Here is a 57,671-nt window from a genome sequence, read left to right as displayed (position 1 = left end):
CTCCGTTTAACTGTATGATTGAGGTGAAGAGCACGGAGAAAATGAAATTTAAGTGCAGTCGAAAAGACATAGACAAGAGAAGAAAGTTTGCGCAAAGGTTTAACCTTCCTCTTATATATGCAATAAGATTCACCTTAATTAAAGAAAATCCACTCTGGCTTATAATACCAGCTGATGATCTTTATAATAAAAATCGTGTAGATATAAATGAAGACTACGTAGACAGCTTAACTCATCTTATCTTCGATAACTATAGCATAATAGCTAACAAAACTTATACGTTTGTTAGAAAGTATTCTTTAAATAAAACTGGTATTGGCGAAATTAGCGATAAATTAGGTCATCTACAAAGCGTTCAAATTATCAGTAAGGAAGGAAAGGTTTACATCCCTCCAGATCATGACTCTTTATTGCTCGCGATGATGTATAATTTCTTTACGGTAACTAGTAGCTATATAGAAACGTATCAAGGTGAAAGTGTAGTATATTCAGGGTTTAATATGGGAACTTTTTTAACATTAGTCGATGTAGTTTACTTTTTAAACAAACTGCTCACAAATCCTGACAATAGTGATTACTACGAACCTCTCAGAGCTATTGCGAACATGGATTCAAAGACAAGTCCCACCTTCCTTATTTACCGTGATGATGTGGAAGATGTTATTCGCAGGACTAATGAATCTTGTGAAAACTTTTTCTTTTTCGGCTTGATAGGGAACCATGAAAAGAGAGTAGATAGATTATCCTCCTTAATGACATCGGTAAGAGCGTAAGTTGACTGTCAGGCGTCAGATTTGACGCTTGACAATAATTCTAGTAAATAATTTGTTCTGCATCACTTAATAAAAAATTAAGCACAGCTGATATCGTCCCTGTTGATATAAGTACTGCGGTATGACAATTCCTTTATAAAATAAAAATACGAACTTCTGCTTCTAGCTCACAACGGTCAGTCAGCCTCAACAATGGTGAGGAGTGTAGTATAACCGCTTTGTAGTTTGTTATTGGCTGATTATACTTAGAATCTGCCTATTATCAAAAAGCTCTACCAGAACCGCCTCTAGCGCTGTTGGTTGCCACATACTGGACAGGTAAAGCTCCTCCGTTCCGGTTTTGCCTGTAAGGTCTTCTCGAACTGCTACCATGACAGTGCTAAGGATCTGGTCTTTACATGACAGTAGTTTTTCTTTGTCTAAAAAGTGAAACTGATGACCGGAGAAAATCATTCTCAAGTAGTTTAGATAATTATTCTGGAACTGGTCATGGCTGATGCCATTAACCGAGTAATAACGAATAAGTGACTTTGTTATGACGTTGGCTATACAGTCTTCGTGGGTATGAATGTTTAGTATTTCGTTTATTTCATTTTTTAGCATTTTTATCTCCATTTTTTATTTTTATTTCTTCGATAAATCTGGCTCTATCTCCATTAAACACCACCGCAGGATTGATATAGTAAATGTACTTGGATTTGCTTGGTGCTATGATCTGCTTATCTATAAGCTCTTTTATTCCTCGATAAAATACAGGGTCGGATAAGTTGAAATCACACTGACTTGCTATATCTTTTGCTGTTTCAAAATTCATATAAACCTGGTCTTTACCAATCGCGTCAGAAATGGAAAAGAGAAATATGTAAAATAGCTTATTACCTGTCAGGGACAGATCAAAGAGAACACGGATTTTGGAAATGAAAAGCTTAACGAACTTCTCTTTATCAACTTCCTGTATAGAGTGAATGACACTTTCGTATCGTTCTCCCTCTGGTGATTCAAATTTTTCTCCACGAGCTACTGTTCTTCTTTTATCTTTCGTCTGGATCTCAATGCCATTTTGCAATATAAATGGGTTCTTATCATAGGTGTTTTTATTCATCATAGTTCCTTTTTTATTATTATAATATACATATATAACTACGTTTTTTGAAATGTCAAATATATTTTGAAGTATTTTCTTCATTTTAATGCTCAGGAATGAAGAGAAATACAACAAACCCGAAGAGAAAGATAACAAACCCGAAGAAAGATCTACAAACCCGAAGAAAAATCAACAAACATGAAGAAAATGACTTTTTAATGCATTGTTTTATATGAATATTTTTATCTTAAGAAGTATAAGAAATATAAGATCTAAGAGGACAAAAGGAATCCTGTGCGATCTTAATATCGCCACAATGAGATTCCGACTGGAATAAGTTTGCTTAAACTGGACGTCCCGCCAGTTTTATTTATCAGGAAAACGTTTTCCTTAATTGTTTTATTAAACCCCTGCACAACATGAGGTCGTGCCTGTGGGGTTCATGGTAGTTGAAGATCTTCTTTTATTCAGTAACAGAAGACAACAACAGAGCATTTGCTTCTTTGCCTTTTAGGGGCAACCAGCAATGCCTGTATGGGCTATATGAGTAAAATAATAGTTTTACTGAGCTACATGCTCGCTTGCTCGCCCTACGCAAAAATTAAAACCTTGGATAAATGGCTGGTCTTGATTGAGCTAACGCGCTCAATCGCTAAAACCTAGCTCTCGCCCTTTTTATTTAAATTGTGAGGACGTTTTTCTTCACCTGATAAAGTGATTTACTTCATTTATATAGTCAGAAATGAAGAAAAGTCTTCACGCGATGAAGAAAATGGTTTCAACAGCAAACTCATGCTATTTAAGTCGTCAGTGCGCGTGAGCGCATAGCGATTTTGCTGACAGCAGGAAGCAAAAACAAGACAGCTTCCTTTATCAAAGGGGTTTGATTTTGAAGCAGTATATGAGCAAACTAATGTGCTGCATTGAAAAACTAATTAAATAACAAACCATTATTCCCTGGTCTGCTGGTTGCCCCTAAAAGGCAAATAAGCAGAGTCCAGGATTTTGTGTTCTGATTATAAAATAAAAGAGAAGTAATGAATATTAACCCCAATGACACGGCACAACAGCCGTGTTGGGTTACTTAAAATGAAAGAAAACAATCTTTTTTCACTTTATAAAATCAATAAAGAACATCTCTCGCTTCGCTCTATAATAATAATGAAGAAGAAAACTGCTTTCAGGCCAGATATAACTTAAAACCAAGTCCGCGATCTCGGGAGTTAAAGTCCGCGGTTTGAGGACTTTAATCAACAATCATTCTCATCATGAAAAGAAAACTTCATTTTTATTCAAAATTTTGATACTTCAAATGTCAGGTGATGAAAATCAATATATTATTTAAAAATAATAACAAGAATAAAAGTAAAGAAAAATGACATGAGAGGGATAAACTCATGGTTGTAAATGAAAATACAGGAGAGCACCTGGGAGGTGCGGGTTTTTTTCAGTATCAGGAAGTAGATGAAACACAATTTTTAAAACTCTATGTAAATGGCGTTAAAGCTATTACGGAATTGTCTTCCGCAGGAACAAAGGTTTTTGAAATACTGTACAGGGCAATGCAGGATAAAAAGGATATAGATACAATTTTAATGTCGTATGACATTGTAGATAAAACGATTGTTAAAATATCCAGAACGACTTATTTTAAAAGTATGAAAGAGTTGGTTGAGAAAAGTTTCATTACTGAAACTATGATCCAGAATTTTTACTTCATTAAACCTGATTTAATATTCAATGGTGATCGCCTGTCATTTGTTAAATCTTATATTAAATGCAAATCGAAAAATTTAAAGCTAAACAAAAGCCCTTGTTAATGTAAAAACTGTAGCTTAATATATTGTCTATATTAAGGTACAGTTCAATTTACTACGTTAGTTTTTTTATTGAATATAGAGGTGTTTTACAAAAATGCCGTTTCACTACTGCCAATTTTTTCTACATTTCCATTTATCATTTTTACACCAATTCCATGTTCACTATCAATTTTTGTTGAGAACATAAAACCATATTCATTTTCTTTGTCTGGGAAAATGTACAGTTTTATAAGTTTAAGATCAGATGGTTCTTGATTGTAAATTTTGATACAATACTCATGAGCTGCTTTTTGAATTTTTTGTAAAAACTCATTTTGATGATTAATTAAATAAAGTATATCATCTTTCATCTTTTTATCTGATAATTCAGATTCAAGATTAACACATTGTACTTCATCCGGACCGAATGCTTTCAACTTCAAATCGACAGCAATACCTTCATCATCTTCATAAAATTTTAAGTCTTCTGATTGCATAATGTGCCTCACTATTTACAATTCAATGATTTTGCAGTTTTCTTGGCTTCAAGTGATTCATATTTAACACCATGATACTGTTCGTATTGGCTCACTGAGCCGGAGTGAGGGAAAGTGGCTTCATGAGCGCTTGTGTCTACAAGTTGCATGGTAGAAGTATTCGTTATGGGATCATAATCATTTAAATGGTGCCAGGTATAGCCATCTGGATGCGATTTACCTGTAATATTCCCAACTGAGTTTTTGTAATTTGCCAATTCGTTTGCTGCCTTAAAGTCGCCATAACGACTGCCTGTCATTGGTATTTTTACAATATTTTCACCATGAGGATAAAGTGCATCACTTCCTGAGAAATCGACCCCAGGATATCTTGACAGTCCCCACGGATCAATCCAACCCAGCGGATTCGATGCATACTGATAAAGATTCCAGCCTCCCAGTAATCCTATGGGGTCTTGTACCGTAAAGCGTCCAATCTGAGGATCGTAATACCTGAAAAGATTATAGTGCAGACCCGTTTCACTGTCCGCGTACTGCCCGGCATAGCGCAGTGGCTGATGAGTGATGGTAGTTTGTTGTGCGAGTCTGTGAAAACCTTCTGTTTGACGGGTAACCTCACCAAAACTGTCGTAATGACCGCTCCACCGGAGCTGTCCCTGTTCATCGGTCATATCCAGCGGTGCACCGTTTAGATCGGTGCTGAACCAGAGAATCTCTCCGCTAATTTCTTCACTCAAATGTTCAACACGCGCCAGCGGGCTGTATGCTTCGTTCGGATCGTAAACATATGTCTGGCACTGCCCGTTTTGCTGCTGCTCCTGCAACAGTCGCAGGCCCTGCCAGAGGAAGCGGGTCTCAGCGTTGCCACGCTGCGTGGTGACCGTTTTACGGATGCGTCGGCCTAGCGCATCATAATGATAGAGCGCGGTAAACCGGCCTTCTGGTCCATTGCCCCCGGCCTGTATGAGGCGGTTTTCCGCGTCGTATACATAATGCTGTTCATACAGACCACTTCGGCGACTGACGAGGTTACCCCACCAGTCGTATTTCATAAACAGGTTCTGCCAGTGCGCCAGGCGGTTATTCCTCAGAGGCAGGGCAGGGAGGTCATTATCCGGCAGCAGGTTATCCGCAGCGTCGTATTGGAACCTCCTGTTACTGTGGTCCGGGCGGGCTTCGTAGTGGCTGAGAAGACGACCTTCCTCATCATAGCCATAAATTGTGTTGCCTCGCAGCGTGTCACTGACGTCAGACAGTTCTCCCCGCCCGGTATAGTTGAAGGCGCGTTCTAAGATTGTCTGTTCCGGCAGGTCGGGTGTGAAGCTGCGCTGCCGGGTACGTCTGCCCAGACTGTCATACTGGCGGGTCTGTTCACGGGTTCCCTGAGTGCGGGCCACCTCCCTGTGAAGGCGGTCGCGGGTAAATTCAGAGATGATTTGCTGACCGAACCGGATGGCACTGACGTGGCCGGAACCGTAATGCAGCCAGCTTATCTGCTGGCCCCCAGGCAGGGTCAGCGCGGTGAGGTTGTCAAGGGCGTCATAGTGGTAATGCAGCTCACCATTACTGCCCCGTTCACCGAGCAGTTTTCCTGCCGCGTCAAAGGTAAACTGAATCTCATCTTCTTCGATTCCAAGTGCTGTACCATCGGTGGTTGGCTTGCGCGTCAGGCCGGTAAGCTGCCCGCTGTTGTTACGCTGGTAATGGTACTGAGCATCGCGTGTAGTGCGTGTTGTCAGCAGGCCGCTGCTGTCATAGCTGAACTGTTGAGCGCGTCGCGGGAGACCGCCATCGTCGTCAGATCTGCCGCTTTCCATAAGCGTGGTGAGCAGCCCTCGTACGTTCCATTCCATCTGACGGATGGTGTCGTCCGGGCGGACTTCGCTCAGTGGGTGGCCTGTCGGGTCATATGTAAAACGGTACTCGCCACCGTTGCCGTTTTCCAGACGCAGCAGATTGCCTCTCGTGTCATGGTGCCAGCGGCGGGTTCGTCCCGTGCGGTCGGTAACGCTTTCTGGCAGTCCAAGCGCGGAATACTGCCAGCGAACCTCACTTTCCAGCGGGTCTCGCCAGGCCGCAAGTTGCCCGTGCTCGTTCCATCGTAACGTTTCATGACTGCCATCGGCCCGAATTACGGCGGTAAGCTGGCCTGCATCGTTCCATTCGCGGCGTGTGAGGTTGCCTTCTGCGTCCTCACTGGTGATAAGCTGACCAAAGCGGTCATACGTAAAGCGGGTCACGCTACCGGAGCAGTCAGTGCGTTGCGTCAGCAATCCCTGACGGTTCCATTCCAGCAACACATCACCGCCCCTCGCATCGGTGATGCGATCCGGTAGCGTTTCTTCGTCGTCAGGATAATGGTATGTGGTTATATGACTCAGTGCGTCGCTTTCCGACAGCAGGCGACCGTTTAAATCATACACAGACTGTGTGGCTGTTGAATCCGGGAAAACCGTGCGGGTAATGCGATCAGTGTTTCTGAACCAGTAGTACTCAGTGGTGCGTCCTGCCGGGTCAGTTTCTGACGTGAGGCGGCCATAACGGTCCCAATGACTGCGCCGCATGGCTCCATCGGGCAGGATAATGTTGCACAACTCGCCATCACGACAGACGAAGCCGGTCTGGCGACCGTCATAATCTGTGAAATGTGCAACATTGTCATCGTCGTCAACCAGCCAGTGTGCCTGTGCGCCATCTTCGCGGATGGCGCGGCGGGTGCCGTTTTCAAAATCGTACTCAAAATCAAGCTGCTCGCCCGCGCTGTTACGGTATGCCACCACGCGCGGCAGACCATCAATGTTCCGCCACAGGTATTCATTCAGAAGCCCGTTGCTGTCCTCATGGCTGCGCAGTAAATCCGTACCGTCCCCGTCGTCATACCAGCTGAAACGGCGGCGTACCTGACCGCCACGTCCGATGACGCTAATCAGCCGGGCCTTATCATCGTAGCCGTAGCTGACCAGGCAGATTTCATCATCCAGCCAGGCTCCGGTCAGGCAAACCTGTTTACTGACAGTTGTGTAGCGGCAGACCACGCGCTGCCCGGCACTGTCGGTGAGCGCATGCAGGGTATGGTCGTCGTTCCAGTCAAAAAGAATATCGTTACCACAGGGTTCGGTGAGTCGCTGCGGCATGGAAGGGGAATTGTCCCGCAGGGATGAGTAATACCAGCGTTCGCCGCTGATGTCATACACTGACCAGCTGTCATCCTGATGGTGTTCAAGCCAGCGCTTCTCCGGTTCACAGAAGGTTCGCTGTCCTTTTGGCACGAGAGGAAAGGACACATAATCGCCGGACGGTGCACGCCACACCAGCCCATCCTGATATTTTTCCAGTCGGGTTTCCCAGAAAAGTGACCAGCCACGGCCCAGTACACTGTCGCCGGGATTGCCACTGCGCCAGTAACGCTGCCAGACAACCGGCAGACGGGACGGTAATATAAAGTCCAGATCTTCATCACCAGAGAGAAACTTCTGGCCGCTGACAATATCCACCGGGCGGGCGATAATCCCCACGGCGGCTGCGCTGGTCATCAGCACGCCAGCGCGGCAGGCGACACGGGCCAGTTTGTTGATACCCGGGATTTTACTGAACAGTCTTCCCAGCGCACCGACTTTTCCTGCCGCTCCGCCCGCTCCACCGAGCAATCCTGCAAATAACAGCGTCAGGTCGGAGGCTTTATAGAGCCATTCCGGGACTTCTGACTGTATCGGCAGTGTCTGTTCCGGCTCACCGCCGATAATCACATCTGCGGAACCGGTCATGACCTTTCCACCACAGGTAGTCTGATCGCCGAGACGGGCAGCAGGCAGGCCATTGATGTACACGCGTGAGGAGCCTTCGGCCATCTGCTGTGAGCCAGCATCCCTGGCACATTCCACCATGCTGTCGGTGGCAAGGGCGGCAGGTCTGCCATTAATGAACACGTTATGAGAGCCGGTGGCAATAACGCCTTCCTTCTCCATACTGGCGGCCCCGGCATCCGCCATGCTGTCCCTGGCCTTCGTTGCAAGTTCGCCCGTAAAATACCCCACCGCCAGGCTGGCACCGACCAGAAGCACACCAATGCCCAGGCATGACGCACCGATACCGGCAATCATCAATGCCCCGGCGGCGATACCCCCTGCTGCGGCAATCAGTCCACCGACAATCGTTCCGGCAATCATCCCTGCCAGCGCATGAGAATGGTCGATATCATCACCCACGCGTGCCGCTTCGAACATAACAACGTTCCTTAATTGTCAGGTGTTAAAAGAAAAGCTGGCAAGCAGCGCATGGAACTGTTGACTGTCTCCGTCCGTCAGTATCGCGGTGCAGGACACAGTGAACACCAGAATATGGTTTGTAGACGTGTTAAATACCGCCTGTTGCTGGAAGACCCGTTTACCGTCACGCAGATAGCTGGCATGCACACATTCACCCTGCAAGAGGTTATTGCCGAGCACAGCTGGCACCCGTTCCGTTTGATTCCAGCCTTTCAGATGCTTCTGCATCAGCGTTAACTGCCGGTCAATATAACCTGACAGCGTCTCGTCATCATTCATCGAATCGCGGGAGATGTTAAAAGCAGGCTTATTCTCACCGGGAAGGGTGAAGACATTAACGGTACGATCCTGATAGTGATCAGGAAGGGTGATGTGGCCTTCGGTAAAAACGCAGAGAGGGAGATTTTCAGACATTGAGCAGCTTCCGTATGCATCAGGGCGGTTTAAGTGTGCCATAGGGGCAGGCAGCATTCTATATGAAGGTTTCATTTACTTACGGAAGTTGCGTGTTTTGAGGTCAGTACCTTTTAGAAGCAGACTGGTTCAGCAAATGCCTGTCCCCGCAGAGTGCAAAGTACTCAACTAATCACAAAATTCATCAACTTATTGATCTGTAAAATCGATCAATGCATTTATTTTGATAGATTATATCGATTAATAAAGCTTTATCGATCGATTATTAATTGTCTAAATCGATCGATATGGTTTTTTTGATAGTTTTTAACTATTATGTGTTATGGATTTGATCGATAAAAACGATATGACACTGCCTTTCTTCAGATCAATTATATCAATTACTTAGAGTTGAACTGGCGAGGAAAAGAGCATGTCTGAATGTCCATTTTGCGGTACAGAAGTGCAGGAGCGTGTGTCAGTGTGCAGGGGATGTGGTGCTGAGAGAGTTAAAGGTTATGTCAGCCAGCAAACGATAATGTTTTTAGCGATAACAGGGACGATATTAGGTATCCCGACAGCCTTCTTCATTGCTTTTGCTACTCATTCGACACCGCTCATGGTCATTGTCTTGCTTGCAATGATGCTCGGCCCTGTTCTGTTTCTGAAATTAAAGAATAAAGACAAGATCTCCTGGATTAGACCCACAGCTCGTTAACTTTGCCAGTATCAGGGAAAACCAATGACTCACTACTTAAGAAAAACAATGTCTGGATGGTGAGTTTTTATAACAAATAAGGCTTACTAAAATGAAAGCAACAATCGCAGCATTTTTCATTCCCTCTATTCTTGCGTTAACAGGATGTCAGCAGTTAAACGAAGCAACCGGGAAAGTAGGGGAGTCAATCAACTCTTCCTTATCTTCTCTGAGCGGGGCTTTAAGCCCATCAAACAGTAAGAGCACAACACTTGCCTCTGATAATCTTCCTGTGAACACCGTCAACGGTTTAGGCGTTATTTGCCGTGATTATGAAGCCAACGCGATGGCTGGTAAAAAGAACTGGATTGGTAAAAAGATAAGCATCAGCAATGCCACTGTGTTAGAACCGCAGGAAGCTTACGACACAATGAAGTATCTTGGTGCTCAACGGAACCATAAAACCTACGCTATTATCTTCCAGACTCCTGATACCAAATATTGTGGTGGGGCTGTGCTGCTGACCTATTTTCCGGGTCAGGATGACGATATCCTGAAAATTAAGAAAGGTCAGAAGGTCAATATAACTGGCGTTGTATACGACATTGGCGACAGGACGTTTAATACGCATAATAATGGCAACATGGCAGCGAAGGTAATTAAAATTAAAGAAGGTATCGTAAGGTAGATAAATGCTCAGGTTAATTCTTAGTTAGCCTGAGCAAAAAATAATTTATACTAAAAACTCTTTGGTAATATTGATATTATTTCTTTATACAAAGGTGATTTTGAAGTATAAGGGACCCGTCCGGATGGTACTATTATTGATGCGGGATCTAAATGTATCTCTTGGTCATCGAAAAATATTTGAGGGTTAAATGATTTTAATATTTTTGTTTTTTCAACACCACCAAGAAAAAATGCTTCATCGATATTTACACCCCATGCTCTTAATGTTTTTATTACACGAAGGTCAGCAGGACTATTTCTGGCAGTAACTAGTGCTATGCGAACTGGTGAATAGTCTACTTTTGCTGGCAAACGCGCCTGTAATTTGGCAATTTTCTTTAATAAGGTTGCATATGGTCCTTCTGCCAATGGTTCATTTTGTTTTTCATTTTCCTGTGCATGAAATTTTTTTAGCCCCATTGTTTTATAGACGATTTCACTTTCTTCATCGAATAATACAGCATCACCATCAAATGCAATTCTGACTTGATTGTCTGGGTATTCAGACGACACTTTTGGTGGGTCTTTCAGTATCGCAACGGCACAAGTCTTGGAATCAATAACTCTTTGCGCATCATTAATATCGGTTGTAAGAAATAAATCTACATCAAATGCATCAAGATAATCTACAACGCTTTTTCCTCCACAGAAGACTGAGCGAGTAATATCAATTTCTTTTTTTCTAATATTATTTAAAACCATTAATCCTGTATCAGGGCTATTTCTTGACATTATAACAACTTCAACCAATGCTGTTTTTTCATCAGGTTTTTTATATTTATTTAAGCTTAATAAAGATGTAACTAAGGGATATCCAGTTCCAGGTTTTAATTCGTCCTCTTCATGCAGCAACATATAGTTTCTATACTGCTCAATCGCCTTCTCTGGATTCTCATCAGAAAATTTTTTAAAAAGACTATCAGATTCTGACATGTCAAACAGAGCGGTTGAGCTTATTCCTATTACAAGTGTATTGGTCAGGTCAAAAGCCATTTTATCCTCTCAGGGTCTTCATTTTTCATTTGAGGACGTTAAATTCCTCATCCTTTATTCATTGATTGATAATACAGTTTAAGAAAGTTCCCCTGCCAACAACTCAGCCTGCTTCAAAACAGTTTCCGTAGCCAGCAATGACATATCAGGCGGATAACCATATTTTTTAAGCAGACGTTTTACCACCACGCGAATTTTTGCCCTTGCCGCTTCTTTCACTGTCCAGTCAAGACTGACATTGTTGCGGATAGCTTCCGTCAGAACGACTGCCAGTTCTCGTAGTTTTTCCTTTTGCATAAGCTCACGAGCGCTGTCGTTATCTGCAACCGCAGAATAGAAGGCATATTCATAGGTGCTGAGGTTTAACTGGCTGGCAAGGCTGTCAGATTCCTGGATGGTCTTGGCAAGCTTGATCAGTTCATCGATCACCTCCGCAGCGGTCAGTACCTTGTTCTGGTAGCCGTTGATTGCCGAGGTCAGCATATCAATCAATTTTTTACCCTGTGTAATACTTTGGTTCGAGCGAACCTTAATCTCATCAGAAAGCAGCTTTTTAAGCGTTTCCAGAGCAATATTTCTGTGCTGATAATCCTTCATTTCCTGGAGAAATTCATCAGAGAGCACAGAGATATCCGGCTTCTGTATTCCCGCTGCGTCAAAGATATCAACGACTTTATCCGTGACCAGTGCCTGATCGATAGTCTGTTTTACCCGTACTTCCAGACTGTCATTATGTTCTTCATCTGAGCCGTCTGGGTTTTCAGTGAATTTATTCAGGCGAGCCTTCACCGCTTGGAAGAATGCGACTTCGGGTGCCGCTTCCATTGCTTTATCATGCGGCGTCGCCAGTGCAAATGCCTGGGACACGGCAGCAACAGCCGCAAGGAAACGCATTTTCCCTTTGCCGTTATCCAGCCCTAAAATGTGGTTTTCTGATTCAAGGATAATCGTCAGGCGCTGTGAAGTCGTTGCAGTAAAGTAGGCTTTGTAATCGTAGCCATGCATCATGCCTTCCAGGATTTCCAGTTTTTCCTGCATGAGCATCACTGCTTCTTCCTGAACCTCAGCTGGATCACCCCGTCCTCCGGCATCGGAGTAGAACGACAGGGCTTCTTTTAAATCAGAGGCAATGCCCAGATAGTCAACAACCAGACCGCCTATCTTATCTTTGTACACACGGTTCACACGGGCAATCGCCTGCATCAGGTTGTGGCCTTTCATCGGTTTGTCTATATACAGGGTATGCATACTTGGCGCATCAAAGCCGGTAAGCCACATATCACGTACTATCACCAGTTTCAGCTTGTCGTCGTCGTCCTTCATACGGTTAGCCAGAACCTGACGTTCTTTTTTTGTAGTGTGGTGTTTAGCGATTTCTGGCCCGTCAGCAGCGGAAGATGTCATCACGACTTTTATTACGCCATCGCTTAAATCATCACTGTGCCATTCGGGTTTAAGGGCGACGATTTCCTTATACAACTCAGCAGCAATACGGCGGGACATGGTTACTATCATCCCCTTGCCATGATCGGCATTGGATTTTAAACGCTGTTCAAAGTGCTGGACCATATCAGCGGCAATGGCTTTAATGCGTTTTTCACTGCCAATCAGCCCTTCGATTCTCGCCCATTTAGAACGTTCTTTCTGTGTGAGCGTCAGTTCGTCCTCGTTAAACTCATCATCAAATTCTTCAATAAGCTGACGACCTTCTTCACTGATCGCAATTTTCGCCAGACGGCTTTCATAGAAAATACGCACGGTTGCACCATCTTCTACCGCCTGTGAGATATCATAGATATCGACATAGTTACCGAAAACAGCAGGTGTATTTACGTCCGTTTTCTCTATGGGGGTTCCGGTAAAGCCCAGATAGGTCGCATGGGGTAAGGCATCACGCATATATTTGGCAAAGCCATAAACGGTGCGTTTACCCGTTACGTTGCCTTCGCTGTCTTTTACGTCAACTTCTTTGGCGCTGAAACCGTACTGGGAACGGTGTGCTTCATCAGCGATAACAACAACGTTGGTACGAGCTGACAGTAACTCATAGATATTTCTGCCATCATCAGGCTGGAATTTTTGAATAGTGGTAAACACCACGCCACCAGAGGCTACCCGCAAATATTCTTTGAGTTCGTCTCTGTTATCGGCCTGTTTGGGTGTCTGACGCAGTAGCTGGGTAGCGGAAGAAAACGTACCGAATAGCTGATCATCCAGATCATTACGGTCAGTGATCACAACGACGGTCGGATTATCCAGAGCCAGCACAATCTTCCCGGTATAAAATACCATCGAAAGCGATTTACCGGACCCCTGTGTATGCCAGACTACGCCCGCTTTGCGATCCCCGGTTTTTTGTGCATTAACGAGATCTTTACTGTTACGTCCCTGTTGGCGGACTGCCACTTCGGCAGAGGGGGAATCTGCATTTACCGCCGATGCACGAATAGTGGAAAGTACTGCTGCATTGACCGCGTAGTACTGGTGATAAGCTGCCATTTTTTTAACAGTACGGATACTGATAATCCCTTTGTTGTCTTCATGTTTGCTGGCTTCAAACACAATAAAGTGACGGATCATATCCAGAAGCGTTACAGGATTAAGCAACCCCTGTAATAAAACTTCTAGCTGTGGCTGGGTACTGGTGGCTTGCGTTTTACCGTTAGCGGTTTTCCACGTCATATAGCGGCTGAAATCAGCAGAAACGGTTCCCGCTTTGGCTTCCAGCCCGTCAGAAATTACATTAAAGGCATTGTATGTAAACAGGCCGGGGATTTGGTTCTGATAGGTTTTAATCTGGTTATAAGCACCTAATACCGTTGCATTTTCGTCAGCAGCATTTTTAAGTTCAATCACGACTAATGGCAGACCGTTGATGAATAAAATAATATCGGGTCGGCGATTATGACGGTTTTCCCTTATGGTTATTTGGTTCAAAACCAAAAATTCGTTATTAGTCGGATCGTTAAAATCGATGAGCCAGGCGAGTTCTCCCTGAGTATTACCATCCTTACTGACTTCAATGTTTATACCTTCTGTCAACAGGCGATGAAAGGCCAGATTGTTTGCCATCAGGTCAGGTGTGCTGATCTGCATCACCTGTTTCAGGGCTTCCTCACACTTCTGTTCACTAAGGTGAGGATTCAAGCGTTGCAGGGCAGCACGCACCTTATCTTCAAGGATAACCTGCTGATAGCTACGTAATGGATTGATTCCACTAGGTTCAGTGTCCGGGCCGTAAACATACTCATAGCCCAGCCCTTGCAGGTGCTCAATCGCCATTACTTCAATATCGGATTCGGTCATCTTTGCCATGCGTACTGTCCTTATTGCCGCTAAACTAGAGAGCGGGTTGTGCACCCGCTTAATTATTTTATGCTACTGACGCGATTGCTTCTTTTGCATACTGAACCCGTACTTCACCACTCATTAGTTTAGGAAGTAGAGTGTCGCGGAGAGATACTAGTGTTTTTATTTTGTTATGATTACCATGAATCTTGCTCCAGTAAGAGCCAACAATATTATGAAAGTAGTTTATTTGTTCTTTGCCCGGATAAAGAAATGGAACATTTCCAATGTCTTCTGGTTTTAAAGAAGGATAGGTTGACGTAGAACCTTCTGCTATAGAGTGCAGATATTCGGTCATATCCTCAGAAGTTAATAAATAATAAATGAAAAATGGGCTAATTGATTTGCTAGAAATAACGCAAAAACCTGTCGAAACAACGAGGTTTGACGGTGGATTAATGCAAATACCATAATGACACTGATCTGGACGCACTGTTGATAATATTATATCAAAGTCATTGACTAATCTTTTAGCTCGACTTGGTGCCTCTGATAACAACAAGGTTTGAAGTTCAGATATTTTTCCTCTGGTTAATGAGCCTGTATCCAAGTATTGGATCTCTTTAAAGTTATAGCTTTTGCTTATTGATGATTTGTTTAACTCAACATATTGATTGAGCCTTTTTTCAGGCCATTCATCTTGTGCTTCCTCTATAAAAAGTTGCCTAAACAGCGTTTCAGCCATAGATTCCAGCGTCTTATTTTGGCTATGAAGTAGGTCTATTTTATCATCTAGAGAGGACAGCACAGAGGCGATGGCTTTTTGTTCTTGGATAGAAGGTAATAATACAATGTAACTGAAAATTGCATCTTTATCTCCTCTGGGCATTTTAGCCCCTTTGGATGTTAAAACAGTATACTCAGTAAAAGATGGATCACATAATAGATAGTATAAAAATTTACTATCGCAATTGTCCTTAGCTCGAAAGACTAAAACATCTGCGGAAGCAGTGCCATTAAATCTTGAAAACCAAACTTTCTTAAAATAAGTTCGAATGTTTGAAAACAAAACGTCTTGAGGAATAAATGTATTTACGGTGTTTGAAGAGGGGAGGTTTTCAGCATACTCTACACCACCAAAATTAGGTAGCATGTTTTCGGTTGAAATATAATTTTCAATAGATGCGTTCTTAATGTTTGTTTTAACGGTAATTAAATCGCAAATATCTTTAATACTGACCTCATGCAACCAACTCATAATACCACCTTCGCCAGATTTTCAGCGATAGTTTTATTTAGACGCGTTTCTTCTTCCAGTTGCGCTTCAAACTCCGCTTTAAGAGCCGTAAACCGTTCTTTAAAATCGAAATCGTCTTCTTCATCAGCAAGACCAACATAACGGCCAGGTGTCAGCACATAATCGAGTTCAGCAACTTCATCAATGTCTACTGACGCACAGAAACCAGCGACGTCTTCGTAGTCGCCATTTTTATTACGCCAGTTATGGTAGGTGTCAGCAATAGTTTTGATATCTTCGTCAGAAAGCACTTTGCTACGACGGTTGATTAAATGACCGAGATTACGGGCATCAATAAACAGGATTTCTTTACTGCGATCTTGATACTGACTGCTATTTGCCCTGTCACGGCGCATAAACCATAACGCAGCAGGGATCTGAGTGTTCAGGAACAGTTTTGCAGGTAAGTTAACGATACAGTCAATCACATTGGCATCTTTAACAAGTGCTGCACGGATAGCACCTTCACCAGAACTTTTCGAAGTCAAAGCCCCTTTTGCCAGCACAACGCCAGCCTGACCTTTTGGCGACAGGTGATACAGGAAGTGTTGCATCCAGGCAAAGTTAGCATTGCCGGCAGGAGGGATACCATATTGCCAGCGAGCATCTCCACGAAGTTGTTCGCCTGACCAATCGGAAACGTTAAACGGTGGATTCGCAATGATATAATCAGATTTTAAATCTTTATGGGCATCATTCAGGAATGAGCCTTCACTGTTCCAGCGAACGTGTTCTGAGTTAATGCCACGAATAGCCAGATTCATTTTTGCCAGACGCCATGTTGTCTGGTTGGATTCCTGCCCGTAAATCGAAATATCGTCGATATTACCCTGGTGTGCTTCAACAAATTTCTCTGACTGCACGAACATACCACCAGAACCACAGCAGGGATCAAATACACGGCCTTTGTAGGGTTCCAGCATGTTAACCAGCAGGCTTACAATGGATTTTGGGGTATAGAACTGACCGCCTTGTTTACCTTCTGCCAGTGCAAACTCACCGAGGAAGTATTCGAATACGTGGCCTAAAACGTCAGCAGAACGTGCTTTGGCATCACCTAATGCAATATTGCCAATCAGATCTATCAGTTCACCCAGCACTGTGGCATCAAGATTCTGGCGGGCATAGACTTTCGGCAACACACCTTTTAGCTGTGGGTTACCCGCTTCGATAAGCTCCATCGCATCATCAACCAACTTACCGATTCCCGGCAGTTTAGCCTTTGAAATCAGATAACTCCATCGCGCCAGTTCAGGAACGAAAAATACGTTATAGGCGGTGTATTCGTCTTTGTCTTCGGGATCTGCACCTGCAAATTCACCTTCGCCTGCTTTCAGCAGTTCGTAATGTGATTCAAAAGAATCTGAAATGTATTTAAGGAAAATCAGGCCCAGCACTACATGCTTGTACTCGGCGGCATCAATGTTCTTACGTAGCTTGTCAGCCGCTTTCCACAGGATGACCTCTAACGGGTCTGTTTTGATTTCTTTGGGTTTTCTAGCCATTACGTTCATTTTCCAGATACGGACGATAGACCTATTTTGCCTTAAAGTTCCTGCTGTTACGAGCTTACCGTTGATTTTTAGTGACTTAAATTTTACTTGTTTAGCAAAATTCACTCATCCTTTCGCTTACTTGAACCAAAGCGAAGTTTAGGCAGCGTGAAACCTTTTGATTTGGCAGGAACTTTACTTTCCTTTGGTAAGGGTGGAAAGGTAACTGGTCGGCTTGTTTTGTCTGGCTCTTGTTTTTTCTCAGGCTCGTGGTTGTAGTTAGCGTCCGGTGCTACGGAAACGTGTGCTGATTTACTGGTAGTCCCCATCGACTCCCACTGCCTGCGGGTTATCTTCAATTTAGTAACTGGGTCTATCATAATCTCATCGAGCGGATCGATAACGGCTGGCGCGACTAGGGTAGTGATAGCGGTTTCTGGTATGGCTTTATGAACAGAGTGTTTAACCAATACACTCATAAAAGTTTTAATGAAATCATACAGCTTGTGCAGATTGATCTCACGTTTACGTCTTAATAGCGTTGGTTTTTCTGTTTTTGGCGCAACACCATAGTAAAGGGACATATCCCTTTGCTTCGCTTGGACAGGCTTGAAGCGACGTTTTCTTTCCGGAATAACCAGTACAGGTTGCTGTGGTGTCGGTTTCGCTTTAAGACGTTCGATGCGGAAAGTGTTCAGGTTGACGGTCATGAGATGACTCACATCACTGTTAAACAACTGCCTGAAATCGTTAGCAGCTTGTTTGGTCTGTGCTGCCTGCACTTGTTCTGCGGCACGTAACGTTTTGGCTCTTTTGGTGTGCCAAGATTTACGGTCTATTCGAGTCAGCGCAGGGCGGTTAAGCTCAACGGCTCTTGCCAGTTGTTCATTAGCTATATCCAGTCTTCCCGTTTCCTTTGCCGCCTTAGCCAGAGCAATCGCTTCTTCACGCTGTGCTGCAAGGGAACGGTGATCCATGCGATTCGCAGAACCAGCACGTTCAAGTGCACGGTTAGACATTCTGGACCATGACGCACGCCATTCATCCATCAAATCATGCTCGTTCCAGCTTCTGTTCTTGTTGCCGAAACCTTGTGGTGTTATCTCACGCAAAGTAAGCATGACGTGAGCATGGGGATTATGACCGTCAAGGTCATGGAAAGAGATATCGGCAATCATGCCTTTGCTGACAAAATTACGTTTGCAGTAGTTTTTCACTAACGCGATTTTGGCATCGTTATCCAGTTCAATAGGAATAGCGATATCAAAATAACGTGAGAGCTGCGCGTCTTTCCTTTTTTCAACTTTCTCAATTTCATTCCACAACACAGCAGATTTTTCAATAATATTAAAAGGTGTGTGTTCTGGTGCAAGAATGCAGTGGTGAAACAGATCGGAACGATATGAATAATCGTACACGTCTCCTGTTCTCACGTCTTCAATTCTTTCTCTTGCGTTATATGCGGCGAGATAACAGGACGATTTACCTGCCGATCTTTTCAGTATATTAAACGATAAATGAAACATTGCCATATTACAAAGAATACTCCTGTTAGGTTTTAATTTGTTTTAAAGGTGAGGACCTTGGGTTTTAGTTTTTCGCAAGAAAAACTCTGGGGTTGACTTTAAGGCCCCTGCCAGGCCCACACGTTGCGAAGCAATGTATAAGTGGGCATTGTATTTATTTTTTATTCAGCTTGCGCCGAATAAAAATAAAAAAATGGTTAAGTTTTTCTCTGGATTTAAGCGCCGAAAGAAGAGGCGCGTAAGCTTAGGGGTAAAGGGATGTAAATCGAAGAAGGGATGTTTTCTTATTGCTTACATTAATAATATAACCCGGAATTTAATGTTTGTAAAATTTGCTAAATAAAAAAGATGTGATAATTGTTTTATTCAGATTAAAACAAAAATAGAGGTAAAAATGAATAAAATAATAAATGTCATTAACAATCAGAATGGAGATGGCGATCTGGAAACAAAATGGTTTCTGATTGATTACAGCGACAACAGCGAAAGTATGCGCATCAGATTAAAAGAAAACACGGTTAAAGAAGCCTTTACTGCTATCCGCAGCGAATATGAACCTCAACTGCTGGAAGCCAGCGAGCAAACCCGTTTCAGAACCCTGTCAGGGCGGTATGGTAATGCTGTCTCTTCACTCAAAAGAAGCATCATGCAGGAGCTGATTATCATTGTAACGGGGCTTTTCCTGAATTATTTCAGCATCGACAGTACATATGCTACCGCCAGAGAAGTTATCAGGCAGTTATTTGGTCTTTCGGTTAAACGAGAGGTTATTTTATCTTCCTTTGCATCAGATAGTAGGCGAGCAGACAGGAAAGGCGGGTGGTTTAGTATACAGCAGTATGAAAAATCAATGCTGTTCGACTGTTTTAATGGGGTGATTAATGCCGGGCAACAATATGAAGCGATAAAAAGCCGTCTCGACGTTCTGGTTGCCGCCACTAAATCATAATAAAAAACAAAAAGATATATCCCTTTGTTTTACTAATAAATGGATTGCTGGATAAGAAAAGCAATATGAAGATCAAACCCTTAGTGGTTGGTGGTCGGGTTTAATATTACAGGAGAAATTTAATGGAAAGAAAAAATTTACAGCAACTACTTGCATCAGCACAGCAGGAACTGAACAGATTAACGACAAAACAAAAGTCCCTGACACGAAAAGAAACAACACATAAAAAAATTGTATTAGGTGGTGAAGTAGCAAAGTATCTGGGGCTGGATATTAATCATGATATGTTAGTTGGTTTTCTTCTGACTTTCGTCAGTTCGACAGATGTACAACGAAAAACCTGGTTAAGTAACGGGGCCAGAGCCAGAGAGAATGAGAATCTGAGAAAAGAGCAAAAAAATAAAAATTACATTAAAAAAACAGATCATGAAAAAAATGATACTAATGTACATCATGAATCGGAAAATTTTACTCATCCTGATGCAATGATAAAACATACTGAAAAGGGAACGGCAATGCAGCTTAATAACACTTTTTCTGCAATGCTTGAAAAGAAACTGGCAGAGAAGAAAAATAAAAATGAATGAACTTACACTGGAAGGTATAGAAAGTAACGATGAGGTTATCAAGGCTGCAACAGATCACATGGCTTTTTTTCTGTTCTCAATTCTCTCAGATTGTTATCCGGAAATTGCGACATCTGAATTTGAAAATATTTTCAATGATGAGTTTAAGTTTGATATCGAAAATTTCATTAAAAATTACAGGAGAAACATTGGAAGCAGAATGACGATGGCGGGTAAAGATATCGCTCAGGTTTATTCCAATCAGAGGTTTTTTGAAAAACTATCAAGAGCACTTGAACAATGTAAAAAAGATAAGGGAGCTTTCACTACCAGAAATCAGGTATATACTGTTAAGTTTAGCCTTTGATATAACGCTGAGCAGACTAAAACTTGTTTTTGGCTGTGAAGGGTTGGACAAACCCACCGGGTGCGGCAGTAACTTATATTGTATTTTTAATTGAAGAGGAGTATATAATTCCTATTGTGGGGGGTAATGTACATTATTTTTTACTTCACTGTTTAGGACCTTTTTTTCAAAAGTACCTTTTAATTCGATGGTCTAATAAACGGTTTTCACATATGCTAAGGGCAAATAAATGGAAATAATTAGCCCTCGACAAAACCATTGATTTTCTTTTAGCACATAGCGGAGCATGAATAGCGATTTTTATCTGTATGATTTACTGAATGCAATAAGTACTAATCGTATTCTGCTACCCACTCGTCCAGCATATCTGCCCATTCCTGCATCATCACTTTTCGTTCATCGATGTAAGTTGCATGATTGTACGTGCGGCGAACATTGTTTGTATCAGCGTGCGCTAACTGAGCTTCGATAGCATCAGCTCGATAGCCCATCTCGTTTAAACGTGTACTCCCCGTAGTTCTGGTGGCATGAGGGCTATAAGTTCCACTCCAACTGAGACTTTTGAGTAGCTGGCGCAGAGAGTGCGATGTAATTGGGCCTAGCGGGTTATCCCTGCCCGGAAAAATATGCTGTCGGTGCCCGGTTAATCCTTGTAGTGTTTTGAGCATATTGACGGCTTGGGAGGGAAGGGGAATAACATGTTCCCTGCGAGCTTTCATGCGCGTTGCCGGAATGATCCATAGTGCGTTGTCAAGATCGAATTCTTCCCATTCTGCCTCGGTGACTTCGGCTGGTCGCGCCAATGTCCACCACATTAGCCACATGCAATAGTTAACCTGATATGAGCCGCGACTGTTATCAAAACAGCTTAATAGCTTACCGATTTGCTTCGTATTCAATGCTTGTTTGTGCTGTGTCTTATTCGCGGGAAGCGCCTTGCGCACAGGCCAGACAGGATCACTATCAGCTCTAAGCGTTGCCACTGCTAACTCGAAAACTGATGATATGGTACGTCGGGCTTCTGCGGCAACAGTTGGTGCGCCGCGTTTAGCGGTTTCCTGAAGAATTTTAAGAATGTGGTGCGAGTTGATTTCTCTGACAGGAAGCTTACCGATTGAAGGAAATACCACACGTTCAAGCATATCCAGTCGGCGAGTTTTAGTAATTTCTGCCCAGTCTTTCATCTGTAACCATTCTTTGGCGATTAGCTCAAATGTGTTTGATGCATCATTGACCTTGCGGATCTTATCTAACTGGCGAGCCAGTGCCGGGTTGATTCCATCCGCAACTTGCTTTCTCGCTTGCTCGCATTTCACTCGTGCTTCGGCGAGTTTTACTGCTGGATACTCACCCAACGCAAACATGCTTGATTTACCGTTGAGTTTGAATCGAAAACGCCATGCTTTTTTGCCGCTGGGTTTCACTTCCAGGTAGAGACCGTTGAAGTCATTGAGTCGATAGAGTTTTTCTTTCGACCTAGCAGTGCGGCATTGCGTATCAGTGAGCATAGCGGATCCATGTCTATTTACTAGATTATCATTGTACTCACCTAAAATGATAATGGAAACGATTTGTACTCATCTATGTACTCATTTTAGAATGCGCTTTCATGGGATGACATGGGACAATATGGAATGAAAAATCCACGCAATGGCGTGGATTTTAAGGGTTTAGGTGGTTTTCATGGGGTGTTATGATACCTCATGAGACAACCAATTTTATTTAGACGTTAAACAGGAAGTTCATCACATCGCCATCTTTCACGATGTACTCTTTACCTTCTGAACGCATCTTGCCGGCTTCTTTAGCACCTTGCTCGCCTTTATAAGCGATGAAATCTTCAAACGCGATGGTCTGGGCGCGGATAAAGCCTTTCTCGAAGTCAGTGTGGATTTTACCGGCTGCCTGCGGAGCTGTCGCGCCAACCGGGATGGTCCAGGCACGTACTTCTTTCACGCCAGCGGTGAAATAGGTCTGCAGGTTCAGCAGGGAGTAACCGGCGCGGATAACGCGGTTCAGGCCTGGCTCTTCCAGTCCCAGCTCTGCCATGAACTCGTCACGGTCTTCATCTTCCAGCTCAGCAATGTCCGACTCAACGGCGGCGCACACGGGCACCACGACTGAACCTTCCGCTTCGGCGATAGCGCGCACCTGATCCAGGTACGGGTTGTTCTCGAAACCATCTTCATTGACGTTAGCAATGTACATAGTGGGTTTCAGAGTCAGGAAGCTCAGATAGCGGATTGCCGCTTTGTCGTCCTCATCCAGATTCAGTGAACGCAGCATGCCCGCTTCAGAAAGATGCGGCAGGCACTTCTCCAGCGCAGCCAGCTCGGCTTTGGCATCTTTGTCGCCGCCTTTGGCTTTCTTCTGCACACGCTGAATCGCACGTTCACAGGTCTCAAGATCGGACAGCGCCAGCTCAGTGTTGATCACGTCAATATCTTCAGCCGGGTTCACTTTACCCGCCACGTGGATGATGTTGTCGTTTTCAAAGCAGCGCACTACGTGGCCAATCGCTTCGGTTTCGCGGATGTTGGTCAGGAACTGGTTACCCAGACCTTCACCTTTTGACGCGCCTTTTACCAGACCGGCGATATCGACGAATTCCATGGTAGTCGGCACCACGCGTTGCGGCTTAACAATCTCAGAAAGCTGGTCGAGACGCAGGTCAGGCATCGGCACCACGCCCGTGTTTGGCTCAATGGTGCAGAAGGGGAAGTTAGCCGCTTCGATGCCCGCTTTAGTCAGCGCGTTAAACAGAGTGGATTTACCGACGTTCGGCAGGCCCACGATACCGCATTTGAATCCCATGGTTTGATACCCTTTATAACTGGATGGACAGTGCGTTAGAAGGCGGACTGTCGGAGACGAATTGAAAAATTTCGCGCATTATACACGGAATCACGACGATTCGGGCGTTTAAGCAGGCTTGAAGGCGTGCAGCCGGTTCATCGCCTTGATACGATCCTCTTTCAGCCACAGTTCGGTGCAGCGCGCCGCCTCATCAATGGCATCATCAATCAGCTTCTGCTCACTGGCGGGCGGCTTGCCCAGCACAAATCCGGTCACCTTGTTGCGATCGCCGGGATGTCCGATACCGATGCGCAGCCGATGGAAATTGTTGTTGTTGCCCATTTTGCTGATGATATCTTTCAGCCCGTTATGGCCGCCATGCCCGCCGCCCTGCTTGAACTTCGCCACGCCGGGTGGCAGATCGAGTTCATCATGCGCCACCAGGATCTCTTCTGGCGCGATGCGATAAAAGGTCGCCATCGCCGCCACGGCTTTCCCGCTCAGGTTCATAAAGGTGGTCGGCACCAGCAGGCGCACATCCTCTCCGGCTATCGCCAGGCGCGCGGTATAGCCATAGAATTTGCCTTCCTCTTTCAGTGACTGATTGTGGCGCTCAGCCAGTAAATCCAGATACCAGGCACCCGCATTGTGGCGCGTGGCGGCATATTCAGCGCCTGGATTGGCAAGGCCCACAATCAGTTTAATGCTGCTCACAATGATTATCCTGCTGTTATCGCGAAAGGGCGTTAGTTTACTTCGCCACGGGCGAGATGACAAAGTACAAGCAGCGAAATGGTTCATGACGGTGATTAATCATTTTCCATCGAAATCAACAGGCTGCAATCAGGGCCAGTTAATTATTTATGGCTGATGTGTGATCCACTCCGCAACGTTATCTTCACCCATTGCCTAAGCTTATGGCACTTAACATTGTGTGCGGTTATTGACTCATATGGATGGAGGTGCAGCATGAAACATCAACACTGCCGTGTAGCGGGTAACAGCTTGATGGTACTGGGATTAGTCACAATGGTGCTGGGCGTGGGTTTCTCAATTATGAACCAGCTTCCCTCGCTTGATCTGCCAGATGCGCTGGCGCAGGGCGCAATCCTCGGCATCTTTGTTGGTGCAATGATGTGGCTGGTCGGGGCGGGTCTGAGTGGTCGTGAAAAGGTTGAAGATCGTTATTACTGGCATCGTCACTATGACAAACGTTGTCGCCGGTCGCACAATTCTCACCATTAACTGATGCCAGCAGTGACCGGATGCTGCGCGATGCGGTTCCGGCCGCTGGCCTTGGCGTGATAGAGCGCTTTATCCGCCAGTGCGAGTAAATCGTCAAAACCCTGCTGCTGATGTGTGACCGTGGCAAACCCAATGCTGACCGAATAGGCAATTGAATTGGGTTGTGACGCACAGACCTCCCGCCGAATTGTCTCGCACCATGCCTCTGCCTCTGTTGCCGCCGCCGGAATTATTGCCGCAAACTCCTCTCCGCCCAGTCGCGCAAAACGCCCCTCAGCCGGTATCAGCCCTCTGACAATGTCGCAAAAGTGAATCAATATCTGGTCGCCCTGTTGATGGCCATACCGATCGTTAATGCTCTTAAAATGATCCAGATCGAACAGAATCGCGCTAAACGGCCGGTTCTGACGGCGGCATCGCGCCACTATTTTTTCTGCTTCATTAAATAAAGCCCGACGATTCCAGACGCTGGTCAGAGGATCGTGCATCGAGGCATGTTTTAAGACTGACTGCATCCGTTCATTCACCATGGCCAGGATAGTAAATGTCAGACCAATGACAAACAGAATCGATTCCAGGATGACGTAAATCGAGAAGTTTGATCCGCCAATGGCGCCAGGCAGAGTGCTGGGAATAGCGCTGTCCAGAAACAGGCGAGCCAGATGAAACAGCAGATGGATCCACAGCAGCAACTGCGCAGGCCAGAAGGTCACCTTTAGCGTGGCACGCGCCAGCCAGACCAGCTGGATCAGTGCGGCGGTATAGGCGATGCAGGCGATGCAGAGCACCAGCACCCGTTTGGGTAAGCTGTAATAGAACGCCGGGAAACAACAGAGGAGTGCCCAGAGCAGGGCGCCCAATAGCCAGTGAGTGCCGATGGGCTTGCCGCAGAAGCGCCGGAACGCATTTAACAATCCGCCGTAAGCCAGCATCACTAAAACGTTACCCACTGCAACGGGCAGGAAATGCAGGCCACTGCTGCGCAGGCTACTTAAGAATACCGCAATCAGGGTAAAAACCAGCGACAGGCAGGTGAAGCCGAGAACGCGATCATACTGCGATCCGATCCAGGCAAAAAACATGATGATGCTCAGAAACCCCAGCACATAAAGCTCGCAGACAAATAACGTATAGATATCGAGGCTCATGGCGGTCAGGGTTCTTATGAAAAGTGCGCTGCAAATTACCACTTAACGGCACAGGGCAGAAGCGGGGAACGCGGCGTTTTATCAAAAGAGTGGGTGGCGTTGAAAATAGGCGATTTTGGGGAAATTTATCGCGAAAATATCAGAAAAAGAAGCGCGTTAATCGGGCGCCCGGCAGGCATAAAAAAACCGGGCACAGGGCCCGGTTCCGCGAAGATTAATGCTCGAACATTGCCGAGATTGACTCTTCGTTACTGATGCGGCGAATGGCTTCGGCCAGCATGCCAGATAAGGTCAGCGTGCGCACATTCGGCAGTGACTTAATCTCCTGAGAGAGTGGGATGGTATCGCAGACGATTACCTGGTCGAGCACAGATTTACGCAGGTTTTCAACCGCATTGCCGGAGAAGATCGGGTGGGTCGCGTAAGCAAATACGCGTTTAGCACCACGCTCTTTCAGCGCTTCAGCCGCTTTGCACAGCGTGCCGCCGGTGTCGATCATGTCGTCGACCAGCACGCAGTCGCGGCCAGCAACGTCACCAATGATGTGCATCACCTGAGAAACGTTCGCGCGAGGGCGGCGTTTATCAATGATGGCCATATCGGTGTCGTTCAGCAGTTTAGCGATAGCACGGGCACGTACTACGCCACCAATATCGGGAGAAACAACAATCGGGTTTTCCAGACCGATCTGCATCATATCTTCCAGCAGGATCGGACTGCCAAATACGTTATCAACCGGGACGTCGAAGAAGCCCTGGATCTGCTCGGCGTGCAGGTCAACCGTCAGAACACGGTCAACACCGACGCTGGAAAGGAAGTCTGCCACTACTTTAGCGGTGATAGGTACACGCGCGGAACGCACGCGGCGATCCTGACGGGCATAACCAAAGTAGGGGATGACTGCGGTAATACGACCAGCAGAAGCACGACGCAGCGCGTCGACCATCACAACCAGTTCCATCAGATTATCGTTGGTGGGGGCACAGGTGGACTGGATGATGAAAATATCACCACCGCGTACATTTTCGTTGATCTGTACGCTCACTTCACCATCACTGAAACGTCCTACAGCGGCGTCTCCCAGGCTGGTGTAAAGGCGGTTGGCAATACGTTGTGCTAGTTCCGGGGTGGCGTTACCAGCAAATAGCTTCATATCAGGCACGAGAAGAACCTCAGGCTTTGCGTCCAGAGAATGAACGGCATGACTGTAACCGGCGCGTACGGTCATGTGCGTTCACACGGGTGTGTTGATGCGAAACGTGCAGTGTCCGGAACGTGGTGACACTGTCACGCATTCGCTAATCGCCTCGCAGGGTACGCTGTAGCGGCGAAACATTTACGCCCCGGGCTACAAATGCGCGTACCCCATTCGGGGCAAGCTCCAGCACCTGGCGGGCAGCAGACTCGGTGTCGAATTCAGCAAACACACAAGCGCCCGTGCCAGTCAGGCGTGACGGCGCGTATTCTAGCAGCCAGGAAACAAGCTCATCAACCTCACGAAAACGTTTTCTTACCACTGCTTCACAATCATTGGTGAAGGGTGATGCTAAAAGCGTCGATAAACTGCGCGATGGAGTATCTCGCGTCAGTTCGGGGTCGTTGAATACTACTGGGGTGCTGATATTCACGCCGGGATGGGCGACAAGATACCACTTTTCTTCCGGCTCTGCGGGATGAAGTTGTTCACCCACCCCCTGGGCGAAGGCCGCGAAGCCCTGGACAAACACCGGCACATCCGCGCCCAGCTTCACGCCCATCGCCGCCAGCTCATCCGGCGTGAAGCCGGTTTGCCACAGATGATTCAGCGCCACCAGCACGGTTGCCGCATCAGAGGAGCCGCCACCGAGACCGCCACCCATGGGCAGGTTTTTCTCAACGGCAATCTGCGCGCCCGCGTGAGCGGACAGGCGATTGTTATCCTGCGCCGCCTGTTTCAGCATGTTTGCGGCGCGGACAATCAGGTTATCCGCATCCGCAACGCCTGCCACGGGCGTTAACAGTGTAATCGAGCCGCTTTGATCGACAGTAATCTGCAGCTGGTCACCGTAATCAAGAAACTGAAACAGCGTCTGCAGGTTGTGATAGCCGTCGGGACGACGGCCGGTGATGTAGAGAAAAAGATTCAGTTTTGCCGGGGCAGGCCAGTGGGTGATCATTGAACGGTCCAGCCGTCCATACGCAGTTTAATCCGCTGGTCACCCTCTTTCAGCTCCAGGCTCGAAGGCAGCGGCGGGGTGACTTTGCTGTCGTAGCCCGCAATAGAGACCTGCCAGTTCTGACCGTCGCGGCTGTAGTTCAGGCTGCTCAGCTGATAGCTCTCGTTGAGCTGATAGTCGGTGGCATCGCCTGGCAGACCCATCATCCACTGGCGCAGATTCGCCAGCGGAATGTTCATGCCGGTCAGCTGCGAAATCATTTTCTGCGCATCGTTGCTGACGTAACGCTTGCCTTTGTTATCGACGATCTGTACCACCGAGCCCTGCGCATCCAGCTGCAGTTCGGTGCTGCCCAGCGGATTGGTCAGCAGCAGGCGATAGCGATCGGGCGCGGTCTGCTGCCAGTTAAAGCGGGCATAGACTTTCTGCTTGTCAGAAAGATAGGCAAAGGCGCCGCGGGTCTGATAGTGCGTGACCTTTGAGACCGCCTGCTGATGCTGTTGCCACTGTGGCGCGGTAACGCTGGGGCCCGGGCCTTGCGGTTTGTTGACGCTACAGGCTGCCAGCAGAACGCTGGCAAGGGGCAAAAGGCGCAACAGATTGCGTGGTGAATTAAGCATCAAGTGGTCATCTCCTCGGACACATTTATTATTCGTAACGGATAACGCTAACCGTCCCGGTTTTAACCGTCAATGCTGTTATGCAGCAAATTGAGCACGATCGGGTTAATCTTATTACAGTCATAGCCTTTGTATGGCTTTTCTTGATCTGCCGCATCTTGTAGAATGCGCCTCACAAAACCCTGACATTATTGGGACATCCCAACCAAAACCGCTATGACGCTGCTCGCTCTCGGAATCAATCACAAGACAGCCCCCATTGCTCTGCGCGAACGCGTCTCGTTCGGGCCGGAGACGCTTGAGCAGGCGTTAAACAGCCTGTTGTCACAGCCAATGGTGCAGAGCGGCGTGGTGTTGTCCACCTGTAACCGGACTGAACTCTACCTGAGTGTAGAGCAGCAGGCCGACTTACAGGCGCGTCTGGTGAGCTGGTTATGCAATTATCATCAGCTGGATGAAGAGGATGTGCGAAACAGCCTCTACTGGCATCAGGATAACGAGGCGGTCAGCCACCTGATGCGCGTTGCCAGCGGACTCGACTCACTGGTGCTGGGCGAACCGCAGATCCTCGGTCAGGTGAAAAAAGCCTTTGCCGACTCCTCACGCGGTCAGGCGCTGAGCAGTGAACTGGAACGCATGTTCCAGAAAACCTTCTCGGTTGCCAAACGCGTGCGTACGGAAACCGATATCGGTGCCAACGCGGTGTCGGTGGCGTTTGCCGCCTGTACGCTGGCCCGTCAGATCTTCGAATCGCTCTCCTCCGTCAATGTCTTACTGATTGGCGCAGGTGAGACCATTGAGCTGGTGGCGCGTCATCTGCGTGAACATCAGGTCAAAAATCTGATCATCGCCAACCGTACCCGCGAACGCGCCGAAACGCTGGCGTCGGAAGTGGGTGCAGAGGTGATCACCCTGGCGGAGATCGACGCCCGTCTGGCAGAAGCCGACATTATTATCTCGTCAACCTCCAGTCCGCTACCGATTATCGGTAAGGGGATGATGGAGCGCGCGCTGAAAGCGCGACGTAACAAGCCAATGCTGCTGGTCGATATTGCGGTTCCGCGCGACGTAGAGCCGGAAGTGGGCGACCTGCCTAACGCCTATCTCTACAGCGTGGATGACCTGCAGGCGATCATCGAGCAGAACCTGGCGCAGCGCAAAGCGGCCGCGGTTCAGGCCGAAAGCATCGTAGTTCAGGAAAGCAGCGAATTCATGGCGTGGCTGCGCTCACAGGGCGCGGTGAATACGATCCGTGAATATCGTTCTCAGGCGGAAGAGATCCGCGCTGAGCTGGAAGGCCGTGCGCTGCAGGCGCTGCAGCAGGGTGCCGATCCGCAGAAAGTCATGCAGGAACTGGCGCACAAGCTGACCAACCGTTTAATACACGCTCCAACCAAATCACTTCAGCAGGCCGCCCGCGACGGCGATAATGAACGCCTGCAGATTTTACGCGACAGCCTGGGTCTCGATTAGGCACACCGCTGTCGCCACCTGTTACGGGAATCCCACATTTAAATGAAAACCTCTATAGTTGCCAAACTGGAAGCCCTGCAGGAGCGCCACGAAGAAGTGGAAGCGATGCTGGGCGATGCAGGCGTGATCGCCGATCAGGAGCGTTTCCGTGCGCTGTCACGCGAATATGCTCAGCTGACCGATGTGACCCGTTGCTTCCGCGACTGGCAGCAGGTGCAGGAAGATATCGAAACCGCGCAGCAGATGCTCGACGATCCTGAAATGCGTGACATGGCGCAGGAAGAGTTACAGGAAGCGCGAGAGAAGAGTGACGTGCTGGAGCAGCAGTTGCAGGTTCTGTTGTTGCCGAAAGATCCCGACGATGAGCGCGCCTGTTTTATCGAAGTGCGCGCCGGAACCGGCGGCGATGAAGCGGCGATTTTCGCCGGCGATCTGTTTCGCATGTACAGCCGCTATGCCGAAGCGCGTCGCTGGCGCGTGGAGATCATCAGCGCCAACGAAGGCGAGCATGGCGGTTACAAAGAAGTGATCGCCCGCGTGACCGGCGAAGGTGCCTATGGACGCCTGAAGTTTGAGTCAGGCGGCCATCGCGTGCAGCGCGTCCCGGAGACCGAATCCCAGGGCCGCATTCACACCTCAGCCTGTACCGTTGCCGTGATGCCGGAAATCCCGGAAGCGGAACTGCCGGAAATCAATGCGGGCGATCTGAAGATCGATACTTTCCGCTCATCCGGCGCAGGCGGTCAGCACGTTAACACCACCGACTCCGCTATTCGTATTACCCACCTGCCAACCGGTATCGTGGTGGAGTGTCAGGACGAACGTTCACAGCATAAAAACAAAGCCAAAGCGCTGGCGGTGCTGGGCTCGCGTATTCACGCTGCAGAGATGGCCCGCCGTCACGCCGCCGAAGCCAGTACCCGACGCAACCTGCTGGGCAGCGGCGATCGTTCTGACCGTAACCGCACCTACAACTTCCCGCAGGGCCGCGTGACCGATCACCGGATCAACCTGACCATCTACCGTCTGGATGAAGTGATGGAAGGGAAACTCGACAGCCTGATTGAGCCGATTGTTCAGGAGTACCAGGCCGATCAGCTGGCGGCGCTGGCTGGTCAGGATTAATGGATATTCGTCACTGGCTGAAACAGGCGGTCGCCACGCTGTGCGGTGGTGACAGTCCGAAGCGTGACGCAGAGATCCTGTTAGGTTTTGTGACCGGCAAATCACGTAGCTGGTTAATCGCCTTTGATGAAACGGTGCTCAGCGATGAGCAGCTGACGCAACTGGATAGCCTGCTGGCGCGTCGCGCCCGCGGTGAGCCGGTGGCGCATCTGGTGGGCGAGCGCGAGTTCTGGTCGCTGCCATTGCGCGTCAATGACGCCACGCTGATCCCGCGCCCGGATACCGAACTGCTGGTTGAACAGGCGCTGGCGCATCTGCCCGCGACACCGGCAACCATTCTGGACATGGGCACCGGCACCGGAGCGATTGCGCTGGCGCTGGCCAGCGAGCATCCCGATTGTCAGGTCACCGGCGTGGATCGCATTGAAGCCGCCGTTGAGCTGGCGAACAGTAATGCGCAGCAGCTCAGCCTCACCAACACCACCTTTCTGCTCAGTCACTGGTTCCAGGCGCTGACGCCACAGCGCTTTACCCTCATTGTCAGTAACCCACCCTACATAGATGCCAGCGATGTTCATCTGGAGCAGGGTGACGTGCGCTTTGAACCGCGCAGCGCGCTGGTGGCGGATGAAGCGGGACTGGCGGATCTGCGCACGCTGATCGAGCAGGCACCCACATGGCTGCTGCCGGGTGGCTGGCTGCTGCTGGAACATGGCTGGCAGCAGGGCGAGGCGGTGGCCACGCTGATGCGGCAAAAAGGCTATCACGCCGTGGAAACCGTCGATGATTACGGCGGCAATCCGCGTGTGACCTTAGGCCAGTTCCCTTCATAAAAGCGCTTTGAAAAGGATTCATGATGTTCGCCTTTTATCCCTTAATTAAAAATCTGCACATCTTAACGGTGGTGCTTACCGTGACGCTGTTCCTGCTGCGGTTTTACTGGCTGCGCCGTGGATCGGCAATGATGACGAAACGCTGGGTGCGCATCCTGCCGCACGCTAACGACACCCTGTTACTGGTGACCGGCGTCTCGCTGGTGATGATTACCCACTTCTATCCCTTTACACCGCAAGGAAGCTGGCTGACGGAGAAGCTTTTAGCGGTTATCATCTACATCGCCTTAGGATTTGTGGCATTGAGTCGCCGTCCACGCACTGATCGCACCCGCTGGATCGCTTTTCTGGTAGCGTTAATCGCCCTGGTGGCCATCATTAAGCTGGCGCTGACCAAAATGCCGTTATGGGGATAGCATGACCTCGACCGAACAATTAGATTTCAGCCAGACACCGCTGTGTGAAGCGGTGATTGGTGCCACGCTTGCCATCCGCGCCGATTTCCCGGCGTTGTCGGTGGAAGCACAACTTGCGGCGTTAGTCGCTGAAGCACGTGACTATGTCAGCCATACCGAAGATGCTGACATGCAGCTCGAAAAGCTGCTGGAACTGTTCTATCGCCAGTGGGGATTTTGCGGTGCCAGTGGCGTTTACAATCTTTCTGATGCCCTCTGGATCGACAATGTGCTGAAGACCCGTCGGGGCACGGCGGTGTCACTGGGCGTTATCCTGCTGCACATCGCGGCCGAGCTGGAACTGCCGCTGATGCCGGTGATCTTCCCGACGCAGCTGATTCTGCGCGCCGACTGGATTGATGGCGATAAGTGGATGATCAACCCGTTTAATGGCGAAACCCTTGACCGGCACACGCTGGAAGTGTGGCTCAAAGGCAATATCAGCCCGACAGCGCGTCTGTATGACGATGATCTCGACGAAGCCAAAACCGTCACCGTGATGCGCAAGATGCTCGACACGCTGAAAGCGGCGTTGATGGAAGAGAAGAAGATGGAGCTGGCGCTGAACGTCAGTCAGGTGCTGTTACGTATCGATCCTGACGATCCCTACGAAATCCGCGATCGCGGTTTGATCTACGCGCAGCTGGAGTGCGACCATATCGCCCTGAATGATTTAACGTACTTCGTTGAGCAGTGTCCTGAAGACCCGGTCAGCGAAATGATCAAAGTTCAGATTCACGCAATCGAACAAAAACAGGTCACGCTGCACTAAGCGGACCCACTGAAAAGGAAAGGGCATGACACAGAAAGTCGTGAGTATTGGCGATATCAAAGTCGCAAACGATCTGCCATTTGTACTGTTTGGCGGGATGAACGTACTGGAGTCGCGCGACCTGGCGATGCGCATCTGCGAACACTACGTTACCGTCACCAGTAAACTTGGTATTCCTTACGTATTCAAAGCGTCATTTGATAAAGCGAACCGCTCCTCTATTCACTCCTATCGTGGCCCAGGCCTGGAAGAGGGGATGAAGATTTTCCAGGAGCTGAAGCAGGCTTTCGGCGTCAAAATTATCACCGATGTGCATGAAGCGTCCCAGGCGCAGCCGGTCTCTGAAGTGGTTGATGTGATCCAACTGCCCGCGTTCCTGGCGCGTCAGACTGACCTGGTTGAAGCGATGGCGAAAACCGGCGCGGTGATTAACGTCAAGAAGCCCCAGTTCGTCAGCCCGGGTCAGATGGGCAACATCGTTGATAAGTTCGCTGAAGGCGGCAACGAGCAGGTCATCCTGTGCGATCGCGGCAGCAATTTCGGCTACGACAATCTGGTTGTCGACATGCTCGGCTTTAACGTGATGAAGAAAGTCACCAAAAACAGCCCGGTGATTTTCGATGTCACCCATGCGCTGCAGACGCGCGATCCGTTTGGCGCAGCATCAGGCGGTCGTCGTGCTCAGGTGGCTGAGCTGGCGCGTGCCGGTATGGCGGTTGGCATTGCCGGTCTGTTTATCGAAGCGCACCCGGATCCTGAACACGCCCTGTGTGACGGCCCATCCGCGTTGCCGCTGGATAAGCTGGAGCCATTCCTGGTGCAGATGAAAGCGATTGACGATCTGGTGAAAAGCTTCCCGGAACTCGATACCAGCAAATAAGTTTGCAGTAAAAAAGAGCACTGAGTCGTTTAATAAGATTGTGGGAAAGTGCTGCTGGATTCGCTGTGAAATCGAGCCAGTTCAGAGAACAGGGGCAGATCGAAAAGACGCTAAAGCCATCCATGGCCGCTCGGCCCGCGCCGTCCCTGGCGCGGGACGCTTTTCTCCTCTGCCCCTGTTCCCTTCACGTCGAGTTCATCTGTTGCTGCCAGATGTATTCTGACCTGGGTTTTCAACGACAAAAAAAGAGCGATTAATCGCTCTTTTTTTTCGCCTGAAATCCGGTGACGTTACAGCATGATGGTCATCAGATAACCGATAAACAACGCCAGATGCGCGGCTCCATTTAGTACATTTGTGCGTCCGGTCGAGAAGGAGAGCTGACAGAGAATCAGCGACGCCATCATAATCACCATCTGCGGCGGCTCCAGACCAAATATCAGCTCCTGTCCGGTCAGGGTGGCGATAATGGTTACCGCCGGTACCGTGAGTGAGATGGTCGCCAGCACTGAACCAAAGAAGAGGTTCATGGCGCGCTGCACCTGATTCATCAGCACGGCCCTGATCGCCCCCAGGCCTTCCGGTGAGAGGATCAGCAGGGCCACCAGGAAACCGGTAAACTGTGCCGGTGCATTCAGATCCGTCAGCAGGCTTTCCAGCGTATTAGCATTCATCTTGGTCACGGCAATGACCGCAATCAGATGCACGATCAGCCAGCTGGTATGCCAGAAGCTGCTGTGGGCAGAGGGTTTGCCATGATGCGGGTCGCCATCATCGCTCTCATCTTCATGCTCATAGACAAACAGGCTCTGGTGGGTTTTAGTCTGAATCAGCAGGAACACGCCATACATCGCCGCTGAAATCGCCGCGATCAGCAGTGCCTGAGTGACAGAGAAATTACCGCCCGGCAGTGCGTTGGGAAACACCAGTACCAGAATCGCCAGGGGAAAGATAGCGATCAGATATTGCTTCACGCCCGCCAGATTCACGTATTGCGTCGCAAACTTATTACCGCCCAGCAGCAGCGCAAAGCCAACCAGTCCACCGGTTACAATCATCACGATCGAATAGAGCGTATCGCGCATCAGCCCGGGTGCGGCATCGCCGGTCGCCATCAGCGCCGAGATCAGGCTCACTTCCAGAATCACCACGGACAGACTCAGGATCAGAGAGCCATAGGGCTCGCCCAGCCGGTGCGCCAGCACGTCGGCATGCCGTACAACGCTAAAGGCGCTGCTCAGAATGGCAACCAGCGCCACTAAGTTGATACCGACTACAATCGGAAATGATGTGGTTGCACCAAAAAAATAGAGTATACCCAGCGTGATAAGGGGAAGTATCAGCGAGAATTCCTTGTGACGTGTTTTTTCATGTGAAGGCATTCACCATCCTCTCTGGTTAATGATTATCCGGACACAGCGAGTGCTGCTGTTAGAAATATAATCAGTTTTAGGGCAGGGCGCAGTTTATCTTTTCACCGGTCCGAACGGGAAAAATTTACTGCTTTTTACTTAAATGCAATAAATGTTCGAAGCGGTATTAACCTGAAGTTATCTCAAATATTGCAATATTAATCAGGCCACAACAACTTCTCTTTACCCATCTATCTGACCGCTAAATGCCGGAAAATCTGCTTATCATTGTAACTTGTGTGGCCTGTTTCTGGTTTTTAATTTGAAGTGGAGATAAGTGGCTGTTTGTATTTTTGTTCTGTTGCGCCAGGCTTAACAGGAATCCATAAACTGAGGAGCCGTTATGCCTTACTCTAAACGAACCGACTTACCTGACAACGTAAAACACGTGCTTCCCGCGCATGCGCAGGATATCTATCAGCAGGCATTTAACAGCGCGTGGGAAGAATATAAAGAGGCTAAGGATCGACGCGGCGATGATTCGCGGGAAGAGGTGGCGCACAAAGTCGCCTGGGCAGCCGTGAAAAAAGAGTATGAGAAAGGTGATGACGATAAGTGGCATCCTAAACGTTAACGCCGTCGCTAGCCTGTTCAGGCCAAAGGGCCAGGATTATCTGGCCCTTTTTTTCATCTTCGCTATAAGGTTTATCTGGTTTTTTTTAACCTGCGACCGGAATCACGCTTGTAACCCCGCGCGGAAATAGATTAATGTCAATTTGATGAACGAAACGCAGCGCCGTTTTGGAGATCATGTTACAGGAGCCATTCTGCAGGACGCCGTTGACGTTGAGGAGGTCGCATTGCTTACCCGGGAATTTCTATTAAAAGCGGATTGTAAAACGTCGTTCGGGGATATCGAAGAGGCGTTGCTCTGGAGTTGCGAGCAGCGCGCGGCCTCGCTGGCAGCCACGCTGGCCTGTCGTCCCGATCACAGCCCGGTATGGATCTTTGGTTACGGCTCGTTGATGTGGAACCCGATTTTTGAGGCGGATGAAGTGGCGTCCGGTTCGCTGGAGGGCTGGCACCGTGCTTTCTGCCTGCGGCTGATTGCCGGACGTGGCACCGCCACGCATCCCGGCCGCATGCTAGCGCTGAAGCAGGGCGGCAGAACCACGGGTCTGGCGTTTCGTCTGCCGGAAGAGCGGCTGCATGAAGAGCTGGCGCTGCTGTGGAAGCGTGAGATGATCACTGGCTGCTATCTTCCAACCTGGTGTGAATTACAGCTGGAGGATGGTCGCAGCGTCACTGCGCTGACCTTTATTATGGATCCGCGTCATCCGCTGTATGAATCGGACTCCTGCCCGGAGGCGATTGCGCCATTGATTGCTGCGGCCAGTGGCCCGCTCGGCTCGAATGCGCAATATCTGTTTGCTCTGGAAGAGGAGCTGACCCGGCGCGGCATGGAGGAGGAGAGTCTGAGCCGGCTGGCCCATCAGGTGCGAACACTTCAGCAAGCCTGTCTGAAGCAGGCCTGAACCGGGGCATAAGCAGAGTAAAAGGGCGCGACAGTGTCGCGCCCTTTTACGATCCGGGTGCGGGTTACCGGGCTTAGTTACCCGGATTAATCAGCCAGGTGCCGGGCTTATCGATGGTCAGGGATTGTGTATGCGTCTCACTGCCATTCTTAACATCAATTTTGTACTGTCCCGCCGCCAGATTCAGCGCGGCAAATCCACTGCTGCCCGGTTTTACCTCGACCGGCTGTCCGTTAAGCACCACGCTTTCACCGCTCTCCAGCTTAAGATAGACGGTCGCCAGCGCGGCCGGAACGGCAGCGGCTGACGGAATTGATGCGGGCGCCTGCGTCATGGCTGAGCTGTTGTTAACCACCTCTGGTGTGGCACTGTGGCGATTCGCCAGCCAGGTGGCGACAACCACGGCCAGAATAGCCACGGCAGCCAGACCCAGCAATCCAGGCGACAGTTTACGCACCGTGCGCGGCGTCACCGGCTCGGCGGAGGCGGCGGCATGATTCATCGCCATCACCACCGGCGCAGCAGCCTCCACCGGCTCCTCGACCGGCAGAGCAGGCGACTCGCCCGGCACCGGGAAGCTGTTTACCACCGCTTCCACATCACTGACCGGCAGATCAATCAACGCGGCAAAGGCATCAATCGTTTGTGGGCGATCGCCTGGCTTCATTGCCAGCGCGCAGTCAATGGCATGCAGCAGCGGCAGTGAGTAGCCTTCGGGCTGGCGTTCCACCAGCGGCTGATAATTATCTTCAATGCAGCGCACCACGCTGACCGGCGGCGGATTACCGGTAATCAGGTTATGCAGCACCGCGCCCAGGGCGTAGATATCGGTCCACGGCCCCTGTTCAACTTCACCCTCTTCGCTGTATTGCTCAATTGGCGCAAAGCCAGGTTTAAGCATGATTTCCGTTTCGTCAGAGAGGTTGCCAATCTCTTTACGCGCTGAGCCAAAATCGAGCAGAACCGGCAGCTGGTTCTCCTGAATCTGAATATTGTCGAGCGAGATATCGCGATGCAGATAGCCGGCCTGATGGATGGTGCTGATGGCACCCAACAGCGGCGGCAGCAGGCGGCGGATCCAGGCTTCAGTGATCGACGCCGGGCTGGTTACCTGCCACTCTTTCAGCGTCATACCGCTGTAGTAGAGCGTGCCCATATAGGCTGTGCCGTTCTGCTCCCAGAAGCGCAGCACGTGCAGCAGTCCCGGATGATTAAAGCGGGCCAGCAGACGCGCTTCCTGAATAAAGCTGGTGAGCCCGGCATTAAACAGCTTCTGGAAACGCTCACCGCGCAGCTCCAGCGTTAAATCGGCGGCACGGACTGCCAGCGACACCGGCATGTACTCTTTGATTGCAATGGTGCGTTCAAGCTGGTGATCCCACGCGCGATAGACGATGCCGAAGCCGCCGCCTCCGATCACTTCCTTGATCTCAAACTCATTGAAACGGTATCCGTCAGGCAGGGCATTCGGAACGGTTTTCGGATTATCATTTGCCGACATAGTGAACTCTCTGTACACGGCCTGCTCGCCAGGCTGCGCGGTAATTAATTGATGTTACGCCAGGCACCAATGGCAGGATCAACCAGATCCGCGTGCAGGGTGTCGATGAGTAACACATTCACTTTTTGCTGTGGCATGAAATAGGGCGCCCAGTGGCTGCGCAACGTATCAACTCGCGATTTCACAGCGTCAGCATCCTGCTGCGCAGCATTCTTATCCATCTTTATCAACAGGGCACCATTGAAGCGCCAGACATGTTGTTTGGCATCAAAGGGCAGCACCAGCCAGCTATCATTCGCATCCGGGCGTGTCACAATCATGCGCTGATTGTTCGCGGCGATAACCTCCAGCTTGCTGTCCGGGATCGTCAGATTGGCGATGGGATAGCCCTGATAAAAGGTGACTGCCACCGGCGTTGGGTGGTCAGGGGTCGCCAGCATCAGCTCACTTTTGCCTTCTGCCCAGCCATCCGGTGAGCACTGCTGCTTGCTGACATCCGGGATAAACAGGGTCTGGGCATTTTCATCCCACGCGGTGCGAAAATGGCAGCCGCTGGGGAGATCAAAATGTTGCAGCGGCGTGCTGTTGGCGGGCCGAGACAGGTCAAGCGGTGCAGCATTACTCTCACTGGCGCTGGCGGTGGCATCTGCCATCACGATAGGACGCCAGTTCTGCAGCTTACTGGCGCTGCCGCTGGCCAGTACGCCACCCTCTTTACTGGTCATCTGCCAGGGCAGCTCGTCCAGTAATCCGCACTGATTAGCGAGCAGGGTGCCGACGCGCGGTAAAAAGGTGGTCAGCACCGCCGAATCCTTACTTTTGCCGGAGACGATGCGCAGTGGCAGCGTCTCTTTGCACCAGTCGTCAGGCGCTTTACTCACCACATTATCGATATAGACCTCCAGCGCCAGGCTGGGGGAGTAGACAACCCGATAATTTTCAGCCTGGGCGTGAAAGGCAATCAGCAGGGTGATGATGCCGGGCAACCACAGTTTCATAAGGATCCTTGGAATCAAAAACGAGGCGGCAGAAAGCGCGCCGAATCAGCCAGTGAATAGAGCAGCGTTGCCTCCTCCGGCTCACCAATCCAGACCGCCAGTGCGCTGAGATTATCTTTCTTAACGTTGCGGCTCACCGCCTGTTCCATCAGAGCCAGCCACTCTTCGCAGGCATTCACCATGCGCAGCGCCTGTTCCATTTCATGACTGGCCAGATTCAGCCAGAAGCCATCGGTGCAGACCAGAAACGCGTCGCCATCCTCCAGCGCAATCTCCTGCGAAAAGCTTACTAAGCGAGGCGGTTCAGCGCCGAGCGCATTATAGAGTAAATTACTGTTAATGCCGGTATTTTCATAGCCCGCTTCTTTCAGCTGCTGGGCCAGACTATGATCGCGAGTGACCTCATGAAGCACGCCGCGGCGGAAGTGGTAAACCCGGCTGTCACCGGCATGCGCCCACCATGCGCGCTGTTTTTCGCGGTCGATAAACAGGGCCGCCAGCGTGGTGCTCATGCGTGAATATTTCGGATTTTTACCCTGTGCCTCATGCAGCGCTAAGCGGCACTGTTCAATCGCCTGATGGGTTATCTCCGGCGTCAGGTCGGCGTGCGCCTGTAACTGGCTCAGCAGGGTGTCACGCACCAGCTGTGCCGCCATCTCGCCGCCGGGCAGACCGGCCACGCCATCGCAGACCACAAAACAGGCTTTACGCTCATCCAGCTCTGCGCCGGTGCGATCCTGATTCTCATCGCGTAGCCCCTGCTGGCAGCGGCTGGCAAAAACGATTTTCATGGTTCATCTACCCGCGTCTGAGAGTCCTTATACTGATTCACCTCCATGTCATAGGCATGGAGAAAGGCCTCGCCAAACAGCGTATGGAAATCATCTTCGATCTCTCCGGCCGTACGCTGATAATTACGGGTGAAGTAGTCCCACAGCGCCGCCTTCTTCATGGCGGAAAAGGGCATTTTTGACACCACGCCATCGGCACGCGCCTGCTCCTCCAGCCGCTGCGGATTAAAGGATTGCAGCATCGCCGCAATAATGGCGCGGATACCGGCAATCATCCCCAGCTGGTGGGCCTGCAAATCGACCAGGGCATCGCGTACCGCCTGTTCCGGCGGCATAAACCCGGGCATCTGGCTCTGGTACATCTGCATCAGCACGGTTTTGCCGGAGGGCAGGATCTTGAACGGATTGTTGGCCTCATTCAGGATCATCGTCATGTCCGCTTTGACACCACGCTTGAGAATGGATCGCGAAGAGAGCAGCGCGACGGTGCCTTGGGAAAAGAGGCTCAGCATCCGGCCAGTAATGCGCATCTGCTCTTCATCCACCGGCGTGGCGTGACCGTTGCTCAGCCCCATCCCCTCCAGCAGTGCGGCGATCAGCCGATCCTGATCCACCGGCTGCGCCGTCAGCGCCCGACGCGGTTCGCTGGCCTGGGGATCGATAGCCAGTCGCGCATCGTTGTGGCGCTCGTGGCGTGAGGGCGTGACCTCACTGACCAGCAGCCGGTCCTCAACCTCATGATGTTCGTGAATGCCCAGCGGATTCGCGGGCTGAGCGCTGTCGCCAGCAAACAGCGCCAGCGGATCGCTCTGCGTGTCGTGGCAGGCGGGGTCTCGTACTTCCAGCGCATAGTCACCGATGCGCAGCGCATCGCCATGCTTCAGCACGACCTGCATGCCGCGACCCAGGGTAATGCCGTTATGCTCCACCGGGGTCACGCTGCCCTGGTTCGTCAGACGGCACTCCCCGTCATGCGACAGGTGAACCAGCGCCTGCAGACGCGAAATGGCCCGAGTCTCATCTGGCAGCACCAGATCGTTGTCCTGACTGCGGCCAATGGTGCCGCCAGGCGGTTGAAACGCGACGCTTCTGACCGGAACATCCGTAGTGCATTGCACAATGGTAAATTGCATGAGTTATCCCAGATTGAACGGCAAACGCTTCCGGCCTCACTCGAACATGGGAGGATAGAGGCCATTACGTCCCGGCTGTGAACCTGCCGCCGGGTTAAACAGTAACGAAAACAGTTGCGCGGTGAGGTTGCCGCTGTGCTTGTGGGTCGCGTGGGCAAAACCATCACTGCGGTTACTCCACCAGTAGCTCATATGCTGCTGAGGGTCGAAACGTTCAGCCACTTCACGCCAGCTCAGCGTGCAGGGCAGATCCTGAAAACCGATCACATCCATGATTTCAGAGGGCTTCCTGGCCGGCACCAGCAGCGGTGGCAAAGCCTGTATCTGCTGCTCTAACTGCTCGCCGTTCAGCGGTGTCTGAACCGCCCGTAACAGTGTCGCGCCCAGATCCTGAAACCAGTCGCCGGAAATGGTCAGCTGAGCAGGATGCCACTGAGCCAGCGTGAAGCTGTGCAGGGCCAGCAGCGGCCAGGCGCGTCCGACGCGGTCACAGGAGGGCAGCAGACAACCCATCTGTATCTGCGGTCGGGTCGCGGTAACCGGCAGCACAAAGTTCCACACCGGCGCGTGGAGAAAGTCCGCGCTGTAGGAATACGCCTGCTGATGCCAGTGCATTAATCCCTGCTGGAACCAGTGATTCCACGGGCTAATCTGTTGCTCGCTCAGTCGATGGTGCAGAAAGTCACCGGTCGACGGCAGCTTGCCATACCAGCCGGGGGCCGTGTAAGCAGCCATGTTCACCTCACCATTACTCGCTATGCGAGTTTGATTGCGGGGCCGGGTGCCGCGGCGCTACCGCCAGCATGCCGCCCGCCTGGTCCGCAATTTTCAGATTCTCTGCAAGCTTGCGCATCATCAGTGCATTATCACGAGCATAAGGCGACGACTGAATCTGCTGATCCAGCAGCTGGCTCAGGTGCCAGTCAAGCTGCTGCAGGTCGCGGGCGCTTACCGTATCGGGCAGGGAGCGCTGTAAATTTTGCAGCAGCCAGGCCCGTAAAAACTCGCCATCATAATTACGCGGTTGATAGAGCATCTGATAGGCGCGCAGCGCATTGCGGCTGTAGGCGTTATCATCACCCGGGTCGTTGCGCAGGATATTCGTGATCTGCTGCGCCACACGCGGCAGCAACAAAGACTTAAGCGCATTTTGATAAAGCACCCAGGCGGCATCGCTGATCTGATTACCCCGGTATAAGCCCGCCCGCATAGTAAGCGGCGGATTATCGAGGGAAAAGCGCGCCGAGAGCGGCAACTTCACCAGGTTATTCAGAAAGGGTAGCAGATCAAAAATATTATCAGCAGGCTGATGAATCACCTGCTGACTTTGCTCACGGATAAGCGGTACCCGTGCGGCAACCTGCTGCAGATACTGCTGATTCTGATAGTAACTGATGCCCCACAGGCTGGAGGCGATCAGCAGGGCGCCTGCCAGCACGCCGTAGCCAATCCAGTGGAACAGCTGATTACGGTACTCCCAGCGGCGATTACTGCCGGCCAGGCCGCTCTCTTTGAATATCAGATCGCTGAGCAGGTCACGAATAAAGAAGCTCTGGCCTTTGTTGCCGGGAATCGGACTGTTGCGATTAACGCTGTCCCAGGCCGCGATCGAGTGATCGCCCGCCTGACGCAACTGCAGTTTGCGGCTCAGTTCACCCATCACCCGATCAAACGGCAGGCCTTCCTGCGTTCCGCTGGTGAAGAAGAGGCCGCGCGGGCTCCAGGCGACCGCATCCTGATGGTCAGAAAAAACGATATCCAGATATTCGTTCAGCAGTGGACGCAGCGAGGCGAACTCCTGCGGGAAGAGGAAGCACTCAGCGCGCTCGTTCAGGTCGCGCTCATGGGTCATCTGCTCCGCCAGTTGTTGCTGGAGCTGCTGTTCCAGCCGCTGAAACTGCTGGCCAAAATGGCGATGCCAGTCATCTTTGTGCGGCTTGCCCAGCTCCCAGTTAAACGTGAAGCCCCAGATAGCATCTCGCCGCGCTTTATCAATCGAGCCGAAGTAGCTCATAAAGCCTTTCAGCAGATCGGTTTTGGTGACCATCACATAAACCGGGAAGTGAATACCGGTCTGCTGATGCAGTTCTGCCATGCGCTCTCGCAGCGCGCTGGCCTGGGCGAAACGCGCCTCGGCTGAATCACTCAGCAGATCGGCGACGCTGATGGTCATGATCACACCGTTAATCGGCTGGCGGGTGCGATAGCGTTTCAGCAGGTTGATAAAGCTGTGCCATTCCGCGGCATCTCGCACGCGCTGGCTCTCCTGCAACGCATAACGACCGGCGGTATCAATCAGCACCGCGCTGTCAGTAAACCACCAGTCACAGTTGCGGGTGCCCCCGACGCCGCGAACCGCATTTTTGCCCAGCGTATCGGTCAGCGGGAAATCGAGGCCGGCATTAAACAGTGCGGTGGTTTTACCAGCGCCGGGCGCACCCATGACCAGGTACCAGGGCAGCTGATAGAGATAATTAGCGTTAAAGCGTGAGAGCAGGTTCCCGCTGTGACGACGGCCAAACTGAGTGCGTTTCAGCTGCATCGCAGCTTCGCTGAAGCGCTGGTTGAGCCGCTCTTCGGTCATCTGACGTTCCGCCGGGTCGTCGTTGCCCGACAGCTGAAGCTGGGTCAGTAAGCGGCTGTTGAACCAGGCACGATAGAGCGACGGGATCAGCTGGAACAGGATCCAGAGAAAATAGAGGGCGCTCACGGTGAGCTGGCGAGGCAGCACGGGTTCCAGTGGGCGCGATTCGCCCCATGACCAGAACGGTCCCAGCATCCAGACCAGACAGCTCAGCGCCGTGACGCCAATAAAGCTCCACAGCAGGCGATGCGTTAGCAGCAGGCGAAGGGAGGCGCGCATTATTGTGCTCCTTGATGATTACTGAGCGTTTCAGGCGCGGCAAACAGGGTGATTTCAACGCGGCGGTTGCGGGTCCGGTTTTCGCTGCTGTCGTTGGGCAGCAGCGGATCGCTGTCGCCGCGGCCTTCAGAGCGAACCGTATGACCGTTAGCCAGTTGCAGTTGTAACAACTGGGTGATGGCGCGGGCGCGGGCAAATGAGAACTCATAGCTGGAGGCAAAGCGGCTGTTATCCACCGGATGATCATCGGTAAACACCGACACCAGAATGGTCCCTTTGACATCTTTCATCGCGGTTGAGACGCGGGCCAGCAGGGCGCGCCCGACCGGATTGATCACCGTGCCCTGTTCGGCGAACAGTTTGTCCGCGGGGATGATCACTTTGCTGCCAAAGGCACCATCGCTGACCTCAAGCTGCCCGGCTGCAATCACATCATTCAGGCGCTGACGCAGATCGAGCAGCGCCTGCGGGGAAGAGGGACGACGGCCCGCGGTAATCTGCGGCAGCGGCGTCTGATAGATGGTACGCAGCAGCGGTTCGGCGGCATTACCGAGACGCCAGTTCAGGCCGCTGTAGATCAGGCAGCCGATCAGCGCGACCAGCATGGCACAGGCCCAGAGCGGCACCATCGGGCGGGCGAGGGTGCTAACCAGCGGATGCACTTCAACCAGTGGCGGTTGCGCTGTCTGGCGCTGGGCACGCGTTTCGTCAATCAGGGTTTTCAGGCGTTTACGGATACCATCGCACTGGGCGCGACCATTTTCACTGCCGCGATAGCGGCCTTCATAGCCCAGCAGCAGACAGTATTGCACCACTTCCAGCAGCCAGAGGTGTTGTTGCGGGCTTTGTGAAATGCGCGACAGCAGTTGAAAGAATTTCTCGCCGCCCCAGCTTTCATTATGGAAGGTCACCAGCATGCCATTGCCAGACCAGACGCCGCGCGTGCCCCAGGGGGTTTGCGCTGCCGCTTCATCGAGCGCGCTGCAGATGCAGTAACGCGCGCCGATAATCATCTCAAACGGCAGCCCTGCCTGTTTACAGCGTTGTTCAAACTGGCGGATTTCATCGATCAGAGACTGGCGCAGACCCGCAGGGTCATCGTGGGTGGCTGCCTGACGAATTTGCACCACCGCGTTCAGCAGTGGCGCCGCAGCCTGAAGTAAGAGATTCTCATTGCCTGAGGGGGTCGCCTCACGCGCAGGGGATTCCACAGTCATTAATTCGTGATCTTCCAGCCAATGGCAAATCCCTGTACCCGCAGCCCGGGACGGTTCTGCGGGCAATATGCGCCGGATTTCATATTCAGTCTAAGATCCAGGTCGCGGTATCGTTAGTCCGGCAGGCTTTGCTGGCGCCGCCGACGGCCACACAGACCTGTTTCGTTTTGCGGGGACGGGGACGATCGCTCTGCACGGTGGCATCATAACGGCTGCTCTCTACACCCGCTTTTAATGGCACATAACCGATCAGTGGGCCGTCAGCCTGGTCAGCAATCGCCAGCCAGCTGTGTTCCACATTACCTAATACTTCGAACGGTTTACCCGTTTCGAGATAGCGAACCACTTTGCCGCCGTAATCAGGCGAGGTCATGACGGATGCGCCATAAAGCGCCCGCCAGGTCTGATTGACCGGCTCAAATTCAGTCGGTGCCGCGACAGCGTGTCGATGGACCAGTTTGACGCCGTTAATTTCGCTGGTAACCAGCGTATCGTCAGTGACGGGCGGCGGCGGGGCCTTACAGCCTGCCAGGGTAAGAACCGCCAGCAGCGTTAACGCAAGACTCTTTTTCACCATGTTCCTCGTGATCTCATCAAAGTATCTGCATATTGCCAGGCCCGATGCCAGGAGGCGATCTTTATCGCGCCGCATCGTGCCGAAATTCTGTTTTTAAAAAAAGGGTCAGATTACATCGGGATAGTAACGCATTCAGTTTACCTAAGACTTTTGAGAATTCAAACCATTGCACCCGCGGCTGATGCGTGATAGCAGGCGCTTTACGGGCGGGTTTCGGTATAAGAAAAGCGCCAGGTAATGTGATAGTTAAATCGAACTGAATTATCGCAGAGACAAACTGGTTGAGAACAGTGCGGCGCATTCTGACATGCAATGAATCCGATTGGAAACTATTAAGATTTACTAATAACTTGTTGCCGAAAAAATTTATCAGTTTGCGTTAAGAAACTTATCAAAATCAGATTTTACGCCCCTGCTCAGACCCTCTTTTTTCAGGAAAGCGGCACGCCTTTTGCTTCTGAAAGGTTTTAACCGCACTGAGGTGAGCAATGAGGGACGCCCTGACCTGGCTGCAGGCATCACGCGCGAGCGATATCGCCAGCCTGCAACGTCTTCTGGAAACCGGCGAGCTGATGGCTGCCGTCAGTGAACTGGTCCATCGGTTGCAGCGGGAACGTGGCGCAAACAATCTCTGGATCTGCTCTGACGGAGCGCTGTTCAGCGCCGAACGTCATGCCCGCCAGCAGGAGGTCAGCGCCGGCCTGGAGCATTTTTATCAGGCGCTGCCGGCCGCCATAGCGCAGCCCGGCTACAGCCGCTTCTGCAACCTGATTGCCGCTGCCCTGCAGGCGCTGGCCGGACTGCCTGCGCTGCGCCAGCAAATCAGCCAGCGTGAGCTTGATCAGGCCGCGGCGATGGCCGCCTTTAACCAGGTTATCCGTACTTTACTCAATCTGGTGTTTGAGGCGGCCGACACCGCCAGCTATCCCGGCATCTCCCGTGCACTGATCGCCCTGTTCAGTTTTATGCAGGGCAAAGAACTGGCCGGGCAGGAGCGGGCCATCGGCTCAGCCGGCTTTGCGGCGCGTCAGTTCACCCCCGACCAGCGCAGCCAGATGGTCGCCCTGATTGCGGCACAGGAGCAGAGCTTTATCACCTTCCGGGAGTTTGCTGACAGCGCCGCGTGTGAATCCTGGCAGCCGCTGGCTCAGGCCAGCCGCGACATCGAACGCCTTCGTCGCATCGCCTGCACCGGCGGCCGTTGTGATGAGACCGGCGCGCTGCACTGGTTTTCCCTGCTCTCTGAGCGGCTGGATCAGATGAAAATGCTGGAGGATGCCCTGACGGCGACATTGATGCAGCGCTGCCGGGCTGCCATTGATCAGGCACAACAGCAGGCGGCAGGAACAGTGGTGCAGGGCGACAGCAATTTTTCGCTTTACGTCTCCGGGGCGGACTGGCTGCCTGGCGCGGCGGCGCTCGACAGCGACGGTCTGGCCCCGCAGCTGGGGCGCTCGGTGCTATCGCTGATTGGCGAACAGTCGCAGCGTTTGCAGCAGCAGGCGGATGAACTGGCGGCGATGCGCGCCTCACTGGACGAGCGGCGGGTGATCGATCAGGCCAAACACTGGCTGATGCAGCAGCAGGGTTTCACAGAAGAGGCCGCCTGGCAGGCATTACGCAAAAGTGCGATGAATCAGAATAAGCGGGTACTGGAGATCGCGCAGGCGGTACTGGCGGTAGCGAAGACCCTGAGCAACAAACCCGGATGAGGTAGCTGCACAACCTTTGTGCGTGATCTGCGTCAGAAACGTGCAAAAACGGTTAATTTTTCAACAGTGCGTCACCGCAGATCGGCATTAAGGCTGTTTCGGCGATCTGGCACATCCTTTGCTTAATCCCTATAGAGAGTACGCATTGCTCCCGCCAATGGCGGTGGGGTCAGTGCTTTGGATAAAGGCGTCCATCCGCAGGCTTCGGCTTGTCGGAGGACGCCTTTTTTTATTTCTGTTCAGGGGCAACAAGATGAGCAAAACGCCATTTTCACTGACACGACGTCAGGCGCTGATCTCCGGCGCCGCGCTGGGTGCGGCCTGGATCGTTCCGGGATTACGAAATGCGGTCTGGGCAGCGGGATCAGATGCGCCAGAAAAAGCGCAGGTGCGGGTCGGCTTTATCCCGCTCACTGACTGCGCGCCGGTGGTGATGGCCTCTGTGAAAGGCTTCGACAAAAAGTATGGTCTCACATTGCAGGTCAGCAAAGAGGCGAGCTGGGCGGCGGTGCGCGACAAACTGACCTCCGGTGAGCTGGATGCGGCGCATGTGCTCTACGGCATGATCTACGCCCTGCAACTGGGCGTAGCGGGTCCGCAGCACGACATGGCGAACCTGATGACGCTCAACCATAACGGCCAGGCGATCACCCTGTCGAACCAGCTGAAAGCCAGTGGGGTCACCGATGCGGCCAGCCTGAAAAAGGCCATTGATGGCAGCGCCAAAGGCAGCTTTACCTTCGCCCATACCTTTCCGACCAGCACCCATGCCATGTGGCTCTATTACTGGCTCGCCAATGCGGGCATCCACCCGTTTGATGACGTGCGCACCGTGGTCGTGCCGCCGCCGCAGATGGTGATGAACATGAAAATTGGCAACATGAGCGGCTTCTGCGTTGGTGAGCCGTGGAACCAGCGCGCCATCAGCGACAACATCGGTTTTACCGCCGCCACCAGCCAGCAGATCTGGCCGGAGCATCCGGAAAAAGTGCTCGGCACCCGCGCAGAGTGGGTGAAAGAGAACCCCAACACGGCCCGTGCACTCACCGCCGCTGTGCTGGAGGCCGCGCGCTGGATTGATGCCTCGGACGACAACCGCCGCGAAACCGCGCAGGTGTTAGCCGGCCGCGCCTGGATCAATACCAAAGTGGAGACGTTACAGGGTCGGATGCTCGGTCAGTATCAGAACGGCCTGGGGCAGTCGTGGCAGGACGCTCACCCGATGCGCTTCTTTGACAACGGCAACGTCAGTTTTCCCTGGCTCTCAGACGGCATGTGGTTCCTGACCCAGATGAAACGCTGGGGCCTGCTTGCCAGCGATCCCGACTACCTCGCGGTGGCGCGCCAGATCAACCGCATCGACATCTACAAACAGGCCGCCAGCGCAGTCGGACAGGTTGCACTGCCCGCCAGTGAAATGCGCAGCAGTACCTTCATCGACGGCAAGGTCTGGGATGGCAGCGATCCTGCCGCCTATGCCGCCAGTTTCGCTATCAAACGTTAAGAGAGGTTGCTATGAAAACTGACGCGCGCGCCCTGGCGCAGCCGGTGCAGAGTCACAATAGTGCCACCGTTATTCCGTTACAGGTCACCCCGAAAGCCGCAGCCCGTCCGGCGCGTCTGCGTCCGCTGTTGCAGCGCGCCATTCCCGCCACCGGTGGCCTGTTATTAATGCTGCTGGTGTGGCAGATCGCGGCGCTGTCGCAACCGGGTTTCCCTTCGCCTTACGCCACCTGGCAGGCCGCTCAGGTCCTGTTCGCTGACCCGTTCTACAGCAACGGCCCCAACGATCAGGGCATCGGCTGGAACGTGCTGGCGTCGCTGCAACGCGTCGGCATTGGATTCGGCCTGGCCGCGCTGGTCGGCATTCCGGCGGGCTTTTTAATCGGTCGCTTTAGCTTTATGGCGCAGATGTTCAATCCCGTCATCGCCCTGCTGCGGCCGGTGAGTCCGCTGGCCTGGCTGCCGATTGGCCTGCTGCTGTTTCAGCGCGCCGAGCCTGCCGCCAGCTGGACCATTTTTATCTGTTCGATCTGGCCAATGATCATCAACACCGCCGAAGGGGTACAGCGTATCCCGCAGGATTACCTCAACGTGGCGCGGGTGTTACAGCTTTCTGAGTGGACGGTGATGCGCCGGATCCTGCTGCCCGCCGTGCTGCCCGCGGTGCTGACCGGGGTCCGTCTCTCTATCGGCATCGCCTGGCTGGTGATCGTCGCCGCCGAAATGCTGACCGGCGGACTGGGCATCGGCTTCTGGATCTGGAATGAGTGGAACAACCTCAACGTGGAAAACATTCTGGTCGCCATTCTGGTCATCGGCGTAATCGGGCTGCTGCTGGAACAGGGGCTGATGCTGCTGGTCCGTCGTTTTAGCTGGGATAAATAAGGAGAGCACGATGCAACAGATCATTCGCGTCCAGCAGGTCAGCCAGCGTTTTGCCACCGCCAGCGGCGAGTTTCTGGCGCTGGACAATGTCAGTTTTGATATTCACGAAGGGGAAACCCTGAGCCTGATCGGCCACTCCGGCTGCGGCAAATCGACGCTGCTGAACCTGATTGCCGGTTTAACCCGGCCCAGCAGCGGCGTGCTGCTGTGTGATAACCGCGAAATCACCGGCCCCGGCCCGGAGCGCGCGGTGGTGTTTCAGAACCATTCGCTGCTGCCGTGGCTGACGGCATTTCAGAATGTCGAGCTGGCGGTGCAACAGGTGTTTAAAGGGCGCTTCAGCAAAGCGGAGATGCGTGACTGGATCGAGCACAACCTTAACCGGGTGCAGATGAGCCATGCCATGCACAAGCGGCCCGGCGAAATATCCGGCGGTATGAAGCAACGCGTCGGTATTGCGCGGGCGCTGGCGATGAAGCCACGCGTGCTGCTGCTGGATGAGCCGTTTGGCGCGCTGGACGCCTTAACCCGCGCTCATCTGCAGGACAGCGTGATGCGCATTCAGCAGGAGCTGAACACCACCATCGTGCTGATTACCCATGACGTGGATGAAGCCGTGCTGCTGTCAGACCGGGTGCTGATGATGACTAACGGCCCGGCGGCGCAGGTTGGCGAGATCCTCACTGTCGATCTGCCACGTCCGCGTTCACGGGTGGCGCTGGCGGATGAGCCGCGCTACCACCAGTTGCGACAGAAAGTGCTGCATTTCCTCTATGAAAAACAGACCACTGCGGCGTAAGGAACAGACCATGAAGCAACGGTTGCTGGTGATAGGTAATGGCATGGCGGGAATGCAGATGGTGGAGAGCCTGCTGCAACGTGCACCGCAGCGCTTCGCCATCACGGTCATTGGCCGCGAGCCGCACGGCAATTACAACCGTGTGCTGCTCTCGCCGGTGCTGGCGGGTGAAACGCCGTTCAGTGAAACGCTGATCCACGATCGCGACTGGTATGAGCGGCACGGCGTCACGCTGCTATCCGGCGAAACCGTGCTGCAGGTCGATCTGGCGGCACGTACAGTGCAGACCGATTATCGCCAGCTGGGCTGGGATCGGCTGGTGTTTGCCACCGGTTCACAGCCCCGTTTGCCCGCCATTCCCGGCATCAACGCGGATTGCGTACTGGGTTTTCGCAGTATCGCCGACGTCCGGCAACTCCTGGCGTGCCAGGGACCGGTGGTGGTGTTGGGCGGTGGTTTTCTCGGCATTGAAGCGGCGGCGGCACTCTGTGTCCGTGGGCGTGAGGTTACGCTGGTTCATCACAAACCCCGGCTGCTGGATCGCCAGCTGGATGCAAAGGCGGGCGAGCTGTTGCTGACGGCACTCCAGCAGCGCGGTATCCGCTGCGTGCTGAACAGCGGACTCACGGCGATTGACGAGGCGGGTGTGACGCTGACCAGCGGTCGTCACTGCGCCGCCACGCAGGTGGTGATTGCCATCGGCGTTCAGCCGGAGATAACGCTGGCGCAGGCAGCGGGTCTGCCGTGTCAGCGCGGCATTCTGGTCGATGGGCAGTTACGCACAGCGGTCCCGTCGGTGTACGCCGTAGGCGAGTGCTGCGAAATTGCCGGCGAAACCTTTGGCCTGGTCGCACCCTGCCTGACGCAGGCGCAGATTCTGGCCGCACAGCTGGCGGGGTCGCCACTGGCGGATTTTGTCAGCCAGCCGCAGGCGACGCGGCTCAAAGTCAGTGGCATTTCGCTGTTCAGCGCCGGGGATGTCAGTGAGGCACCCTCCATCAGCAGTTTTGATCCGATCTCCGGCGACTACCGCCGTCTGTTTCTTCGTCAGGGCCGCCTCTGTGGCGTATTGCTCTCTGGCGACACCCGGCAGGGTCCCGCGCTGCTGGCGCGTCTGCTGCACACCGAAGCTGTCACGCTCGAAGCCCTGTTCGATTCCCGTCAACCTGAACCGCAGCCGCAGGCTGCAGAGAGTCCTGAGATGAGTAAACCGGTATTAGCCGTGGTGGGTCACGGCATGGTCAGTCACCACTTTCTTGAACAGCTGGTTGCCCGCGAACTGCATCAGCACTACCACATCGTGGTTTACGGCGAGGAGCGTCAGCAGGCTTACGATCGGGTGCATCTGTCGGACTATTTCAACGGCAAAACGGCCGACGATCTGTCGCTGGTCAGCGCGGACTTTTTTACCCTGCACGGCATCGAACTGCGCAGCGGCTGCGCAGTCGTAGCGATCGATCGTCAGCAGCGCAGTCTGCGTGACAGCGCGGGCAATGAGCTGGCGTGGGATAAGCTGGTGCTGGCCACCGGCTCGCGTGCTTTTGTACCGCCGGTACCGGGCCACGACGACGAACGCTGCTTTGTCTACCGCACGCTGGACGACCTTGATGCCATTGCCGCCTGCGCCCGCAATAGCCAGCGCGGCATTGTGATTGGCGGCGGCCTGCTGGGTCTGGAGGCGGCAAATGCGCTGCGGCAGCTCGGGCTGGAAACGCATGTGGTGGAGTTTGCGCCACGCCTGATGGCAGTGCAGCTCGATGAGGGCGGTGCGCTGATGCTGCGCCAGAAGATCGATGCGCTGGGCGTCACGGTTCACACCTCAAAACAGACCGAACTGATTGAGCGTCAGACCAACGGTAGCGTGGTGCTGCGCTTTGCTGACGGCAGCAGTTTACCCGGCGATCTGGTGCTGTTCTCCGCCGGTATCCGGCCGCGCGATGAGCTGGCACGTGAAGCGGGCCTGACGCTGGGACCGCGCGGCGGCATTGAGATTAACGATCGCTGCCAGACCAGCGATGAAGAGGTGTTTGCCATTGGTGAATGCGCACTGTGGAACGGTCAGATCTTCGGTCTGGTCGCGCCAGGCTATCAGATGGCACGCGTGCTGGCCGGGCATCTGGCGGCTGAATCCACCGCCTTCAGCGGCGCGGACATGAGTACCAGACTGAAACTGCTGGGGGTGGAGGTGGCGTCGTTTGGTGACGCGCATGGCCGCACGCCGGGCAGTCAGCACTATCACTGGACCGACGGGCCAAAAGGCATCTACAAGAAAATCGTGGTTTCTGCCGACAGCACCCGGCTGCTGGGCGGCGTGCTGGTCGGTGACAGCAGCGACTACGCCACGCTGCTGCAGATGATGCTCAATGAGTTACCGCTGCCTGCCGCGCCAGAAAGCCTTATCCTGCCTGCGCTGTCGGGGGCGCCGAAAGCGCCAGGCGTCGCGGCGTTGCCTGACAGCGCCCAGGTCTGCTCCTGTCACAACGTCAGCAAGGGCGAAATCTGCGCGGCGGTGAAAGGCGGATGCGGTGAGATGAGCAGCATCAAAAGCTGCACCAAAGCGGCTACGGGCTGCGGCGGCTGTGCGGCACTGGTAAAACAGGTGATGGAGTTTGAGCTGGAAAACCTCGGTGTCGAGGTAAAAAAAGATATCTGTGAACATTTCAGCTATTCGCGCCAGGAACTTTATCACCTGGTGCGGGCCGGTGAGTTCAGAACCTTTGATGCGCTGCTGACGTCACATGGTCGGGGGCAGGGTTGTGAAGTGTGCAAACCGCTGGTGGCGTCACTGCTCGCCTCATGCTGGAACGACTATCTGCTAAAACCGGCGCATCTGCCGTTGCAGGACACCAACGACCGCTATTTCGCCAATATCCAGAAAGATGGCACCTATTCGGTGGTGCCGCGCGTCCCGGCGGGCGAAATCACGCCGCAGGGGTTGATCGCGATTGGCGAGGTGGCGGCGCGTTACGATCTTTACACCAAAATCACCGGCGGTCAGCGTATCGACCTGTTTGGCGCGCGGCTCGATCAACTGCCTGATATCTGGCAGACGCTACTGGCGGCGGGTTTTGAAACCGGTCACGCCTACGGCAAGTCGCTGCGCACTGTGAAGTCCTGTGTGGGGTCGACCTGGTGCCGCTACGGCGTGCAGGATTCAACCGCTTTCGCCATTGCGCTGGAGAACCGCTACAAGGGGCTGCGCGCCCCACACAAGATCAAGATGGCGGTATCGGGCTGTACCCGCGAATGTGCGGAAGCGCAGAGCAAAGATATCGGGGTGATCGCCACGGAAAAGGGCTGGAATCTCTATGTGTGTGGCAATGGCGGCATGAAGCCGCGCCACGCCGACCTGTTCGCCAGCGATCTCGATGATGCCACGCTGCTGCGTTATGTCGACCGCCTGCTGATGTTCTATATCCGCACCGCAGACAGGCTGCAGCGCACCAGCGTCTGGATGGACAATCTGGAAGGCGGCCTGGACTATCTGCGTCAGGTGGTGATTGAGGATAGCCTCGGTCTGGGCGAGACGCTGGAGCAGGAGATGCAGCGGGTGGTGGACGCGTATCAGTGCGAGTGGCAGACCACGCTGGCGGATCCTTCACGACTTGCGCTGTTTACCCCTACGGTCAACAGCGATCGCCCGGATGAGACGCTGCACTACAGCCGGGTGCGCGGTCAGCGTCAGCCGGAGGCCGTTACCGATCGTCCGCTGTTACCGCCGCCAGCCGAGCCGTGGAGCGCGGTGTGTACACTGGAGGCGATTCCTCAGCAGGCGGGGATCGGGGCGCGACTGGGTAGCGAACGTGTTGCGCTGTTCCGCTTTGGCGATGCGCTTTTTGCGCTGGAAGACCGCGAACCCGGCAGCGACGCCAGCGTGCTCTCACGTGGGATCCTTGGCGATGTGGGCGGCGAGCCGGTGGTGATCTCCCCGCTCTATAAGCAGCGGATACGGTTGCGTGACGGACAGAGCCTGGATAACCCGCAGCATCAGCTGCGCTGCTGGCCGGTGAAGTTGGAAGCGGGTCAGATCTGGCTGGCAAATCGTCCGCTGGATCAGCTGGCGCAGGCATCATGAACAGTACCTGTCCCTATTGCGGCGTCGGCTGTGGCGTCTGCGTCACCCCGCAGGGGGCGCATCAGGCAACCGTGATCGGCGATCCGCACCATCCCGCGAATGCAGGTCGGTTGTGCGTAAAAGGCGCAGCGCTGGGCCAGACCCTGACGCCGCAAGGGCGTTTGCTGAACGCCGAGGTTAACGGGCAGCGCGTCAGCCTGGACGCTGCGCTGGATGCGGCGGCGGCGGGATTGCGGGCGGTTATCGATCAGTATGGCCCGCAGGCGGTGGCGTTTTACGGCTCCGGCCAGCTGTTGACCGAGGATTACTACGTCGCCAATAAGCTGATGAAGGGCTACATCGGTGCAGCCAACATCGATACGAATTCGCGGCTCTGCATGGCGTCGGCGGTGGTCGGTTATAAGCGGGCGCTGGGGGCCGATGCGGTGCCCTGCTGCTATGAGGATCTGGAGCAGGCCGACCTGGTGCTGCTGGTGGGGTCTAATGCTGCCTGGGCGCATCCGGTGGTGTGGCAGCGGCTGATGCAGGCGAAGCTGCAACGTCCGGCGATGTGTATTGTCGTTATCGATCCGCGGCGTACGGCGAGTTGCGATCAGGCCGATCTCCACCTGCCGTTGCGGCCCGGCAGCGATACGGCGTTGTTTTCCGGTCTGCTGCACTGGCTGGCGCAGCAGGATGGCATTGATGCCAGCATGTTGCCGCACCTGAATGGTGTGGACGAGACGCTGACCGCCGCAGCGCAGTGGGGTGTGGCGCGAGTGGCAGAGGCATGTGACTTAACCGTGCAGCAGGTCGCGCACTTTTTCCAGCTTTTCAGCCAGCACGATCGGGTGCTGACGCTATGGTGCATGGGGATTAATCAGTCCGCCACCGGCAGCGACAATAACCAGGCGATTCTTAATCTGCATCTGCTGACGGGCAAAATAGGCCGCGCGGGCTGTGGTCCTTTTTCGCTGACCGGACAGCCAAATGCCATGGGCGGACGGGAGGTGGGTGGCCTGGCGAATCAGCTGGCGGCGCATATGAATTTTACTGAAGCGGATTGCGAACGGGTGCAGCGTTTCTGGCGCAGTCCGGCCATTGCCCGGGAACCGGGACTGACTGCACTGGATCTTTTCCGGGCACTGGCGGATGGCACGGTGAAAGCAGTGTGGATTATGGGCACCAATCCGGCGGTGTCGATGCCTGAGGGCAACCGCGTCGCGCAGGCGCTGGCGGCCTGTCCGCTGGTGATTGTATCAGATGTGATGGCGCAGACCGATACCAGCGCCTTTGCCAATATTCTGCTGCCCGCCCAGGGGTGGGGCGAGAAGAACGGCACGGTGACCAATTCCGAGCGGCGTATTTCACGTCAGCGCGCTTTTGCCGCCGCACCCGGTGACGCCCGGCCTGACTGGTGGTTGCTGTCGCAGGTGGCCAGGCGTTTAGGGTTTGATGAAGGCTTTAACTGGCAGCATCCGGCAGAGATTTTCCGTGAGCATGCGGCGTTGTCAGGTTTCGAGAACCGGGGCGCCAGGGCGTTTGATATCAGCGGCCTGGCGCAATTGAGTAATGCTGACTGGGATGCGCTGCGTCCGGTGCAGTGGCCGGTTAACGCGGCCTGTCCGCAGGGCTGCGCCCGGCTGTTTGGCAATCGTCGGTTTTTTCATCCGGATGGTAAGGCCCGGTTGCGGGTGCCGGCCACGCCGGTTGTCGCCCCGCGCGAACCGGCGTATCCGTTGTTGATGAATACCGGACGGGTGCGCGATCAGTGGCACACCATGACGCGTACCGGGCTGGTGCCGCGTCTGATGCAGCATTGCGATGAACCGTTTGTCGCGCTGCATCCGGCGGATGCGGCAACGTATGGCGTGACGGCGGGCGGACTGGCGCGGGTGCAGTCTGTTCAGGGCTGGATTAGCGTGCGGGTGCGTGTCGATGCCGGGATGCGGCGCGGCGAGCTGTTTGTGCCGATGCACTGGAACCGGCAGTTCAGTCAGCAGAGTCACGTCGATTTACTGGTGGCCGCCCGCGCCTGTCCGTTTTCGGGGCAGCCCGCGCTGAAGCAGACGTCGGTGCGGATTCTGCCGTTGAGGGTGAGCTGGCAGGGCTGGCTATGGCAGCGCGAGATAGCGCAGCCCACAGGGTTGCGTTACTGGGCGCGTACCCCCTATCCGGCGGTGCAGCGTTATGCGGTGGCGGGCGAGGGCTCGCCGCAGGTCTGGCTGGACGGGCAGGTTGTTCTTTCAGGCTGTCACAGGCAGGTTGCGACCGGCAGCGGCAATGATTACCGGTTGCTGGCATGGCGTGACGGCGAGTTGCAGCTGGCGTTTTATGCCGGCTCCGTGTTGCCGTCGATTGATAGTGCGTGGGTCGCCGAGGCCTTTAGTCATGCGCCGCAGGATGCGGCAGGGCGGCACAGTGTACTGGCAGGACAGCCCGCGCAGGGCGCGGCCACGGGACGGATTATTTGCAGTTGTATGGCGGTGGGTGAGCAGACGATTTTACAGGCGGTGGCGCAGGGGTGTCGTA

At 52.3% G+C, this 57,671-nt stretch carries 47 protein-coding genes and 1 pseudogene (2 of these 48 running past the window's edge); 22 read left to right on the top strand and 26 right to left on the bottom strand.

Annotated elements, in window-relative coordinates; all coding sequences use genetic code 11:
- Positions 1–773 carry the 3' portion of a hypothetical protein gene (locus tag ACVKSX_RS04980; protein WP_354438450.1) on the top strand. It extends 319 nt beyond the left edge of the window, so the window shows 773 of its 1,092 coding nt (coding positions 320–1,092); its start codon lies off the left edge, out of view; it ends in the stop codon at positions 771–773.
- Positions 774–1,001: 228 nt separating this feature from the next.
- On the opposite strand, the gene ACVKSX_RS04975 is transcribed toward ACVKSX_RS04980, so the two are convergent.
- Entirely contained in the window at positions 1,002–1,376 is a 375-nt protein-coding gene (locus ACVKSX_RS04975) for a hypothetical protein (RefSeq protein ID WP_354438449.1), read from the bottom strand.
- Positions 1,363–1,959 carry a hypothetical protein gene (locus ACVKSX_RS04970; RefSeq protein ID WP_354438448.1) on the bottom strand — a complete coding sequence of 199 codons (597 nt, stop codon included), beginning with the start codon at positions 1,957–1,959 and terminating at the stop codon, positions 1,363–1,365. The genes ACVKSX_RS04975 and ACVKSX_RS04970 overlap by 14 nt, the downstream gene beginning before the upstream one ends.
- A gap of 1,283 nt (positions 1,960–3,242) precedes the next feature.
- Between ACVKSX_RS04970 and ACVKSX_RS04965 the strand changes: the two are divergent.
- Positions 3,243–3,677: pseudogene (locus tag ACVKSX_RS04965) on the top strand (replication protein); the annotation flags it as partial.
- An 86-nt stretch (positions 3,678–3,763) separates the two neighbouring features.
- On the opposite strand, the gene ACVKSX_RS04960 reads toward ACVKSX_RS04965, so the two are convergent.
- Genes ACVKSX_RS04960 through ACVKSX_RS04950 form a run of 3 tightly spaced genes read right to left on the bottom strand, consistent with a single transcriptional unit; the run spans position 3,764 to position 8,832 of the window.
- The gene (locus ACVKSX_RS04960; RefSeq protein ID WP_354438447.1) at positions 3,764–4,153 is read right to left on the bottom strand and encodes a DUF6985 domain-containing protein; all 390 of its coding nucleotides are present in this window, start codon (positions 4,151–4,153) and stop codon (positions 3,764–3,766) included.
- An 11-nt stretch (positions 4,154–4,164) separates the two neighbouring features.
- Entirely contained in the window at positions 4,165–8,376 is a 4,212-nt protein-coding gene (locus ACVKSX_RS04955) for an RHS repeat-associated core domain-containing protein (protein ID WP_354438446.1), read from the bottom strand.
- Between the two features lie 18 nt (positions 8,377–8,394).
- Positions 8,395–8,832 (bottom strand): DUF1795 domain-containing protein, encoded by a 438-nt coding sequence (locus tag ACVKSX_RS04950; protein WP_354438445.1) that lies wholly within the window; start codon positions 8,830–8,832, stop codon positions 8,395–8,397.
- A gap of 412 nt (positions 8,833–9,244) precedes the next feature.
- Here ACVKSX_RS04950 and ACVKSX_RS04945 point away from each other — a divergent pair, with 412 nt between their 5' ends.
- Together ACVKSX_RS04945 and ACVKSX_RS04940 are read left to right on the top strand one after the other, a co-directional pair.
- A complete protein-coding gene (locus ACVKSX_RS04945; RefSeq protein WP_354438444.1) occupies positions 9,245–9,529 on the top strand; it encodes a hypothetical protein in 285 nt (94 codons plus the stop codon).
- Between the two features lie 91 nt (positions 9,530–9,620).
- Positions 9,621–10,196, top strand: a complete 576-nt coding sequence (locus tag ACVKSX_RS04940; protein ID WP_354438443.1) for a hypothetical protein — start codon at positions 9,621–9,623, stop codon at positions 10,194–10,196.
- A 50-nt stretch (positions 10,197–10,246) separates the two neighbouring features.
- Here the strand turns inward: ACVKSX_RS04940 and ACVKSX_RS04935 are convergent, their stop codons facing one another.
- From ACVKSX_RS04935 to mobQ, 5 genes are all read right to left on the bottom strand, one after another.
- Positions 10,247–11,230: a 5'-nucleotidase gene (locus ACVKSX_RS04935; RefSeq protein ID WP_354438442.1), complete on the bottom strand. Its 984-nt coding sequence runs from the start codon at positions 11,228–11,230 to the stop codon at positions 10,247–10,249.
- Between the two features lie 78 nt (positions 11,231–11,308).
- Complete coding sequence (locus tag ACVKSX_RS04930) at positions 11,309–14,545, bottom strand: type I restriction endonuclease subunit R (RefSeq protein ID WP_354438441.1); 3,237 nt, start codon at positions 14,543–14,545, stop codon at positions 11,309–11,311.
- A gap of 58 nt (positions 14,546–14,603) precedes the next feature.
- Positions 14,604–15,776, bottom strand: coding sequence for a restriction endonuclease subunit S (locus tag ACVKSX_RS04925; RefSeq protein ID WP_354438440.1), 1,173 nt, complete (start codon positions 15,774–15,776; stop codon positions 14,604–14,606).
- A complete protein-coding gene (locus ACVKSX_RS04920; protein ID WP_354438545.1) occupies positions 15,773–17,320 on the bottom strand; it encodes a type I restriction-modification system subunit M in 1,548 nt (515 codons plus the stop codon). The genes ACVKSX_RS04925 and ACVKSX_RS04920 overlap by 4 nt, the downstream gene beginning before the upstream one ends.
- A 110-nt stretch (positions 17,321–17,430) precedes the next feature.
- Positions 17,431–18,840, bottom strand: coding sequence for a MobQ family relaxase (gene mobQ, locus ACVKSX_RS04915; protein WP_354438439.1), 1,410 nt, complete (start codon positions 18,838–18,840; stop codon positions 17,431–17,433).
- Between the two features lie 388 nt (positions 18,841–19,228).
- Between mobQ and ACVKSX_RS04910 the strand changes: the two genes are divergently transcribed.
- The 3 genes from ACVKSX_RS04910 to ACVKSX_RS04900 all read left to right on the top strand — a co-directional run bounded on the left by ACVKSX_RS04910 (position 19,229) and on the right by ACVKSX_RS04900 (position 20,716).
- The gene (locus tag ACVKSX_RS04910; RefSeq protein WP_167430940.1) at positions 19,229–19,783 is read left to right on the top strand and encodes a hypothetical protein; all 555 of its coding nucleotides are present in this window, start codon (positions 19,229–19,231) and stop codon (positions 19,781–19,783) included.
- Between the two features lie 122 nt (positions 19,784–19,905).
- Positions 19,906–20,370 (top strand): conjugal transfer protein TraD, encoded by a 465-nt coding sequence (traD, locus tag ACVKSX_RS04905; protein ID WP_354438438.1) that lies wholly within the window; start codon positions 19,906–19,908, stop codon positions 20,368–20,370.
- On the top strand, positions 20,363–20,716 hold the full coding sequence (locus ACVKSX_RS04900; protein WP_354438437.1) for a hypothetical protein: 354 nt from the start codon (positions 20,363–20,365) through the stop codon (positions 20,714–20,716). The genes traD and ACVKSX_RS04900 overlap by 8 nt, the downstream gene beginning before the upstream one ends.
- A gap of 332 nt (positions 20,717–21,048) precedes the next feature.
- Here ACVKSX_RS04900 and ACVKSX_RS04895 read toward each other — a convergent pair whose 3' ends face one another.
- The 3 genes from ACVKSX_RS04895 to pth all read right to left on the bottom strand — a co-directional run bounded on the left by ACVKSX_RS04895 (position 21,049) and on the right by pth (position 24,226).
- Entirely contained in the window at positions 21,049–22,224 is a 1,176-nt protein-coding gene (locus ACVKSX_RS04895; RefSeq protein WP_354438436.1) for a tyrosine-type recombinase/integrase, read from the bottom strand.
- 214 nt (positions 22,225–22,438) lie between these two features.
- A complete protein-coding gene (gene ychF / locus ACVKSX_RS04890) occupies positions 22,439–23,530 on the bottom strand; it encodes a redox-regulated ATPase YchF (RefSeq protein ID WP_010245885.1) in 1,092 nt (363 codons plus the stop codon).
- 108 nt (positions 23,531–23,638) lie between these two features.
- A complete protein-coding gene (pth, locus tag ACVKSX_RS04885) occupies positions 23,639–24,226 on the bottom strand; it encodes an aminoacyl-tRNA hydrolase (RefSeq protein ID WP_062757497.1) in 588 nt (195 codons plus the stop codon).
- 255 nt (positions 24,227–24,481) lie between these two features.
- Between pth and ychH the strand changes: the two genes are divergently transcribed.
- A complete protein-coding gene (ychH, locus tag ACVKSX_RS04880) occupies positions 24,482–24,757 on the top strand; it encodes a stress-induced protein YchH (protein ID WP_010245880.1) in 276 nt (91 codons plus the stop codon).
- Here ychH and ACVKSX_RS04875 read toward each other — a convergent pair.
- The 4 genes from ACVKSX_RS04875 to lolB form a co-directional block, all read right to left on the bottom strand.
- Entirely contained in the window at positions 24,754–25,905 is a 1,152-nt protein-coding gene (locus ACVKSX_RS04875; protein WP_346465038.1) for a GGDEF domain-containing protein, read from the bottom strand. The genes ychH and ACVKSX_RS04875 overlap by 4 nt on opposite strands.
- 214 nt (positions 25,906–26,119) lie before the next feature.
- Positions 26,120–27,067: a ribose-phosphate diphosphokinase gene (prs, locus tag ACVKSX_RS04870; RefSeq protein ID WP_010245874.1), complete on the bottom strand. Its 948-nt coding sequence runs from the start codon at positions 27,065–27,067 to the stop codon at positions 26,120–26,122.
- A gap of 136 nt (positions 27,068–27,203) precedes the next feature.
- On the bottom strand, positions 27,204–28,061 hold the full coding sequence (gene ispE, locus ACVKSX_RS04865; RefSeq protein WP_010669983.1) for a 4-(cytidine 5'-diphospho)-2-C-methyl-D-erythritol kinase: 858 nt from the start codon (positions 28,059–28,061) through the stop codon (positions 27,204–27,206).
- Positions 28,058–28,681, bottom strand: a complete 624-nt coding sequence (gene lolB / locus ACVKSX_RS04860; protein ID WP_010669984.1) for a lipoprotein insertase outer membrane protein LolB — start codon at positions 28,679–28,681, stop codon at positions 28,058–28,060. Before lolB ends, ispE begins: the two co-directional genes overlap by 4 nt.
- Positions 28,682–28,897: 216 nt before the next feature.
- Between lolB and hemA the strand changes: the two genes are divergently transcribed.
- From hemA to kdsA, 6 genes are read left to right on the top strand one after another with little or no spacing between them, the layout of a single operon-like run.
- A complete protein-coding gene (gene hemA / locus ACVKSX_RS04855; RefSeq protein WP_354438435.1) occupies positions 28,898–30,154 on the top strand; it encodes a glutamyl-tRNA reductase in 1,257 nt (418 codons plus the stop codon).
- A gap of 42 nt (positions 30,155–30,196) precedes the next feature.
- The gene (gene prfA / locus ACVKSX_RS04850; RefSeq protein ID WP_010245863.1) at positions 30,197–31,279 is read left to right on the top strand and encodes a peptide chain release factor 1; all 1,083 of its coding nucleotides are present in this window, start codon (positions 30,197–30,199) and stop codon (positions 31,277–31,279) included.
- The gene (prmC, locus tag ACVKSX_RS04845; RefSeq protein ID WP_323170263.1) at positions 31,279–32,112 is read left to right on the top strand and encodes a peptide chain release factor N(5)-glutamine methyltransferase; all 834 of its coding nucleotides are present in this window, start codon (positions 31,279–31,281) and stop codon (positions 32,110–32,112) included. Before prfA ends, prmC begins: the two co-directional genes overlap by 1 nt.
- A gap of 23 nt (positions 32,113–32,135) precedes the next feature.
- Complete coding sequence (locus tag ACVKSX_RS04840) at positions 32,136–32,528, top strand: SirB2 family protein (protein WP_022625782.1); 393 nt, start codon at positions 32,136–32,138, stop codon at positions 32,526–32,528.
- Position 32,529: 1 nt separating this feature from the next.
- Positions 32,530–33,339 carry an invasion regulator SirB1 gene (gene sirB1 / locus ACVKSX_RS04835; protein ID WP_010245855.1) on the top strand — a complete coding sequence of 270 codons (810 nt, stop codon included), beginning with the start codon at positions 32,530–32,532 and terminating at the stop codon, positions 33,337–33,339.
- Positions 33,340–33,364: 25 nt separating this feature from the next.
- Positions 33,365–34,219, top strand: coding sequence for a 3-deoxy-8-phosphooctulonate synthase (gene kdsA, locus ACVKSX_RS04830; RefSeq protein ID WP_010669989.1), 855 nt, complete (start codon positions 33,365–33,367; stop codon positions 34,217–34,219).
- A gap of 290 nt (positions 34,220–34,509) precedes the next feature.
- Here kdsA and chaA read toward each other — a convergent pair whose 3' ends face one another.
- Positions 34,510–35,601 carry a sodium-potassium/proton antiporter ChaA gene (chaA, locus tag ACVKSX_RS04825; protein WP_010669990.1) on the bottom strand — a complete coding sequence of 364 codons (1,092 nt, stop codon included), beginning with the start codon at positions 35,599–35,601 and terminating at the stop codon, positions 34,510–34,512.
- Between the two features lie 373 nt (positions 35,602–35,974).
- Between chaA and chaB the strand changes: the two genes are divergently transcribed.
- Entirely contained in the window at positions 35,975–36,205 is a 231-nt protein-coding gene (chaB, locus tag ACVKSX_RS04820; RefSeq protein WP_010245846.1) for a putative cation transport regulator ChaB, read from the top strand.
- A gap of 226 nt (positions 36,206–36,431) precedes the next feature.
- Entirely contained in the window at positions 36,432–37,106 is a 675-nt protein-coding gene (locus tag ACVKSX_RS04815; protein WP_164480396.1) for a gamma-glutamylcyclotransferase, read from the top strand.
- A gap of 73 nt (positions 37,107–37,179) precedes the next feature.
- Here the strand turns inward: ACVKSX_RS04815 and ACVKSX_RS04810 are convergent, their stop codons facing one another.
- The 8 genes from ACVKSX_RS04810 to ACVKSX_RS04775 all read right to left on the bottom strand — a co-directional run bounded on the left by ACVKSX_RS04810 (position 37,180) and on the right by ACVKSX_RS04775 (position 46,186).
- Positions 37,180–38,607 carry a serine/threonine protein kinase gene (locus ACVKSX_RS04810; RefSeq protein WP_022625780.1) on the bottom strand — a complete coding sequence of 476 codons (1,428 nt, stop codon included), beginning with the start codon at positions 38,605–38,607 and terminating at the stop codon, positions 37,180–37,182.
- Between the two features lie 44 nt (positions 38,608–38,651).
- Positions 38,652–39,605, bottom strand: coding sequence for a hypothetical protein (locus ACVKSX_RS04805; RefSeq protein WP_010245838.1), 954 nt, complete (start codon positions 39,603–39,605; stop codon positions 38,652–38,654).
- Positions 39,606–39,619: 14 nt separating this feature from the next.
- Positions 39,620–40,396, bottom strand: coding sequence for a PP2C family protein-serine/threonine phosphatase (locus ACVKSX_RS04800; RefSeq protein WP_010669994.1), 777 nt, complete (start codon positions 40,394–40,396; stop codon positions 39,620–39,622).
- On the bottom strand, positions 40,393–41,529 hold the full coding sequence (gene tagH / locus ACVKSX_RS04795; RefSeq protein ID WP_010245831.1) for a type VI secretion system-associated FHA domain protein TagH: 1,137 nt from the start codon (positions 41,527–41,529) through the stop codon (positions 40,393–40,395). Before tagH ends, ACVKSX_RS04800 begins: the two co-directional genes overlap by 4 nt.
- A gap of 36 nt (positions 41,530–41,565) precedes the next feature.
- On the bottom strand, positions 41,566–42,264 hold the full coding sequence (gene tagF / locus ACVKSX_RS04790) for a type VI secretion system-associated protein TagF (protein ID WP_010245828.1): 699 nt from the start codon (positions 42,262–42,264) through the stop codon (positions 41,566–41,568).
- Between the two features lie 13 nt (positions 42,265–42,277).
- The gene (gene tssM, locus ACVKSX_RS04785; protein ID WP_033771588.1) at positions 42,278–44,392 is read right to left on the bottom strand and encodes a type VI secretion system membrane subunit TssM; all 2,115 of its coding nucleotides are present in this window, start codon (positions 44,390–44,392) and stop codon (positions 42,278–42,280) included.
- Positions 44,392–45,609: a type IVB secretion system protein IcmH/DotU gene (icmH, locus tag ACVKSX_RS04780; protein WP_284672283.1), complete on the bottom strand. Its 1,218-nt coding sequence runs from the start codon at positions 45,607–45,609 to the stop codon at positions 44,392–44,394. The genes tssM and icmH overlap by 1 nt, the downstream gene beginning before the upstream one ends.
- Positions 45,610–45,694: 85 nt before the next feature.
- Positions 45,695–46,186: a hypothetical protein gene (locus tag ACVKSX_RS04775; protein ID WP_010245819.1), complete on the bottom strand. Its 492-nt coding sequence runs from the start codon at positions 46,184–46,186 to the stop codon at positions 45,695–45,697.
- Between the two features lie 488 nt (positions 46,187–46,674).
- Here ACVKSX_RS04775 and ACVKSX_RS04770 point away from each other — a divergent pair, with 488 nt between their 5' ends.
- The 6 genes from ACVKSX_RS04770 to ACVKSX_RS04745 form a co-directional block, all read left to right on the top strand.
- Positions 46,675–47,898: a nitrate- and nitrite sensing domain-containing protein gene (locus ACVKSX_RS04770; RefSeq protein WP_354438433.1), complete on the top strand. Its 1,224-nt coding sequence runs from the start codon at positions 46,675–46,677 to the stop codon at positions 47,896–47,898.
- 253 nt (positions 47,899–48,151) lie between these two features.
- A complete protein-coding gene (locus ACVKSX_RS04765) occupies positions 48,152–49,402 on the top strand; it encodes a CmpA/NrtA family ABC transporter substrate-binding protein (protein ID WP_010245814.1) in 1,251 nt (416 codons plus the stop codon).
- 11 nt (positions 49,403–49,413) lie between these two features.
- Positions 49,414–50,286: a nitrate ABC transporter permease gene (gene ntrB, locus ACVKSX_RS04760; RefSeq protein WP_010245811.1), complete on the top strand. Its 873-nt coding sequence runs from the start codon at positions 49,414–49,416 to the stop codon at positions 50,284–50,286.
- A 10-nt stretch (positions 50,287–50,296) separates the two neighbouring features.
- The gene (locus ACVKSX_RS04755; protein ID WP_010245808.1) at positions 50,297–51,085 is read left to right on the top strand and encodes an ABC transporter ATP-binding protein; all 789 of its coding nucleotides are present in this window, start codon (positions 50,297–50,299) and stop codon (positions 51,083–51,085) included.
- 10 nt (positions 51,086–51,095) lie between these two features.
- Positions 51,096–55,160, top strand: coding sequence for a nitrite reductase large subunit NirB (nirB, locus tag ACVKSX_RS04750; protein ID WP_354438432.1), 4,065 nt, complete (start codon positions 51,096–51,098; stop codon positions 55,158–55,160).
- Positions 55,157–57,671, top strand: the 5' portion of a protein-coding gene (locus ACVKSX_RS04745) for a nitrate reductase (RefSeq protein ID WP_010245802.1). Its footprint extends 104 nt past the window's final position; 2,515 of the gene's 2,619 nt are visible here — the first part of the coding sequence; the start codon lies at positions 55,157–55,159; the stop codon falls past the right edge of the window. The genes nirB and ACVKSX_RS04745 overlap by 4 nt, the downstream gene beginning before the upstream one ends.

It is taken from the genome of Pantoea sp. PvP021 (assembly GCF_054056055.1).
The sequence above is the reverse complement of the archived record's forward strand: the minus strand, read 5'-3'. Positions and strand labels throughout refer to the sequence as shown.

Excerpts from the sequence above, each read along its gene's own strand:
- ACVKSX_RS04975 (WP_354438449.1), bottom strand. The coding sequence starts at position 1,376 with ATGCTAAAAAATGAAATAAACGAAATACTAAACATTCATACCCACGAA.
- ACVKSX_RS04970 (WP_354438448.1), bottom strand. The coding sequence starts at position 1,959 with ATGAAGAAAATACTTCAAAATATATTTGACATTTCAAAAAACGTAGTT.
- ACVKSX_RS04960 (WP_354438447.1), bottom strand. The coding sequence starts at position 4,153 with ATGCAATCAGAAGACTTAAAATTTTATGAAGATGATGAAGGTATTGCT.
- ACVKSX_RS04955 (WP_354438446.1), bottom strand. The coding sequence starts at position 8,376 with ATGTTCGAAGCGGCACGCGTGGGTGATGATATCGACCATTCTCATGCG.
- ACVKSX_RS04950 (WP_354438445.1), bottom strand. The coding sequence starts at position 8,832 with ATGTCTGAAAATCTCCCTCTCTGCGTTTTTACCGAAGGCCACATCACC.
- ACVKSX_RS04945 (WP_354438444.1), top strand. The coding sequence starts at position 9,245 with ATGTCTGAATGTCCATTTTGCGGTACAGAAGTGCAGGAGCGTGTGTCA.
- ACVKSX_RS04940 (WP_354438443.1), top strand. The coding sequence starts at position 9,621 with ATGAAAGCAACAATCGCAGCATTTTTCATTCCCTCTATTCTTGCGTTA.
- ACVKSX_RS04935 (WP_354438442.1), bottom strand. The coding sequence starts at position 11,230 with ATGGCTTTTGACCTGACCAATACACTTGTAATAGGAATAAGCTCAACC.
- ACVKSX_RS04930 (WP_354438441.1), bottom strand. The coding sequence starts at position 14,545 with ATGGCAAAGATGACCGAATCCGATATTGAAGTAATGGCGATTGAGCAC.
- ACVKSX_RS04925 (WP_354438440.1), bottom strand. The coding sequence starts at position 15,776 with ATGAGTTGGTTGCATGAGGTCAGTATTAAAGATATTTGCGATTTAATT.
- ACVKSX_RS04920 (WP_354438545.1), bottom strand. The coding sequence starts at position 17,320 with ATGGCTAGAAAACCCAAAGAAATCAAAACAGACCCGTTAGAGGTCATC.
- mobQ (WP_354438439.1), bottom strand. The coding sequence starts at position 18,840 with ATGGCAATGTTTCATTTATCGTTTAATATACTGAAAAGATCGGCAGGT.
- ACVKSX_RS04910 (WP_167430940.1), top strand. The coding sequence starts at position 19,229 with ATGAATAAAATAATAAATGTCATTAACAATCAGAATGGAGATGGCGAT.
- traD (WP_354438438.1), top strand. The coding sequence starts at position 19,906 with ATGGAAAGAAAAAATTTACAGCAACTACTTGCATCAGCACAGCAGGAA.
- ACVKSX_RS04900 (WP_354438437.1), top strand. The coding sequence starts at position 20,363 with ATGAATGAACTTACACTGGAAGGTATAGAAAGTAACGATGAGGTTATC.
- ACVKSX_RS04895 (WP_354438436.1), bottom strand. The coding sequence starts at position 22,224 with ATGCTCACTGATACGCAATGCCGCACTGCTAGGTCGAAAGAAAAACTC.
- ychF (WP_010245885.1), bottom strand. The coding sequence starts at position 23,530 with ATGGGATTCAAATGCGGTATCGTGGGCCTGCCGAACGTCGGTAAATCC.
- ychH (WP_010245880.1), top strand. The coding sequence starts at position 24,482 with ATGAAACATCAACACTGCCGTGTAGCGGGTAACAGCTTGATGGTACTG.
- ACVKSX_RS04875 (WP_346465038.1), bottom strand. The coding sequence starts at position 25,905 with ATGAGCCTCGATATCTATACGTTATTTGTCTGCGAGCTTTATGTGCTG.
- ispE (WP_010669983.1), bottom strand. The coding sequence starts at position 28,061 with ATGATCACCCACTGGCCTGCCCCGGCAAAACTGAATCTTTTTCTCTAC.
- lolB (WP_010669984.1), bottom strand. The coding sequence starts at position 28,681 with ATGCTTAATTCACCACGCAATCTGTTGCGCCTTTTGCCCCTTGCCAGC.
- hemA (WP_354438435.1), top strand. The coding sequence starts at position 28,898 with ATGACGCTGCTCGCTCTCGGAATCAATCACAAGACAGCCCCCATTGCT.
- prfA (WP_010245863.1), top strand. The coding sequence starts at position 30,197 with ATGAAAACCTCTATAGTTGCCAAACTGGAAGCCCTGCAGGAGCGCCAC.
- prmC (WP_323170263.1), top strand. The coding sequence starts at position 31,279 with ATGGATATTCGTCACTGGCTGAAACAGGCGGTCGCCACGCTGTGCGGT.
- ACVKSX_RS04840 (WP_022625782.1), top strand. The coding sequence starts at position 32,136 with ATGTTCGCCTTTTATCCCTTAATTAAAAATCTGCACATCTTAACGGTG.
- sirB1 (WP_010245855.1), top strand. The coding sequence starts at position 32,530 with ATGACCTCGACCGAACAATTAGATTTCAGCCAGACACCGCTGTGTGAA.
- kdsA (WP_010669989.1), top strand. The coding sequence starts at position 33,365 with ATGACACAGAAAGTCGTGAGTATTGGCGATATCAAAGTCGCAAACGAT.
- chaA (WP_010669990.1), bottom strand. The coding sequence starts at position 35,601 with ATGCCTTCACATGAAAAAACACGTCACAAGGAATTCTCGCTGATACTT.
- chaB (WP_010245846.1), top strand. The coding sequence starts at position 35,975 with ATGCCTTACTCTAAACGAACCGACTTACCTGACAACGTAAAACACGTG.
- ACVKSX_RS04810 (WP_022625780.1), bottom strand. The coding sequence starts at position 38,607 with ATGTCGGCAAATGATAATCCGAAAACCGTTCCGAATGCCCTGCCTGAC.
- ACVKSX_RS04805 (WP_010245838.1), bottom strand. The coding sequence starts at position 39,605 with ATGAAACTGTGGTTGCCCGGCATCATCACCCTGCTGATTGCCTTTCAC.
- ACVKSX_RS04800 (WP_010669994.1), bottom strand. The coding sequence starts at position 40,396 with ATGAAAATCGTTTTTGCCAGCCGCTGCCAGCAGGGGCTACGCGATGAG.
- tagH (WP_010245831.1), bottom strand. The coding sequence starts at position 41,529 with ATGCAATTTACCATTGTGCAATGCACTACGGATGTTCCGGTCAGAAGC.
- tagF (WP_010245828.1), bottom strand. The coding sequence starts at position 42,264 with ATGGCTGCTTACACGGCCCCCGGCTGGTATGGCAAGCTGCCGTCGACC.
- tssM (WP_033771588.1), bottom strand. The coding sequence starts at position 44,392 with ATGCGCGCCTCCCTTCGCCTGCTGCTAACGCATCGCCTGCTGTGGAGC.
- icmH (WP_284672283.1), bottom strand. The coding sequence starts at position 45,609 with ATGACTGTGGAATCCCCTGCGCGTGAGGCGACCCCCTCAGGCAATGAG.
- ACVKSX_RS04775 (WP_010245819.1), bottom strand. The coding sequence starts at position 46,186 with ATGGTGAAAAAGAGTCTTGCGTTAACGCTGCTGGCGGTTCTTACCCTG.
- ACVKSX_RS04770 (WP_354438433.1), top strand. The coding sequence starts at position 46,675 with ATGAGGGACGCCCTGACCTGGCTGCAGGCATCACGCGCGAGCGATATC.
- ACVKSX_RS04765 (WP_010245814.1), top strand. The coding sequence starts at position 48,152 with ATGAGCAAAACGCCATTTTCACTGACACGACGTCAGGCGCTGATCTCC.
- ntrB (WP_010245811.1), top strand. The coding sequence starts at position 49,414 with ATGAAAACTGACGCGCGCGCCCTGGCGCAGCCGGTGCAGAGTCACAAT.
- ACVKSX_RS04755 (WP_010245808.1), top strand. The coding sequence starts at position 50,297 with ATGCAACAGATCATTCGCGTCCAGCAGGTCAGCCAGCGTTTTGCCACC.
- nirB (WP_354438432.1), top strand. The coding sequence starts at position 51,096 with ATGAAGCAACGGTTGCTGGTGATAGGTAATGGCATGGCGGGAATGCAG.